The 55,166-nt window shown below is 64.1% G+C and carries 45 protein-coding genes and 1 pseudogene; 19 read left to right on the top strand and 27 right to left on the bottom strand.

The annotated features are described in order from the left end of the window. Positions 1 to 151: 151 nt before the first annotated feature. Together MnOB_RS21605 and MnOB_RS21600 are read right to left on the bottom strand one after the other, a co-directional pair. The gene (locus MnOB_RS21605) at positions 152 to 445 is read right to left on the bottom strand and encodes a hypothetical protein (protein WP_077526277.1); all 294 of its coding nucleotides are present in this window, start codon (positions 443 to 445) and stop codon (positions 152 to 154) included. Between the two features lie 3 nt (positions 446 to 448). Then, on the bottom strand, positions 449 to 1,183 hold the full coding sequence (locus MnOB_RS21600; RefSeq protein ID WP_077526276.1) for a phosphoadenylyl-sulfate reductase: 735 nt from the start codon (positions 1,181 to 1,183) through the stop codon (positions 449 to 451). Positions 1,184 to 1,376: 193 nt separating this feature from the next. On the opposite strand from MnOB_RS21600, the gene thrH reads away from it, so the two are divergent. Beyond that, entirely contained in the window at positions 1,377 to 1,994 is a 618-nt protein-coding gene (gene thrH / locus MnOB_RS21595) for a bifunctional phosphoserine phosphatase/homoserine phosphotransferase ThrH (protein WP_077526275.1), read from the top strand. Between the two features lie 175 nt (positions 1,995 to 2,169). Here thrH and pabB read toward each other — a convergent pair whose 3' ends face one another. Further along, positions 2,170 to 3,519 (bottom strand): aminodeoxychorismate synthase component I, encoded by a 1,350-nt coding sequence (gene pabB, locus MnOB_RS21590; protein WP_077526274.1) that lies wholly within the window; start codon positions 3,517 to 3,519, stop codon positions 2,170 to 2,172. A 165-nt stretch (positions 3,520 to 3,684) separates the two neighbouring features. Here pabB and MnOB_RS21585 point away from each other — a divergent pair, with 165 nt between their 5' ends. The 8 genes from MnOB_RS21585 to MnOB_RS21550 all read left to right on the top strand — a co-directional run bounded on the left by MnOB_RS21585 (position 3,685) and on the right by MnOB_RS21550 (position 15,470). After that, positions 3,685 to 6,399: a winged helix-turn-helix domain-containing protein gene (locus MnOB_RS21585; protein WP_234358311.1), complete on the top strand. Its 2,715-nt coding sequence runs from the start codon at positions 3,685 to 3,687 to the stop codon at positions 6,397 to 6,399. Continuing rightward, a complete protein-coding gene (locus MnOB_RS21580) occupies positions 6,396 to 9,107 on the top strand; it encodes a helix-turn-helix transcriptional regulator (RefSeq protein ID WP_077526272.1) in 2,712 nt (903 codons plus the stop codon). The genes MnOB_RS21585 and MnOB_RS21580 overlap by 4 nt, the downstream gene beginning before the upstream one ends. A gap of 230 nt (positions 9,108 to 9,337) precedes the next feature. Next, positions 9,338 to 9,790 carry a DUF6160 family protein gene (locus tag MnOB_RS21575; protein ID WP_077526271.1) on the top strand — a complete coding sequence of 151 codons (453 nt, stop codon included), beginning with the start codon at positions 9,338 to 9,340 and terminating at the stop codon, positions 9,788 to 9,790. A gap of 89 nt (positions 9,791 to 9,879) precedes the next feature. After that, positions 9,880 to 10,641 carry a C39 family peptidase gene (locus MnOB_RS21570; RefSeq protein WP_077526270.1) on the top strand — a complete coding sequence of 254 codons (762 nt, stop codon included), beginning with the start codon at positions 9,880 to 9,882 and terminating at the stop codon, positions 10,639 to 10,641. Positions 10,642 to 10,678: 37 nt separating this feature from the next. After that, positions 10,679 to 11,683, top strand: a complete 1,005-nt coding sequence (locus MnOB_RS21565) for a transporter family protein (RefSeq protein ID WP_077526269.1) — start codon at positions 10,679 to 10,681, stop codon at positions 11,681 to 11,683. 18 nt (positions 11,684 to 11,701) lie between these two features. Beyond that, complete coding sequence (locus MnOB_RS21560; RefSeq protein ID WP_077526268.1) at positions 11,702 to 13,294, top strand: outer membrane protein transport protein; 1,593 nt, start codon at positions 11,702 to 11,704, stop codon at positions 13,292 to 13,294. Next, positions 13,294 to 14,451 carry a MalM family protein gene (locus tag MnOB_RS21555; protein ID WP_077526267.1) on the top strand — a complete coding sequence of 386 codons (1,158 nt, stop codon included), beginning with the start codon at positions 13,294 to 13,296 and terminating at the stop codon, positions 14,449 to 14,451. Before MnOB_RS21560 ends, MnOB_RS21555 begins: the two co-directional genes overlap by 1 nt. A 269-nt stretch (positions 14,452 to 14,720) precedes the next feature. Further along, positions 14,721 to 15,470: a class I SAM-dependent methyltransferase gene (locus MnOB_RS21550; RefSeq protein WP_077526266.1), complete on the top strand. Its 750-nt coding sequence runs from the start codon at positions 14,721 to 14,723 to the stop codon at positions 15,468 to 15,470. A gap of 146 nt (positions 15,471 to 15,616) precedes the next feature. Here MnOB_RS21550 and MnOB_RS21545 read toward each other — a convergent pair whose 3' ends face one another. Both MnOB_RS21545 and MnOB_RS21540 read right to left on the bottom strand, forming a co-directional pair. Further along, positions 15,617 to 16,285 (bottom strand): SCO family protein, encoded by a 669-nt coding sequence (locus MnOB_RS21545; RefSeq protein ID WP_077526265.1) that lies wholly within the window; start codon positions 16,283 to 16,285, stop codon positions 15,617 to 15,619. Positions 16,286 to 16,322: 37 nt separating this feature from the next. After that, positions 16,323 to 18,203 (bottom strand): multicopper oxidase family protein, encoded by a 1,881-nt coding sequence (locus MnOB_RS21540; RefSeq protein WP_077526264.1) that lies wholly within the window; start codon positions 18,201 to 18,203, stop codon positions 16,323 to 16,325. A gap of 323 nt (positions 18,204 to 18,526) precedes the next feature. Here MnOB_RS21540 and MnOB_RS21535 point away from each other — a divergent pair, with 323 nt between their 5' ends. Next, positions 18,527 to 19,237, top strand: coding sequence for a lipoyl protein ligase domain-containing protein (locus tag MnOB_RS21535; protein WP_077526263.1), 711 nt, complete (start codon positions 18,527 to 18,529; stop codon positions 19,235 to 19,237). Positions 19,238 to 19,998: 761 nt separating this feature from the next. On the opposite strand, the gene MnOB_RS21530 is transcribed toward MnOB_RS21535, so the two are convergent. The 13 genes and pseudogenes from MnOB_RS21530 to MnOB_RS21465 form a co-directional block, all read right to left on the bottom strand. Next, on the bottom strand, positions 19,999 to 21,228 hold the full coding sequence (locus MnOB_RS21530) for a DUF3422 domain-containing protein (protein ID WP_077526262.1): 1,230 nt from the start codon (positions 21,226 to 21,228) through the stop codon (positions 19,999 to 20,001). Between the two features lie 180 nt (positions 21,229 to 21,408). Further along, positions 21,409 to 23,537, bottom strand: a pseudogene (locus MnOB_RS29830) (methyl-accepting chemotaxis protein). A 45-nt stretch (positions 23,538 to 23,582) separates the two neighbouring features. Then, a complete protein-coding gene (locus tag MnOB_RS21515) occupies positions 23,583 to 24,908 on the bottom strand; it encodes an alginate export family protein (protein ID WP_077526260.1) in 1,326 nt (441 codons plus the stop codon). 462 nt (positions 24,909 to 25,370) lie between these two features. Next, positions 25,371 to 27,431 carry a phenylacetic acid degradation bifunctional protein PaaZ gene (gene paaZ / locus MnOB_RS21510; protein WP_077526259.1) on the bottom strand — a complete coding sequence of 687 codons (2,061 nt, stop codon included), beginning with the start codon at positions 27,429 to 27,431 and terminating at the stop codon, positions 25,371 to 25,373. 146 nt (positions 27,432 to 27,577) lie between these two features. Continuing rightward, positions 27,578 to 28,813 carry an OprD family porin gene (locus MnOB_RS21505; RefSeq protein WP_107504114.1) on the bottom strand — a complete coding sequence of 412 codons (1,236 nt, stop codon included), beginning with the start codon at positions 28,811 to 28,813 and terminating at the stop codon, positions 27,578 to 27,580. Between the two features lie 33 nt (positions 28,814 to 28,846). Further along, complete coding sequence (locus MnOB_RS21500) at positions 28,847 to 30,493, bottom strand: cation acetate symporter (RefSeq protein WP_077526257.1); 1,647 nt, start codon at positions 30,491 to 30,493, stop codon at positions 28,847 to 28,849. Beyond that, positions 30,490 to 30,798 (bottom strand): DUF485 domain-containing protein, encoded by a 309-nt coding sequence (locus tag MnOB_RS21495; protein WP_077526256.1) that lies wholly within the window; start codon positions 30,796 to 30,798, stop codon positions 30,490 to 30,492. The genes MnOB_RS21500 and MnOB_RS21495 overlap by 4 nt, the downstream gene beginning before the upstream one ends. A 165-nt stretch (positions 30,799 to 30,963) precedes the next feature. Continuing rightward, a complete protein-coding gene (paaE, locus tag MnOB_RS21490; RefSeq protein ID WP_077526255.1) occupies positions 30,964 to 32,040 on the bottom strand; it encodes a 1,2-phenylacetyl-CoA epoxidase subunit PaaE in 1,077 nt (358 codons plus the stop codon). Between the two features lie 167 nt (positions 32,041 to 32,207). Further along, positions 32,208 to 32,741: a 1,2-phenylacetyl-CoA epoxidase subunit PaaD gene (gene paaD, locus MnOB_RS21485; RefSeq protein WP_077526254.1), complete on the bottom strand. Its 534-nt coding sequence runs from the start codon at positions 32,739 to 32,741 to the stop codon at positions 32,208 to 32,210. After that, positions 32,728 to 33,489 (bottom strand): 1,2-phenylacetyl-CoA epoxidase subunit PaaC, encoded by a 762-nt coding sequence (gene paaC / locus MnOB_RS21480; RefSeq protein WP_077526253.1) that lies wholly within the window; start codon positions 33,487 to 33,489, stop codon positions 32,728 to 32,730. The genes paaD and paaC overlap by 14 nt, the downstream gene beginning before the upstream one ends. 10 nt (positions 33,490 to 33,499) lie before the next feature. Next, the gene (gene paaB, locus MnOB_RS21475; protein WP_016493150.1) at positions 33,500 to 33,781 is read right to left on the bottom strand and encodes a 1,2-phenylacetyl-CoA epoxidase subunit PaaB; all 282 of its coding nucleotides are present in this window, start codon (positions 33,779 to 33,781) and stop codon (positions 33,500 to 33,502) included. 23 nt (positions 33,782 to 33,804) lie between these two features. Beyond that, positions 33,805 to 34,797 (bottom strand): 1,2-phenylacetyl-CoA epoxidase subunit PaaA, encoded by a 993-nt coding sequence (gene paaA / locus MnOB_RS21470; RefSeq protein ID WP_077526252.1) that lies wholly within the window; start codon positions 34,795 to 34,797, stop codon positions 33,805 to 33,807. 428 nt (positions 34,798 to 35,225) lie between these two features. Beyond that, entirely contained in the window at positions 35,226 to 35,606 is a 381-nt protein-coding gene (locus MnOB_RS21465) for a hypothetical protein (RefSeq protein ID WP_077526251.1), read from the bottom strand. Between the two features lie 195 nt (positions 35,607 to 35,801). Between MnOB_RS21465 and MnOB_RS21460 the strand changes: the two genes are divergently transcribed. Then, the gene (locus MnOB_RS21460; protein WP_077526250.1) at positions 35,802 to 36,149 is read left to right on the top strand and encodes an MTH938/NDUFAF3 family protein; all 348 of its coding nucleotides are present in this window, start codon (positions 35,802 to 35,804) and stop codon (positions 36,147 to 36,149) included. 845 nt (positions 36,150 to 36,994) lie between these two features. On the opposite strand, the gene MnOB_RS21455 is transcribed toward MnOB_RS21460, so the two are convergent. The 7 genes from MnOB_RS21455 to paaF all read right to left on the bottom strand — a co-directional run bounded on the left by MnOB_RS21455 (position 36,995) and on the right by paaF (position 43,805). Beyond that, positions 36,995 to 37,348 carry a DUF1428 domain-containing protein gene (locus MnOB_RS21455; protein ID WP_077526249.1) on the bottom strand — a complete coding sequence of 118 codons (354 nt, stop codon included), beginning with the start codon at positions 37,346 to 37,348 and terminating at the stop codon, positions 36,995 to 36,997. 277 nt (positions 37,349 to 37,625) lie between these two features. Further along, positions 37,626 to 38,936: a phenylacetate--CoA ligase PaaK gene (gene paaK, locus MnOB_RS21450; RefSeq protein ID WP_077526248.1), complete on the bottom strand. Its 1,311-nt coding sequence runs from the start codon at positions 38,934 to 38,936 to the stop codon at positions 37,626 to 37,628. Between the two features lie 97 nt (positions 38,937 to 39,033). After that, on the bottom strand, positions 39,034 to 40,239 hold the full coding sequence (gene pcaF / locus MnOB_RS21445) for a 3-oxoadipyl-CoA thiolase (RefSeq protein ID WP_077526247.1): 1,206 nt from the start codon (positions 40,237 to 40,239) through the stop codon (positions 39,034 to 39,036). Continuing rightward, the gene (gene paaI, locus MnOB_RS21440) at positions 40,232 to 40,681 is read right to left on the bottom strand and encodes a hydroxyphenylacetyl-CoA thioesterase PaaI (RefSeq protein WP_077526246.1); all 450 of its coding nucleotides are present in this window, start codon (positions 40,679 to 40,681) and stop codon (positions 40,232 to 40,234) included. Before paaI ends, pcaF begins: the two co-directional genes overlap by 8 nt. After that, positions 40,674 to 42,191, bottom strand: a complete 1,518-nt coding sequence (gene paaH / locus MnOB_RS21435; protein ID WP_077526245.1) for a 3-hydroxyacyl-CoA dehydrogenase PaaH — start codon at positions 42,189 to 42,191, stop codon at positions 40,674 to 40,676. The genes paaI and paaH overlap by 8 nt, the downstream gene beginning before the upstream one ends. A 4-nt stretch (positions 42,192 to 42,195) precedes the next feature. Next, on the bottom strand, positions 42,196 to 42,987 hold the full coding sequence (paaG, locus tag MnOB_RS21430; RefSeq protein WP_077526244.1) for a 2-(1,2-epoxy-1,2-dihydrophenyl)acetyl-CoA isomerase PaaG: 792 nt from the start codon (positions 42,985 to 42,987) through the stop codon (positions 42,196 to 42,198). A 44-nt stretch (positions 42,988 to 43,031) separates the two neighbouring features. After that, positions 43,032 to 43,805: a 2,3-dehydroadipyl-CoA hydratase PaaF gene (gene paaF / locus MnOB_RS21425; RefSeq protein ID WP_077526243.1), complete on the bottom strand. Its 774-nt coding sequence runs from the start codon at positions 43,803 to 43,805 to the stop codon at positions 43,032 to 43,034. A 407-nt stretch (positions 43,806 to 44,212) separates the two neighbouring features. On the opposite strand from paaF, the gene paaN reads away from it, so the two are divergent. The 8 genes from paaN (at position 44,213) to MnOB_RS21385 (ending at position 54,314) form a co-directional block, all read left to right on the top strand. Next, on the top strand, positions 44,213 to 45,898 hold the full coding sequence (paaN, locus tag MnOB_RS21420) for a phenylacetic acid degradation protein PaaN (protein ID WP_077526242.1): 1,686 nt from the start codon (positions 44,213 to 44,215) through the stop codon (positions 45,896 to 45,898). A gap of 25 nt (positions 45,899 to 45,923) precedes the next feature. Next, positions 45,924 to 46,523, top strand: coding sequence for a phenylacetic acid degradation protein PaaY (gene paaY / locus MnOB_RS21415; RefSeq protein WP_077526241.1), 600 nt, complete (start codon positions 45,924 to 45,926; stop codon positions 46,521 to 46,523). A gap of 91 nt (positions 46,524 to 46,614) precedes the next feature. Then, the gene (gene paaX / locus MnOB_RS21410; RefSeq protein WP_077526240.1) at positions 46,615 to 47,538 is read left to right on the top strand and encodes a phenylacetic acid degradation operon negative regulatory protein PaaX; all 924 of its coding nucleotides are present in this window, start codon (positions 46,615 to 46,617) and stop codon (positions 47,536 to 47,538) included. A gap of 91 nt (positions 47,539 to 47,629) precedes the next feature. Next, entirely contained in the window at positions 47,630 to 48,550 is a 921-nt protein-coding gene (gene feaR, locus MnOB_RS21405; protein WP_077526239.1) for a transcriptional regulator FeaR, read from the top strand. A 427-nt stretch (positions 48,551 to 48,977) separates the two neighbouring features. After that, entirely contained in the window at positions 48,978 to 49,370 is a 393-nt protein-coding gene (locus tag MnOB_RS21400) for a c-type cytochrome (protein ID WP_077526238.1), read from the top strand. 47 nt (positions 49,371 to 49,417) lie between these two features. After that, complete coding sequence (locus tag MnOB_RS21395) at positions 49,418 to 50,908, top strand: aldehyde dehydrogenase family protein (protein ID WP_077526237.1); 1,491 nt, start codon at positions 49,418 to 49,420, stop codon at positions 50,906 to 50,908. Between the two features lie 320 nt (positions 50,909 to 51,228). Beyond that, on the top strand, positions 51,229 to 52,602 hold the full coding sequence (locus tag MnOB_RS21390; protein ID WP_077526236.1) for a glutamine synthetase family protein: 1,374 nt from the start codon (positions 51,229 to 51,231) through the stop codon (positions 52,600 to 52,602). Between the two features lie 161 nt (positions 52,603 to 52,763). After that, entirely contained in the window at positions 52,764 to 54,314 is a 1,551-nt protein-coding gene (locus MnOB_RS21385) for an amino acid permease (RefSeq protein ID WP_077526235.1), read from the top strand. 45 nt (positions 54,315 to 54,359) lie between these two features. Here the strand turns inward: MnOB_RS21385 and MnOB_RS21380 are convergent, their stop codons facing one another. Then, positions 54,360 to 54,704, bottom strand: a complete 345-nt coding sequence (locus tag MnOB_RS21380) for a hypothetical protein (RefSeq protein ID WP_077526234.1) — start codon at positions 54,702 to 54,704, stop codon at positions 54,360 to 54,362. A gap of 344 nt (positions 54,705 to 55,048) precedes the next feature. Beyond that, a partial coding sequence (locus MnOB_RS28665; RefSeq protein WP_158713845.1) for an aldehyde dehydrogenase family protein occupies positions 55,049 to 55,166 on the bottom strand: 118 nt, incomplete at its 5' end.

Here is a 55,166-nt window from a genome sequence, read left to right as displayed (position 1 = left end):
CTGACTGTCAACTCGCTCTTTCCCCAGACTCCGCGAAGAACCTTTTTTATGGGCGGTGCCTGTGAATCATGAGGCTGGGAGCTGTTGGGTTTCGCTTCGCTCTCCCACAACCTACCGGCATTCCGAGAGCTCTCGTAGGTTGGGCTGCAACCTACGACGATTGATCGGAGGCGGAGGCTTGCAGCACATCGCGCAGGAAGGCCAGGAACACGGTGTAAACCTGTTCGCGGCCGTCATCATGTCGCACCACGAAGAACGGCGCGGTGTCCACACCGTAGTGCTGCGCCGCCATCCAGCCGGCGCTGCCCGGGTTGCGCTCGTCGGCCACCAGGATACGGTCGATCCGCTGCAGGTGGCCGCCGCGCTCCAGGCGTTCCATCACATCCCGGCATTTGCGGCAATCCTGGCCATCGGCGAGGACTTTCTTGACCAGGGTGATGCGCATGGCTCAGGCCTTGCTGATCAGGTTGCCGGCGTGCAGGCCGCATTCCTTCTGGGTGGCTTCCTCCCACCACCAGCGGCCTTCGCGTTCATGCTGGTTCGGCAGCACCGGACGCGTGCAAGGCTCGCAGCCGATGCTGATGAAACCGCGCTCGTGCAGCGGGTTGTAGGGGATCTCCAGCATGCGGATGTAGGCCCAGACTTCTTCGCTGCTCATCTGCGCCAGCGGGTTGAACTTGTACAGCGGTTTATCCGGAGTGGAGAAGGCGCTATCCACTTCCAGCATGGCCACCTGGGAACGGGTGCCCGGGCTCTGGTCGCGGCGTTGGCCGGTGGCCCAGGCCGTCACAGTGGAGAGCTTGCGGCGCAGCGGTTCGATCTTGCGGATGCCGCAGCATTCACCATGGCCGTCCTTGAAGAAGCTGAACAGGCCCTTTTCCTTGACCAAGGGTTCCAGCAGGCGCGGGTCCGGCGACAGTATCTCGATGGCGATGCCGTAGTGCTCACGGACCTGCTCGATGAAGCGGTAGGTTTCCGGATGCAGGCGGCCGGTATCCAGGCTGAACACCTTGACGTTCTTGTTCAGCTTCCAGGCCATGTCGACCAGGACGACGTCCTCGGCGCCACTGAAGGAAATCCACAGGTCGTCGCCGAAATGCTCGAAGGCGAGCTTGAGAATGTCCTGGGGGGACTTGCTGGCGTAGGCCGTCGCCAGTTCGGCGACGTCGAAGGGGTGGCTCATCAGGCAGGCTTCCTTTTAGGGGTGGCGCTGGGCGCGCTCTATGGCGCGCATATTAACAAAGGGGGAGTTATGCCCCTAAATAACCAACAGGAAGTACCACTGTGATGTTTGGGTATAAGTGCCGCGTTGCACGGTCCCGGTCGAGTCGTTAGAGTGCCGCCTCCAATCAAAAGCCAATGCGGGGAATTTGCTCGTGGAAATCGCCTGTCTCGACCTTGAAGGTGTACTGGTTCCGGAAATCTGGATCGCTTTCGCGGAAAAAACCGGAATCGAAGCGCTGAAGGCGACCACCCGGGACATCCCGGACTACGACGTGCTGATGAAGCAGCGCCTGCGCATCCTCGACGAGCACGGCCTGAAGCTTTCCGATATCCAGGAAGTGATCGCCACCCTGAAGCCGCTGGAAGGCGCCGTCGAATTCGTCGACTGGCTGCGTGAGCGCTTCCAGGTCGTCATCCTCTCCGACACCTTCTACGAGTTCTCCCAGCCGCTGATGCGCCAATTGGGCTTCCCGACGCTGCTGTGCCACCGCCTGATCACCGACGAGACCGATCGCGTAGTGGATTACCAACTGCGCCAGAAGGACCCGAAGCGCCAGTCCGTGCTCGCCTTCAAGAGCCTCTACTACCGCGTAATCGCGGCTGGCGACTCCTACAACGACACCACCATGCTCAGCGAAGCTCATGCTGGCATCCTGTTCCATGCGCCGGAAAACGTGATCCGCGAGTTCCCGCAGTTCCCGGCGGTGCATACCTACGAAGACCTCAAACGCGAGTTCATCAAGGCTTCCAACCGCCCGTTGAGCCTCTGAACCCCGCCCATGAAAAAGCCCGCGAAAGCGGGCTTTTTTTTGCTCGCGGGCTGAACCCTGTAGGGGCGATTTCAATCGCCAAGCAGGCCGCAGGTCTGCCCTGTGGACGTCCAGGGGTCAGCTTCGCCGACCTTGGCGAATGAATTCGCCCCTACAAAGACCTACTGTCCCAGAGTCAGGAGTTCATCCCCTCCAACGTCTGCATCAGCACCTTCACCTTGGTGATGGACTCGAGGTACTCCTCCTGCCAGTCGGAGTCGGCGACGATGCCGCCGCCGCCCCAACAGCTGGCCTGTCCGTCCTTCACCAGCACGGTGCGGATGGCGATGGAGCTGTCCAGCTCGCCGCGAACATCCAGGTAGAGCAGCGAGCCGCAGTAGATTGCGCGTCGCGTGGGCTCCAGCTCGTCGATGATCTGCATGGCGCGGATCTTCGGCGCGCCGGTGATGGAACCGCCGGGGAAGCTGCCGGTAACCAGGTCCAGCGCGTCCTTGTCGTCGGCCAGGCGGCCGGTGATGGCGCTCACCAGGTGGTGCACGTTGGGATAGCTCTCCAGGGCGAACAGCTCCGGCACCTTCACCGAGCCTATGGCGCAGCTGCGCCCCAGGTCGTTGCGCAGCAGGTCGACGATCATCAGGTTCTCGGCGCGGTCCTTGCGGCTGGCCAGCAGTTCCTCCGCCTGTGCGCGGTCTTCCGCCGGCGTCTGCCCGCGCGGTCGGGTGCCCTTGATCGGGCGGGTTTCCACCATGCCCTGGCTGACCTTGATGAAGCGCTCCGGCGACAGGCTGAGGATGGCGCCGCCATCGTCTAGCGCCTGATAGCCAGCGAATGGCGTCGGGCAAGCCGCGCGCAATGCCTGGTAGGCCGACCACGGATCGCCTTCGCAAGGAGCCTGGAAGCGCTGGGTGAAATTCACCTGATAACAGTCGCCGGCCTGGATATAGGCCTGCACCCGTTCGATGGCGTTGCGGTACTGGTCCTGGTCCAGGTTGGCGCGGAAGGGCGCCTGCAGGTGGAACGGGGTGGTTGCCGGTTCGGCAGGCTCGTTGAACAGGGCAATCAGGCGAGCGCGCTCGGCTTGCGCGAGGCTCGGATGGAACACCAGTTGGCTGGTGCGCAACTGGTGATCGCTGACCAGCGCCCAGGCATAGAGGCCGAGTCGGGCGTCCGGCAAATTCAGGTCGTCGACGGCTTGTTCCGGCAGTTGTTCCACCCTGCGACCGAAGTCATAGGACAGGTAACCGATCAGGCCGCCGACGAACGGCAACTCGATTCCAGCGGGCAGGCTCGCCTCGCCGAGGCTGGCCAGAGCCTTCCGCAGGCGCTGGGCGAAGTCGTTGGCCGATTCGCCCGGAGATGCTGCAAATGCTGCCAATGGCCAGGCGCTGAATAGGTCATAGCGTCCACGCTCGGCGACCGGGCGGCCAGCGTCCAGCAGCACGGCGCCAGGCGCCTGGCGGATGCGGGCGAAGCGTTCGCAGGGAGATTCCTGGTAGGGAAGGGCGTGTAAATGACAGTCAGGCATGGGGGCGGCAGGGGCTGAATGCAGGAGCGGATTCTAGTCTGCCTGTAGTGGCGATCCTAGAGCCTTTTCTGACGTTTACGTAGGAAAAGCATTCTGATACTTATGTACCAATCCCACGGAGATGTACCTCCGAACCACAACGATAACGACACAGGGATTCAGGCAGTGGACGCAGTTCTCAACCCCGCAGCCGGTAGCCGCCAGCGCTCCAAACTCGTGACACCCCAGGCATCTGCCGATTATCTGCCCAGACCCCAGGTTCAGGCGGCACTGGCCGCCCATCCTCATGCACGTCTCCTGCTGTTCTCGGCCCCCGCCGGGTTCGGCAAGACCACCGCCCTCGCGGCCCTGGCCGAGCAGCGTCGAGCCGCCGGCAGCGCGGTGGCCTGGTTCTCCCTGGAGACCGAGGATGACGACCCCGCGCGATTCTTCCAGCAATTGATCAAGACCCTCGGCGAAGCCGTGCCCGGAGTCGGCGACTACGCCCGGGGCTATCTGCACAACACCATGCAGGTGCCGGTCAACGCCGTGCTGGAAAGCCTTCTGGTGGACCTCGCCCGGCACAATGGCCCGCTCCTGCTGGTGCTGGACGACTTGCACCAGCTCAAGGACCCGGAACTTTTCACCGCCCTCGGCCGCCTGGTGCGCCTGGCCCCCGCCAGCTTCACCCTGGCCGTCGGCAGCCGCTCCCTGCCGCCGCTGAGCCTGGCCACCTTGCGGGCCAAGGGCTGGTTGCTGGAGATCGGGCTCGACGAGTTGCGCCTGTCCGTCGAGGAAACCCGCGATTACCTGGCCCGTACCGGCCTGCAACTGGATGATGCCGTACTGGCCGCCCTGCATAGCCATACCGAAGGGTGGGCAATTGGGGTCCAGCTGGCGAGCCTGTGGCTGCGTCACCAGCCGCAAGCCACCGAGCAGATGGAATGCCTGGGCAGTGACCAGGCCACCGTGGGCCAATACCTGCTCGCCAGTGTTTTCGAACAGCTGTCTGTCGATCTGCAGGACGCCCTGCTGGCCCTCGGTGTCGCCAGCCAGCTCAGTGGCGACCTGGCCAACGCGCTGACCGGACGTCAGGACGGGCAGGCCTTGCTGGAACGGTTGGAAACCATGCAGCTGTTCCTCCTGCCACTGGATCGCGAGCGCCAGTGGTACCGCTTCCACCACCTGTTCGCCGATTTCCTGCGTGGCCGTCTCAAGACCCATGATCCGGAACGCCTGAAGCAACTGCACTTCAACGCCAGCCTCTGGTTCACCAACCACCACATGCAGAACCTCGCGATCGAGCACGCCAGCCTGGCCGAGGACCCGGACATGCTGGCTGCGCTGGTGGATGGCTGCGGCCTGGAGCTGATCAACCGCGGACAGTTGAACAAGATCTACCGCTGGCGGCAGAAGGTGCCGGACGACATCGCGGCGCGTTACCCGACCCTGATCCTGGCGGATGTCTGGAACCGCGCAACCGAGATGGCCTTGCCGGAAGCCAACCAGATGCTCGACGAGTTGCTGGCACGCTGGGGCGGCACCCGCGCCGAAGCGCAGATCAGCGACAAGTACCTGGCCACCCTGGCGGTGAAGGCGGCCCTCGCCCTGCAGAAGGACGACCTCGAACTCTGCGTCACCATCGCCCGCAAGGTGGAGGCGCAGCTCGGGCGCAACCAGGCCTTCCTCGAAGTCGCCATCCTGGTGATCGGCGCCATGGCGCTGGTGACCCTGGCCCAGCCGGACCAGGCGCGGCGCCTGCTGTCCCTGGCCCAGCAGCGCAACCATTTCCTCCAAGGCCGTTACCTGGACATGCAGCTGGCCAACGTCGAAATCCTCCTCGCCCTGGAGCAGGGCCAGGTGCGGCAGGCACAGATGCTCTTCGACCAGATGCGCGCGCAAGTCATTCCTCATCTGGGGGAGAAGTCCCGCGCCATGGCGCTGCCGGTCATTGTCGAGTCCCTGATCGCCTACCAGCAGGGTCGCCTCGATGGGTTGGAGGAGCGTCTCGGCGCCGCGCTGACCCACATCGACGTCATCCGGCCGATCGACATCTATGCCCAGGGCATGCTCTTCCTCGCGCGCATCCAGCGCATGCAGGACAAGCCCAAGGAAGCGCAGGCGACCCTGGTGCTGATGCAGAACCTCGCCGCGCGCAACCAGTCCTGGCGCTTCTACGCGCGGGCAGTGGCTGACGAAATCTCGCTGATGCTCCAGGAGCCGGGCACCGACCGCATCAAGCGCGCCGAGCAACGCTTCAAGGGCGTGGACTGGAACAAGCTGGCCAATGGCGGCACTCAGCACGGCGCCAACTCGGCGCTCTGGATGCAGGGGCTGATCCGCGTGCGCCTGCAGCAGGCGCGTGGCCACTTCAGCGAAGCCCTGCACGAGATCACCCAGCTGCGCAGCAAGCTCCAGCCCAACTGGCACGGTCTGCAACGCCTGCGCCTGGACCTGCTGGCAGCCCTCAGCTACCAGCGCCTGGGCTATCAGGAACGTGCCCAGAGCCTGCTGGTGCAGTGCCTGCTCAGTGCCGAGCGGGAAGGTGTGCGCAGCCTGTTCATAGAAGAGGGCGAGGCCATCCGCCAACTGCTCCAGCAACTGGAAGCGGCCGAGCGTCATCCGGCCCTGCAAGGTTTCATTCGCGACCTGCTGGCGTCCTGGCCTGGCAACGACGCTCGCAAATCCCTGGATGTGCTCGAAGAAGGGCTCACCGACCGCGAGCGCGAGGTGGTCTGCCTGGCCGCCAAGGGCATGTCCAACGAAGAGATCGGACAGCAACTGGCCCTGGCGCTGGGGACTGTCAAATGGCACCTGCACAACATCTACGAAAAGCTCAAGGTGCGTAACCGGACCCAGGCGATCCGGCGTGCCCGCGAGCTGGGGCTGCTCGAATCATGACCGACCTCTGCCTGTCACGCCCGCACCAGATTCCCTTGCTGCGCACCAAGCTGTTCCCGGCCGATGCCGGTGGCCGACCGGTGCTGCCGCGCCGCGCCCTGATCCAGCGCCTGCAGGGTGCACGGAACCGCCGCGTATTGGTCCTCAGCGCTCCGGCCGGGTTCGGCAAGAGCACTGTGCTCAGCCTGTTCCGCCAACACCTCCAGGCCGATGGCGCGCACGTCGCCTGGTTGTCCTGCGATGAGACCGACAGCGAGCCGCAGCGTCTGCTGCAATACCTGGTCGCAGCGGTGGATACCACATTGCCCGGCTTCGGCGGCAATACCGTCGGCCTGCTACAGGGTGATGTGAACTGGCCGATCGAGGCGGTGATCGATGCCTTCGTCGGCGACCTGAAGCGCATCGAGGGTGACCTGTACCTCATGCTCGACGACTTCCACCGCATCCGTCATGCGGCCCTCGACCAGGGCGCGCGTTACCTGATCGAGAACCTGCCGGCCAATGTCCACCTGGTCAGCAGCACCCGTTTCACGCCGCGGCTGTTGTTCAGTGAGAGGGAGTCGCTGTTGCTGAAAGCCGAGGACCTGCGTTTGAGCCTCGACGAAACCGATGCCTATTTCCGCGAGGTGCGCCAGCTGACGCTGTCCGGCGACGAAGTGCGCCAGCTGCACACCCGCACCGAGGGCTGGATCACCGCCCTGCACCTGGCGAGCCTGGCGCTCACCCGGCATCCCGACCGCGCGGCGTTCCTCGCCAGCCTCAGTGGCACCGAGCGCAATATCGCCGACTACCTGACCGAAGACGTGCTCGAAAGCCTGCCGCAACCCTTGCAGCAGTTCCTTGACCAGACCTCGGTGCTCGACGAGTTCTGCGCCGACCTCTGCAATGCGCTGACTGGTCGCCGCGACGGACTCGACATGCTGATGCGCCTGCAGCGCGAGCAGCTCTTCATCATTCCCCTGGACGAGCAGGGCGAGTGGTTCCGCTATCACCATCTGTTCGCCGAATTCCTCCAGGGCCGTCTGGCACGCCAGACCGATTCGGCAACCTTGCTGCATGCGGCGGCGCGCTGGTGCGAAGGGCACGACATGCCGGATCGGGCCATCAAGTACGCCCTGCGTGGCCGGGATTTCGCCTTCGCCGCCCAGATGCTGGAGCGTCAGGGCGCACGGCTGATCGCCGGCAACCGCGTCTATGGCATCCTTTCGATGCTCAAGGGTGTGCCCGCCGAGGTCATCCGCGAACACCCGGTGTTCCAGATCTTCTATGCCTGGCAGCTGGCATTCGAACAGCGCTTTGCGGAGTCCGAGGCGCTGATAGAGGAAGTCAGCACGCGCCTGCTGCAGGGGCGCGGCAAGGTGATCCACTTTGGCCTCGGCGAACTGCTGGCTGCCTCACAGGTGCTCAAGGCCCTGGTGATGCTCTATCAGGACAAACTGGAAGCCTGCCTCAAGGTCGCCCGTCAGTGGCTCGCCATGGTGCCGGACAACCAGCCGGTATTCCGTGCCAGCCTGGCCTGCGTGCAAGCGGCGGCCTATGCGCTGATGGGCGAATTCGGTGAAGCCGCCAAGGCCATCGCCGTTGCCCGCGACAACCTGAAGTTGGTGGACAGCGAATACCTGCACGTCATGACCAGCCTGATCGAGTCGCTGATCTGCAAGGAGAGCGGCGAGCTTGAACGCGGCCGCGCCATCGCCGAAACCGCCCGAGCCCGAGTGGAACGGGTGTTCGGCCGGCGCAGCCGGGTAGGCGGGCCGCTGGCCCTGGCCTATGCCGACCTTCTTTATGAGCAGGATCGCCAAGCCGCGATCCTCGCCGAATTGCCCCTGGCCACCACCTGGCGCGATGTGGCGACACCCGTGGAGCTGATCAGCCGCGGCCAGTTGGTGATGGCGCGGGCGCGCTTTTTCGCCGGTGAGCCGGAGCAGGCGCTGGTCCAGCTCGACGAATGGTTGGCTGGCCTGCAGGGCGCGGGCTACGAACGGGTCTTCGCCCACGGCATGGCCTGCAAGGTGCAGTTCCTGCTCTGGCTGCGCCGGCCCAATGAAGCCGAGCGCATCTGCCTGCAACTGCAGCAGCACCTCGCGGTGCTGCCGCTGGCGCGCTACTCCGATGCGCACACGGTGCTGGCCCTGACCGAAGCGCGCCTGGCGCTGACCGAACGCCGTCCCGAGCGCGCCCAGGCGAGCCTGGAGAATTGCCTCGCACGGCAACAGGATGAGCACCAACGCGACCGTCGCCTGCGCCTGTCGCTGTTACTTTCTGTGGCGTACTGGCGCAAAGGTAACAGCGAGAAGGCCTTCTCCCTGTTCCAGAACACCCTGGAAGAGGCCTGGAACCGTGGTTACCGCCGGCTGTTCCAGGACGATGCGCTCTGGCTGCTACCGCTCTGGGATGCCTGGCGTGCGGCCGAACCGAAGCGCGCCGGCGCCTGGCAAGGCGTGGCCGAAAGCCTGCGCGAGCAATGCCGCCGGCTGGCCGTCGATCCAGAAACTTTCGATGAAAATCAAGATGTTAGCCATCGAGAGCGGGAAATTCTGCGGTATGTCGCGGCGGGTCTTTCCAACCGCGATATCGCCCAGGCGGTGCATCTGTCAGAGGCCACCATCAAGTGGCATCTGCACAACCTGTTCGCCAAGTTGGGGGTGCGCAGCCGTACCCAGGCCGTGTTGAAAGGCAAGAGCCTGGGCCTGTTGAGCGAGGCCTGAGGTGGGAGTCCCACCGCCCCTCCATCCCTTGGATGGGCTGGCAGCGGGGGAGGGGCTCAGTAGTTTTGTTCCCAGGTCGAGAAGCATGGTGCTTCACGAATCCTCGCCGGATGCGACTAAGGAAGCAGCGTCCGGCCAGGAGATCGGCGTCAGCCGGTCCAACTGCCGATGACAGGAGTCGACGGCAGGCCCCGGGGGCAACCCACCTGTGAACTTTGGAGATAAAAAGAATGAAAAGCTTCAAACAACTGGCTCTGGCCGCTGCTGTGCTCGCTGCTCCGTTCATGGCCCAGGCCGACCTCAAGGCCATGGACGACTCCGCTCTGTCCGGTGTGACCGGTCAGGACGGCATCAGCATCTCCGGTAGCTTCAACGGTTCCATCGGCAGCATCGTCTACACCGACTCCGAAACCTCCGGCAGCACCACCACCGCCGGTACCCTGCGTCTGGAAACCGTGTCCTTCACCGGCTTCGACATCCTTGACAGCGACCCGCTGAAGATCGACGTGATCGACGGTGGCGCTGGTGGCAGCGACAAGCTGCAGATCAGCCTGCCGTCCATCACCGGCCAGCTCTCGGTTGGCGCCATCCGCGTCGGCGATTCCAGTGCTGCCAGCATCGGCTCGCTGGCCGTCAACAACATGAACATGTCCGGCTCCACCCTGAAGGTCTGGGGTCACTGACAGCTGCGTTGATCCTGTAACCCGGAAAGCCTCGCCGACCCGGTCGGCGGGGCCTTCTCCGCGAGAAGAGTCGAGTAGTCGGAACGGCAATGATCGAAATCCTGATTGGCAGTTTGCTCGGTCTGTTCGGCTTCACCCAGACGGTGGACACCAAGCCGCAACCGCAAGGCGCGGTGAACATCAGCCAGCCGCTCTCGCCCAATGGCCCGTACCGTGAAACGGCGGTCGTCGAGCCGATGAGCCAGCTTCAATTCCGTAACGTCATCCGCCAGGCCTACGACTACAGCTGCGGTTCCGCCGCGCTGACCTCGTTGCTGGACTATTACCTGGGCCGCAACCTGGAAGAACGCCAGGTGATGGAAGGCCTGCTGCGCTACGGCGAAGCCGACAAGATCGTCGAGCGCCGTGGCTTTTCGCTGCTGGACATGAAGCGCTTCGTCGGCGCCCTGGGCTACAAGAGTGGCGGCTTCCGTGCCGAGTTCGGCGATCTCGACGCCCTGGAACACCCGGCCATCGTTCCGATCCACTACGGCGGCTTCAAGCATTTCGTGGTGGTGCGCGACGTCTACAACGACCACGTATTCGTCGCGGACCCCGCTCTCGGCAACATCAGTTTCACCCGTGCCCGTTTCGAAGAAATCTGGGACCAGAACGTCCTCTTCGTGATCTTTCCCTCGGGCAACGAGCCGCAAAACGCCATGGCCCTCACCGAGCGCGACCTGCGCCTGGTGGACGACCGCATCGTCAGCCTGCTGGCGTTCAAGGAGTTTCCGCAGATCACCAAGTTCACCCAGAACGAAATCGACGAACTGGGTTCGGGGGGCGATATCCGCTACATCCGTCGCAAGTGACACCCGCTCATAACAAGAAAGACCTGGGGATAGCACCATGGGACCAAGGGAATACGCATGGCTGGCCATGCTGGTGCTTTGTACCAGTCTGCCGCTGCAGGCCGAGGAGAGCTCGGTTGACGAGGCGCGTGACGCGCTGAGCAAAAAGGAAGACGACGCCGACAGCGCCAAGGCGCTGGAAGAGGTGTTCCAGGCCTCCGAGAAGAGCTACACGCTGCTCAAGAAAGGCGAGCGCACGCTCACCTACGGTTTCGACTATTCGCTGGTGCGCGATACCCAGATCGAAACCTTCCGCACCGGCAGCAACGTCTACAGCGTGCTCAGTCAGAGCGAGGCCCAGCACACCTTCACCAACTCCTTCACCTTCGACTACGGGGTGTGGGACAACCTGACCTTCAGCGTGCGCCTGCCCTTCGTCGCCAAGTACGACACCGAACGCGACCTGAACGTCTACAGCCTCGGCGACATTTCCGCTTCCCTGCGCTGGCAGCCCTGGGCCTCGACCCGCGGCCGTCCGGTCACCACGCTCTTTGCCACCCTGGGCCTGCCCACCGGGGAAAGCCCGTACGACATCAACTCCGAGAACGACCTGTCCACCGGCAACGGCTACTACAGCCTGGGCGTCGGCGCCAACATGTCCTACGTGATTGATCCGGTCGTGCTGTTCGGTTCGGTGGGTTACACCTACAACCTGCCGGTGCATGACATCCACCAGATGCGCGGCGGGCGCATCCTGGAAGACGTGGAACCGGGCGACACCCTCAACTTCAGCATGGGCTTCGCCTATGCGCTCTCCTACGATGTGTCCCTGGCCACCTCCTACCAGATGGCCTACACGACCAAGCCGACCTACAAGTTCGAGACCGCCAACCTGGAGGGCACCGAACAGACCAGTTCGATCATGAACTTCTCCCTCGGCCTGCGAACGTCGCCGGACTACATCATCAACGTCAACGCCGGCTTCGGCATGACCGAGGACTCGCCGGACGTACTCCTGGGGCTCTCCGTACCCCTCGACATCAAAGGCCTCAAGGCCCAGTAACCGGCGAGAGATCACCTCATGAGCACGCACCTTTCGCCGCTTGCGCGGGCGATCGCCGGGGTCGGCCTGTGCTGGGCGGGCCTGGCCCAGGCCCAGCTGGCCAACGACCTGACCATCGGCAACCCCAAGGCGATGGCCATGGCCAATGCCATTACCGCCGATTCCTCCGGGATCGACGCGGTGCACTACAACCCGGCCGCACTGACCAAGCTCAAGGGCCGCCAGACCACGGTGAAGTTCCTCACCGGCGTGATGGATATCCGCGCCAAGTTCGAAGCCCCCGAGGACTACGGTTTCCTCGGTTACGACGATGACCCCGTGGCGAACTCCAGCAGCCGCACCCTGACCCCGGCCATGTACCTGCCGGGCATGGGCGGCATGACCGAAGTGCCGGTGCTGTTCGCACCGCTGGCGGGGCTCTCGATCAACCCGCCGGGCTCCAAGTTCACCTTCGCCACCAACGTCTACGCGCCCATGGCACTGGGTTACTCGCGGGATTCCGACAGCGATCCGGCGCGCTACCAGGGGCGTGAAGTCGCCTTGCAGCGCATCACCTACTTCTCGCCCTCAGTGGGCTACCAGATGAACGACGAGCTGGCGGTGGGCCTGTCCATCGGCTTCTCCCACCAGGCGATGGCACTCAACCAGGACTTCCGCAACCCCGGCTTCCTGACCGGTCTGACCCGGCTGTTCAACGAGTTCCTCTGCCTGCCGGGGATGGGCGAAGTCGTCTCCGGGATCATCAACGTCTGCGGCGGCAAGATCGGCCCGTTCGACACGCTGGCCAACATGGACCTGGACCTTCAGCAGTCGCTGTCGCCCACCTGGAACATCGGCTTCCTCTGGGAACCCACCGACTGGTTCGCCTGGGGCGCCACCTACCAGAGCGAGGCGCGCATGCACCTGCAGGGCAAGTACCGGGTCGACTACAGCAAGGACTGGCAGGGCTTCTGGTCCGGCATGCAGTCCTCGCTGTTCGGTCAGGTGTTGAGCCCGCTATTTCCCCTCGGCAACGTCGACGAAGAGATGGGGAACGCGTCTCTGGACATGACCTACCCGGACAACTTCTCCACCGGAATCAAGATCGTCCCCTTCGACCGCTGGCAGTTCAACTTCGACCTGAAGTGGAGCGGCTATAGCGACTGGAACGAATTCGAGATCGAATTCGACCGCGAGCTGGACCTGCTGCGCATCGCCAAGAACTTCGGCGGCGGCAATGCCACCGACCGCAGCATCATCCTCGACCGTGGCTACCGCGACACTTGGAGCTGGGCACTCGGCATGCAGTACCAGTGGACCGACCGCCTGGCCGTGCGCGCCGGCTACGAGTGGCGCCCCTCGGCCATCCCGGACGACAAGGCCGATGTGCTCGCACCCATCGGCGACGCCCACCTGTACGGCCTGGGCCTGGGGTACCGCTGGGACAAGGACACTAACATCGACATCGGCTTCAACTACTTCACCACCAAGCAGAGCACCAAGGCCGACACCAGCTGCAACCTCAACTGCAGCGGTATCGACAACCTGGTCTACAACCCTTACGCCGGCCAGAACGTCTCGACTTCGGTGAAGGCGTACATCCTGGCCCTGACCTACCAGACGACCTTCTGATGAAAGCGCCCATCCTGCTCATCGCCCTGTCCCTCGCCGGCACCGCCCAGGCCAGCAGCGGCCGCTACCTGACCTGGATCGACGATCAGGGCCGGGTCCACAACACCTTCGTCGACAGCCGCTACAGCGAGCAGCAGCGTCAGGCGGCCCGGCGCGTCGTCCAGAGCGACCAGGCACGCCTGAAGGACAGCGACGACGCCCAGTGGCCCGGCAGCGCGAAGGCCGGCGAAAGCAAACGGCGCTATTTCACCTGGGTGGATGCCAGCGGCAACCTGCAGAACAGCTTCTACGCGGCCGGTCAGGTGGATTCGGGACAGCGCGACTTCGTGCTGCCCAACGGGCAGCGCTCCGAGGAATACGTCGACTCGGACGTCCTCGAAGGCCGTGGCTACTCCCGCCCGGAACAGGGGCCGGAGTACTTCACCTGGGTCGACGAGCAGGGCCGCACCCACAACTCACCGGTGCCGGCGCGAGGCAAGGAGACGGATGGAGATGACGCGCGCCCCGGTCCCATCGCCTATACCGAAGCCCGCGAGATGGAATTCAAGCGCAAAGCCGCGCTGTTGCCCTCATTGGACGGGCAGCCCACCGCCGCCATGAAGGCCCTGCTGGAGGGCAGCGAAGAGCAGGGCAAGGCGCTTTACCAGAGCCTGGTGGACCGCTGCTGTGGCCAGTTGGCGGATGCCGCCTTCACCGAAGTCTCGGTCGAAGAGCCGCGTTATGAGGAGCTGAACAACCTCTCGCCAAGCTTCGACTTCCCCATGGGCCGCAGCTACTACAGCGCCCTCAAGCTGCCGCGCTCCCAGCACAGTTACGGACTGCGCATCCGCAGCTTCGCCAATCGCCAGGTGGTCTATCCCTCGCTGCTGTTCCTCGATGAGGCCAAGAGGCCCACGCGATTGGTGAGCGATGCGGTCTACCAGCTCCACGGCGAAACCTGGTACCGCTATGCATTCATCGAAGGCACGGTGCAGGTCCGCGCCAACCAGGGCGAACGCTATGTGCTGCTGCTGACCACCGATGAAGACCGCAGCCTGCAGACCCTGGACAACAAACCCTTCAAGCGCCCGCTGCAGGACCTGGCCCTGAGCGAAGCGGGGATGCAGGTGCACGAGCACGCAGACCAGGGCTCCTTCGAGCTGGCCATCGTGAAATGACAATGCAATCCCAGTCATTTGTGGGGGCGAATTCATTCGCTAAGGGCAGCGCAGCTGCCCCCTGGAGTTACTCAAGGCAGGCCTTCGGCCTGCTCAGCGATTGAAATCGCCCCCACAGGAGGTGCACAGGCACTCGGTGCCTGTGCGCTTTGCTCCCCTCTCCCTCTGGGAGAGGGGCCGGGGGTGAGGGAGGGCGGGTAAACCGTCGCAGGGTGGCTTGACCGCGCGCTATGCTGGCAACCCCAGCGACCCGAAGCGGATTTCCTGCCATGTCCGACACCAGCGCGCTCTTCACCCGCAACTCCGACGCCTACCGCGCCAATCGTCCCACCTATGACCCCGCCCTGATCACCTGGCTCAGCCAGCAGGCGCCGGACCTTTCCCTGGCCTGGGACTGCGGCTGCGGTTCCGGCCAGGCGACCGTCGACCTCGCGCGGCATTTCCAGCGGGTGGTGGGGACCGATGTGAGCGCGCCGCAACTGGCCAAGGCCGAGCCGGCGGCCAATATCGACTATCGCTGCGAGCCGGCGGAGCAGACTTCGCTGGCAGACGCCAGTGTCTCCCTGACCCTGGTGGCGCAAGCGCTGCACTGGTTCGACCTGGAGCGTTTCTACGCGGAAGTGCGCCGCGTGAGTCGGCCGGGCGGATTGCTGGCGGTGATCTCGTACAACCTCACGACGATCACGCCCGAAGTGGATGCATTGGTCAGTCATCTCTACAGCGACATCCTCGGCAGCTACTGGGCCGAAGAGCGCAAGCATGTGGAGCAGGGCTACCGCACCTTGCCGTTCCCCTTCGAGCGCATCGAGGTGCCGCCCTTCACCCTGGATACCGAGTGGGACCTGGCGCGGCTGTTGGGTTACCTCGAAAGCTGGTCGGCGCTGGCGACTTACCAGACGACCCACGGCACCAACCCGCTCGACCTGCTGCGCGAGCGATTCGCGCAAGCCTGGGGTGACCCGGCCAGCACCCGCCGGGTGAGCTGGCCGTTGGTGGTGAATCTGGGGCGGGTCGCCTGACCCCTTTGTGGGGGCATGACCTCCTGTAGGGGCGAATTTATTCGCCAAGCAGGCCGAAGGTCTGCCCCGGGGACTCCCAGAGGGCAGCTTCGCCGCCCTTGGCGAATGAATTCGCCCCTACAAGAATTGCCCAGCTGGTCCGCGCCTCAAGCCGGCAAGCTCGCATCCTTCCCATTGTGCGAAGTGAAGTCCACCGACCGGTCCACCATGTTGATCGCTGCCACCAGCTGTTCAGGCTGGGAGCGGGCCGAAGCCATGGTCCATTGGTCATAGCGGTCGTTGCCGATCCGCACCATGCGGATATGGGTGGTGCGGTCGGCGTCGACTACCGGGTCCGGATCGAAGAAGCCGAGCTTGCGCCGCAGCTTCTCCAGGTCCGCCGGGTCGCCTGTGAGGAACAGCCAGCCCGGGCCGACGTGGTGGGACTCGGCGTACTCCCTGAGGATTTCCGGCGTATCCAGCTCCGGTTGCAGGGTGATGGAGTACATGAAGACATTCTTCCCGGCGCGGTCGCCCAGCAGCTTCTGCGTGCCGCGCAGGTTGGCGGTCATGGTGGGGCAGAGGCCGCCGCACATCGTGTACATCATGTTGAAGGCCACCACCTTGTCACGCATGAGGTCGTCGTAGAGCTTCACGCGTTTGCCCAGGTGCGTGTAGAGCGTGAGGTTTGGGAAGTAACGGGCGCCGAAGCTGTCGCCCTCAGCGTACTCGGGTTCAGGGGCGGCCCAGTTGCGGCCCACCAGGCCGGCGCCCAGCGCGGCCAGGCCTGCGGCAGCCACACCGGCGCCGAACAGCAGGTTTCTGCGAGTGTTCATCTGGCATCTCCAGTAACGATCAAGGATTGGCTGTGGCTTAGCTGACGCTGCACCCGGCTGGCGTTTCGGGGGGCGTGTCGTCCTCGATGTCCCAGCGCATCATCATGCCGTGGTCCTCGTGGATCACGTTGTGGCAGTGCATGACGTACTTGCCGGTGAAATCGCGGAAGCGCAGGAACACCCTGACCGCCTCGTTCTTGCCGAGCACATAGACGTCCTTGCGTCCTCGCTCGTGTTCCGGAATGGCCACGGGCACGCCGTTGACCGTCTTGCTAAGGATGCGGCCTTCCTCGAAGTGGATGTGCACCGGGTGCTGCCAGCCGCCGCTCTCGTTGACCAGCTCCCAGATCTCGCACTCGCCCTTGTCGATCTTCGCGCTGGTCTCGAGGATGTTCTCCGGTTTGCCATTGACCGCCCATTCGCCGCCCTTGCGGTCGAACACCCAGCGGCGCACCTTGGCCCGTTCGATTTCCTCGTCGCACAGCGGGCGCAATGGCCGCAGCACATCGGGCACCTGGCTCAGGTCCTGCTCCGGCGGGTCGCGGTCCACCAGCAGCTTGAGCACCTTGGTGCCGGAGCCATCGACCTTGTCCGGCCCCTTGGTGGTGTCCTGGATCAGGCGGTTGGTGAGGAACAGCTCGGTGCCGATCGGGTACTTGGAGAAGTCGACCACCAGGTCCGCGCGTTCGGCGACGCCCAAGTGCACCTTGCCCATGTTGCGGATGGGTGCGGGCAGCAGATTGCCGTCGTTGGCAATGTAGGTGAAGGTCTGTGCCTTGCCCTTGCTGTCGTGCAGGTAGAACTCGTAGAAGCGCGACGGGCCGGCATTGAGCAGGCGCAGCCGGTATTTGCGACGGGCGACCCGCAGCACCGGTTCGATCTTGCCGTTGACGAGGGTCTTGTCGCCCAGGGTGCCGTCGGGGCTGAAGCGGTCGAAGACCAACTGGCCCTTCGCGTCGAAGCGCATGTCGTTGAAGCTCAGCATGTAGTCGTACGGGAAGCTGGGCAAACGCAGCGCTTCCGGGCTCGGGTCCTTCTCGTTGCCGGAATCCAGGTGGTCGAAGATGACGTAGAAGCCGAACATCCCGCGCACCACGTTCTGCGAGGTGGCCTGCCAGGTGTGGTCGTGGAACCACAGCGTGCCGAGCGCTTCGCGGTAGTCGCCGATGCCGTTCTGCATCTCGTCCAGGCCGGCGTAGACGTTGGGGTAGAAGTGGTCCTTGTACTCGCCCTTGTAATCCATGGTCAGGCCCTGCTTCTGGGCACTGAAGAAGTCGCCAGGAAAACCGTCACTTTCCGAAGGGCAGTGCAGGTTGTGCAGGTGCACCGAGATATAGGGAACGCCGACGCCGACGTGGTCCTTGGGCAACTTGCAGTGGAAGCGGCAAAGCACCGGCTGGCCGTAGCGCGCGAAGATGATCGGGCTGAAACTGTCCGGGGTGGAGTCGGCGGCGCGGTAGCTCCAGACCTTGATTTCCGGCAGGTCGGGGTGAGCCTTCCACGGGCGTTCCACCACATTGATTTCGTACATCGTCGGGTTGACGCCCAGTTCGTCATAGCGCTGGTGCGGCTTGCGGCCGCATTCGCCGTGTTCTGCGTCGGCGGTTGCGGAAGGCGGGGCCACCTGCACGCCGTCGGCGCCATGCAGCACGCTGACCGGGTTCAGCGGACTCATCTGGTTGGGAAGGAATTCCTTCCACGGCGTGGTTCTCGGGCTGGTTATTTCCGAGGTGTCGCTGTCCTTGGCCTGGCTGTCGCTTTCCGCGAGCAGAAGGGGCAGGGCGCTGGCGGCAGCGGACCATTTGAGGAATGAACGGCGGTTGGTGTTGGCGGGTTGTTCTGATTGTTGGTGGCTGTCGCCGGTGGCACGGCTGGCGACAAACGAGGTTCCCCTGTACAGCAAGCGAGAGATATTCACGGCTGCGGTCCTCCACAGCTTGATTGACGGTGAATTTTCGATCGCTCTGACTGCTTCAGAAGCACCTCGTACCGGTCGGCCTTATTGGCTCTGTAGTGATTGCCGGTCGAAGCGTGTAACGCGCTTTTTGAAACAGGTTGAAACAAACTTATAGGAGGCAATTCCGCAGTGCCATCATTCACCTGAGTGAAAACCGCCTTTGGCGGACTGGCGGCTGAACTACGGATACGAACGGTATAAAAGTACAAATGGATGAGTGACTTATCGCGGCAAAGCGTTGGCGCTTGAAGGCCGCTGGAAAGTTGACATGTGCGGGAGGAGAGATGCACCAGGTTTCACACTATGCGGTAGGCGAAGGGCTGGACGCGGAACGTCAGCTGCTGGAGCGCGTTCAGCAGGGCGAAGGTGAGTGCGGGCTGCTCCTGTGGCGACCACGGGAAGCTGCCCTGGTCATGCCGCAGCGCATGAGTCGGCTGGCTGGATTCGCCACCGCCGGCTCGGAATGCCAGGCGCTGGGCTGGCCGATCGCCTTGCGCGACAGCGGCGGCGAGCCCGTGCCGCAATCGCCGGCGGTGCTGAATGTGGCGCTCGTTTACGCGTTGCCGCCCCGTGAGAGCGAGCTGACCCGGATCGAGAACGCCTACCTGCGACTCTGCCAGCCGATGCTCGACTGGCTCGCCGGCATGGGGCTGGAAGGCGGGTTGGGTGAGGTGGACGGGGCGTTCTGCGACGGTCGTTACAACGTCACCCTGGAGGAACGCAAACTGGTTGGCACGGCCCAGCGCTGGCGACGCCGGCGCGACGATCACCGACATGTGGTACTGGCCCATGCCGCCGTGCTGATGGAAAACCAGCGCGAATCCATGGTCGAGGTGGTGAATGCCTTCTATCAGGGCTGCGAGATGGAAAATCGCTGCCGCGCCAGCAGCCATATCGCCCTGGACGAGTGCGTGGGGCAGGTGTGGAGCCGGCTTGATTCACTTCGTGATTGCTATCGCCGGACACTGAGCGAGGCGGGTCTGAATCTGGAATGAGCAGGACGGGAAGGGTAGCCATTCGTCAGTGAATAGAAGTAATTCACATTTGGCATCGAATGTCGCTTGACTGAAAAATGAGAATCATTATTATTACAACCACTGGCCTCGCGGCCAGCTGGATAAGCTGACAAGCCCAGTTTCGGACTCATCAGATTATCTCCTCATCAGGCTAATCACGGTTATTGACCCGGCAATTTGCCGGGTCTTTTTTTGCCTGCGAATTCATTCGCCAGGCGGGACGCAGCCCCGCCGTAGGTTGGTCCGAGGAACGAGGCCCAACAGCGGACTTCCGGGAATCGTTGGGTTTCGCTGCGCTCTACACCAACCTACGGGAGGTTTGAGTGGTGTGTAGGGTGGATCACGCTTCATCGATCCGCCATCGGCGCTCGGCCTGGACTCGTTGGTGGATGTGAAGAGCGACATCCACCCTACGGCTGAGGCGTTGGCACTCATTTGTAGGGGCGAATTCATTCGCCAGGCGGGACGCAGTCCCGCCGTAGGTTGGTCCGAGGAACGAGGCCCAACAGCAGACTTCCGGGAATCGTTGGGTTTCGCTGCGCTCTACACCAACCTACGGGAGGTTTGAGTGGTGTGTAGGGTGGATCACGCTTTACCGATCCACCATCGGTGCTCGGCCTGGCCTCGCTGGTGGATGTGAAGAGCGACATCCACCCTACGGCTGAGGCGTTGGCACTCATTTGTAGGGGCGAATTCATTCGCCAAGCAGGCCGCAGGTCTGCCCATCGGACTTGCAGGGGTCAATGCCTCTTCGCTTTCCTGATCCGCATGAATATCACCCCGAGAATCAGCGCGACCACCGGCGTCATCACCAGGATCGCCGTCTTCGGCGATATATCCAGGCCGATGGTGTGCAGGCCGCCGTAGAACAGCTTGAACAGGCTCAGCAGGTAGTAGCTGATGGCGATGATCGACAGGCCTTCCACCGCCTTCTGGATCTTGATCTGCGTATCGGCGCGGGCGTTCAGGCTGCGCAGGATCTCCGAGTTCTGTTCTTCCACCTCCACATTGACCCGTGCCCGCAGCAGGTCACTGAGATTGGCCACGCTCTGGCCCAGGCGCACCAGGCGCTGGTCGGTGGCCGCACAGTAGCGCACGGTGGGACGGAAACGGCGTTCGATGAACACCCCCAGGCGCTGGCAATCATCGATGTGGGATTCGCGCAGCTCATTGATGCGCTCGAAGACGATCTGCGCGTACGCCTCCGTGGCGCTGAAGCGCTGGCGGGTGCGGGCGGTGCTGCGCACGATGCGGGCGGAGAGGGCGGCGATATCCGTCGACAGCTCCTTGGCGCTGCCCTTGCCCTCGGCGTTGCGGTCGGAAAGCCGGGCCAGTTCCTTGTCGTATTCCTTCAGCTGCACGCTCACCGCCTGGGCAACCGGCAGGGTGAGCGAGGCCATCATGCGGTAGGTCTCGATTTCCAGCAGGCGGCGGATCATCCGGCCAAGGCGATAGGCATTGAGCCGGCGGTTGACCAGCAGGATGCGGTTCACGCCGTCTTCGCTCAGGCGGAAGTCCGACCAGGCGATGGCATCGCCGCCGCCCAGGGTGGAACCGGATGGGTCCTTGAACCCGTACGCGGCGGTATCGCCCGCCCAGTTCGTATCCGACTCCACCAGCACCTGGTCGGCATTGATCAGCAGGTGGCGATGGTCGGCCACCAGGCTCTCCAGCACCGCCGGCAGGGGCGGCCAGAATTCATCGCCCGCATGACGCGGCACCACCAGGGTCAGGGTGAAGAACTCGGTGTGGCGTTCCCATTTCAGGGTGTTCTCGCCTTGGCGCAGGAGGCCCTGGGAGCCATTGCTGGCCAGGGGCGCATCGGCGGTCTGGTTGAGGCGCTCCACCAGGGCGTCGCAGACGTCCTCGGCATCGGAAAAAGCGAAGTGATAGACGTTGGCCGGATCACGGAAATAGATCGATGGCCGCGAGTGCAACTCGTTATGCAGGGCTTTGCGAAGTGGATGCATGGGGAATTCTGCGGGCAGGGAGGTTTTCTTCGATGACGCGGCCAGGTCATGGCGCGGTCACACCCGCGAAGAACTTGTGGCAGGAGCCACCGACCAGTCGGGGCGGGTAGCCCTTCAGGCCGGTGGCGACGGGGAGTGGCGACGGAGCCGCCGGATGACGCTCCTGAGTCTTGTGGACCCCTAGGCGCGAAACTGTTGCATCAGCCCCTGCTGATGGTTGGCCAACTCGTTGAGCTGGCGACTGACCTGGGCCGATTGCTCGGCCTGTCCGGAGAGCGATTCTGTCACGTCGCGGATGGCTTCGACGTTGCGATTGATCTCGTCTGCGACGCTGCTCTGTTCCTCGGCGGCACTGGCAATTTGCAGGTTCATCTCGGTGATCAGGTTGACGGCCTCGCTGATGCGCTCCAGGGCCGCCGCAGCCTGTTGCACCTGGCTCACGTTCTCCTGGGCCAGGCCGTGGCTGCCGTGCATGGCCTGGGTCACATCGCGGGTGCCGTTCTGCAGGTTGTCGATCACCTGGCGGATCTCTTCCACGGAGTCCTGGGTGCGCTGCGCCAGGCTGCGCACCTCGTCGGCCACCACGGCGAAACCGCGCCCGGCGTCGCCAGCGCGTGCGGCCTCGATGGCGGCATTCAGTGCCAGCAGGTTGGTCTGCCCAGCGATGGAGAGGATCACCTCCAGCACCGAACCGATCTGCTCGCTGCTCTGGGCCAGCGTCTGCAACTGGGCCATGGCCTCGCTCATATCCCGCGCCTGGGCGTGAATGGCGCTGGTGGTGAGGTTGATTACCTCCAGGCCTTCGCGACTGGCCTGGTCGGCGTTACGCGCGGCATCGGCGGCCTGCGCCGCACTTTGCGCCGAGGCGTTGGCCGTCGCGGACATTTCATGCAAGGCGGTGGCCACCTGGTCGATCTCGCGGAACTGCTGCTGCATGCCTTCGCTGGTCTGGCGCGCGATCAACGCCGACTGGTCGGCGGTATCACGGGCGTCGCGAACCGAACCCTGGACCTTGGCGATCACCGGTTGCAGCTTGTCGAGGAAGCGATTGAAGGCCAGTGCCAGGCGGCCCAGTTCGTCACGCCGGGCGTAGGTCAGGCGGCGGGTGAGGTCACCCTCACCGTCGGCGATGTCTTCCAGCATGCCGGCCAGTCGCAGCAACGGACGCGTCACACCACGGGCAGCCAGCCAGATCATGGCAACGCCCAGTAGCGCCGCGACCGAGCCGAGGATGAATTCCAGTGCCGAGCTTTGCAGGCGTTCGTCATCCATCTGCACTTTCAGCGCCTCGGCGGGCGCCAGCAGCACCCGCTGCGGCACGCCCAGCAGCACGCCCCAGGGCTTGGCCCCGGCGATGGGGGAGAGGGGTTCGAGCACACTGATCTGCCCCTTGTCGATAAAGGCGTGGGGCTCGCTACGGCTGAGGAAATCGAGGAATTCGGTGGCCTGGTCCGGTAGCACCGCCTGGAGGCGCTTGCCCAGCTGGGCGGCATCCTGGCTATGGCCGGCGACCACGCCGGATGGGCTGATGATGCTGACGCGGCCATTGCCCTCATAGAGTTCACGGCTGCTGGTCAGCGCGTCCTGTTGCAGGCTGTCGAGACTGATATCGAGGCCGATAACCGCCAGCACCTTGCCATTCTCCAGCAGCGGGAACGCGATGCTGGTGACCAGCCTGCGAGCGCCAGAGGACTCGTCGAAGTACGGCTCCAACAAGCACAGCTGCCCGCTGTCGCGCGGGCAGGTGAAGAAGGCGTTGAACGGGGCGCCGCTTGGGCCGGGGGAGGTGTCCGCCAGCAGTTTCTCGTCGCCCGGGACGGCCTGCAGTTCGCCCGGTTTGGCTTGCAGCCAGTACAGCGCGTAACGCCCGGTATCGTTGCTGCCGAGGTCGTTGCGACCGCGGAATTCGGCGTCGCGGCCATCGAGGGCATCGGGCTGGAAGATCAGGAACAGCCCGAGCAGCTCAGGTCGCTGCTCCACGGCCTTGCGCAGCTCCCCGGCCAGTTCTCCCCGCAGGGTTTCCGCACTGATCTCGCCGCGTGCCGCACGCTCGCGCAGGTAGAGCAGGTGCCGCGCCAGACCGAGGCCATATTCGTGGGTGCGGGTGAAGCTGCGCTGGATCTGCAGGGCCTGGACCTTGCCCAGGGCCTGCAGGTTGAGGCGCGCGGCTTCGGCGAGCATGCGCCCCGCTCGGTGCTGGCGCGGGTCTGGTAGAGCGACAGGCCAACCAGCAGCCCAACCACCAGGATCAGGCAGATGCTCGCCAGGAGGGTGATCTTGCTCTGGATGCTGAGGCTGGAGCTGGACATGGGCGCGATCGCTTGGGAAGCCGGGGCGTTGCCGCCCCGGAAAGGTCAGAAGACGGTGACGAACACCAGCTGGCTGTAGAGGTTGCTGTCGTCGCCGCCGAGCTGGGTGCCGCCTTCCTCTGCGCTGCGGTCAGGCTTGTAGAGGCCGACCAGGGGCATGACGATCAGGTTGTCGCTCACCGCCCATTCGGCGTAAAGATCCAGTTCGCGGCCGTCGGTATTGCCCAGGTCGCGGTCCAGGGTGTTGAAGTCGAACCACAGGGCGCCGAGGCTCAGGTTCTCCAGCGGCGACACCTTGAAGGCAACGTGGTGGACCTGGGTGTTGGTGTTGAACGGGCCGGCGTAGTTGGCCGCCACCTCACCCTGGAACCAGGTGCCGTAGCCACGGCTGAAGCCGGTGAACAGTGCGTCGTAACCTTCCGAGAAACGGCTGTAGCGGTAGCTGACATTCGGACTCCAGGCCACATCGGAGAAGGTCCAGCCGGCTTCCAGATACCAGGCGTTCTCGTCGTCGACGTCCTTTTTGTCCTGCCAGGCGTATTCACCGGAGAGGAACAGGTTATCGACCCCGGCATTGCCCTGGCCGCGCACGCTATAGGTCTTCATGCCGTCGCGCTCGGCCTGGAAGGGCGATGCGAATTCTTCGTCGACATCGCTGATGTCGATGGCGGTCAGGCCCAGGGTGCCGGCTTCGGATACATGCTCCAGGTTGCCGACCACCATCTCGGTCTTGGCCTGGGCGCGGTTGTCGGATTTCAGCCACATCAGGTCGCCGCGCAGGCCATCCTTGCCGCCGAGGCGCAGCACGGCGGTCTGGTCGAACGCCTTGCGTGCAGCCAGCCAGTAGGCGCCACCGCGGTTGAACTCGCCATCGGCAAGGCCGTTGCCGAGGTTCAGGGCATCGCCATTGATGAGGAAGCCGTCGCCGATCATCAGGTTCTGGCGGCCGAAGGAGAAGTCCACGCCGTCTTCGCCCAGGGCGTCGAACAGTTGGCCGGAACGCCAGCCGAGATAGGCGTCTTCGATCTTGGTAGTGCGCTCGGAACCGTCGGTGAAGCCAGCCGCGTCACCGTCACCCCAGGTGCCCGAGCTGAGCATGTTGAAGGCGCCATAGCTGGTGCCGGCCCCCGCCAGCCCCTGATCGAAGCTGATGCCGTACTTGGCATAACCTTCACGCCACGACGACGACCCCTCGCTCTTCGAACCAGCGATAGCGTAGTTCTCCTGGCTGTGGAAGAAGCCGTACACGGCCTCCAGGGTTGCATTCAGATGGGCGTCTTCGTCGGCGTACAGCTCGTAAGCACCCGCCTGAGTGGCGGCGCCCACCAGTAGAGCGAGGGTGGAAAGTCGGAACAGGTTCGACCGGAACATCGCGAGGCATCCTTCTTTTTGGAATTGGCAGCGGAGCGTTTCTGCGTCCGGATACTAAGGAGTTGCTGTGCGCTGGCCTTGTGCCTGCTTGCCAAGGGCTTGAGGCTGCGTGCCAGATTCGGAATGGGGGGGAACATTCGCCAAGCGGGACGCAGTCCCGTCGTAGGTTGGTCCGAGGAACGAGGGCCAACAGCAGACTTCCGGGAATCGTTGGGTTTCGCTGCGCTCTACACCAACCTACGGGAGGTTCGAGCAATGTGTAGGGTGGATCACGCTTCATCGATCCACCATCGGTGCCATGCCTGGACATCGCTGGTGGATGTGAAAAGCGACATCCACCCTACGGCCTGGGCACGGTTGTCCGTAGGGTGCGCCGTGCGCACCGGAGTTTCCGCGCAGGTTCAAGCAGGGCCAAAAAAAACCGGCCCTAAGGCCGGTCATAAACTCACGCAGCGACTCGGTTTACACAGCCTCGGGGCGTTTCAGCACCAGGGTCAGGATGTCGTAGCTGGCCACCAGCTCGCCGTTCTGGTTGGTGACTTCCACGTCCCAGGCCACCACACCTTGCGGCTCGCCTTTCGGGCTCTTCTTGCCCTGGTCGATCTTGCGCTTGCAGGTCAGGCGCGCCTGGATGGTGTCGCCGATGCCCACCGGGGTGATGAAGCGCAGGCTGTCCAGACCGTAGTTGGCCAGTACCGGGCCGGGGGCCGGGGAGACGAACAGGCCTGCGGCGGCGGAGAGCACGAAGTAGCCGTGGGCGATGCGCTTGCCGAACTGGGATTCCTTGGCGGCCAGCTCATCGAAGTGCATGTAGAAGTGGTCGCCCGACAGGCAGCCGAAGTTGACGATGTCGGCTTCGGTGACGGTGCGACGGTGGGTCAGCAGGGACTCGCCGATCTGCAGCTCGTTGAAGTAGCGGCGGAACGGGTGTACTTCGGTCTCGACCACCTTGGCGCCACGCACGTATTCGCCGGTGACGGCGGCCAGCATGGTGGGCGAACCCTGGACGGCGGCGCGTTGCAGGTAGTGCTTCACCGCGCGCAGGCCGCCCAGTTCTTCACCACCGCCAGCGCGGCCGGGGCCGCCGTGCTTGAGCACTGGCAGCGGCGAGCCATGGCCGGTGGATTCGGCAGCAGCTTCACGGTCGAGGATGTGCAGGCGGCCGTGCAGGGCGGCGGCTTGCGGTACCACGCGGGCAGCCACTTGCGGGTCCTTGGTGACCAGGCTGGCTACCAGGCTGCCTTTGCCACGGGCGGCCAGGGCGATGGCTTCGTCGATGTCGTCGTAGGCCATCAGGGTGCTCACCGGGCCGAAAGCCTCGATGTCGTGGGCGCCGCCTTCGGCGTGCGGGTCACGGGAGCGCAGCAGGGTGGGGGCGAAGAAGGCGCCTTCGTTCACGCCGTCGCCACGCGGGGCGAAACCGTCGCGGGCACCGAACAGCAGGTCGCTGCTGCCGAGCAGGGCGTCCAGGCGCTCGGCCACGTCGGCCTGCTGGGCATGGGACGCCAGGGCACCCATCTTCACGCCTTCAACAGCAGGGTCACCGACCACGACCTTGGACAGACGCTCACGCAGGCGTTCGGCCACGGCGTCGATGTGCTTGGCGGGGACGATGGCACGGCGGATTGCGGTGCACTTCTGGCCGGCCTTGACGGTCATCTCGCGGGCCACTTCCTTGACGAAGAGGTCGAACTCCGGGTCGTCCGGGGTGATTTCCGGAGCGAGGATGGCGCAGTTCAGCGAGTCCGCTTCGGCGTTGAAGGGCACGGAGTTGCGAATCAGGTTGGCGTTCACGCGCAGCTTGGCGGCGGTGTCGGCGGAACCGGTGAAGGTCACCACGTCCTGGCCTTGCAGGCGGTCCAGCAGGTCGCCAGTGCTGCCGATGATCAGTTGCAGGCTGCCTTCTGGAAGCAGGCCGGACTCCTGCATCAGGCGCACGGCGGCTTCGGTCAGGTAGCTGGTGGCGGTAGCCGGTTTGACGATGCACGGCATGCCGGCGAGGAAGCTCGGGGCGAACTTCTCCAGCATCCCCCAGATCGGGAAGTTGAAGGCGTTGATGTGTACAGCCACACCGCCACGGGGCACCAGGATGTGGGTGCCGGCAAAGGTGCCCTGCTTGCCCAGCGGCATGGCCGGGCCTTCGTGGACGATGTTGCCCGACGGCAGTTCGCGGGCGCCGACGCCGGCGTAGCTGAACAGGGTGGAAGCGCCGCCCTCGATGTCGATCCAGCTGTCGGCGCGGGTCGCGCCGCTATGGCGCGACAGCGTGTAGAGCTGTTCCTTGTGTTCGGTCAGGTACAGCGCCAGGGCCTTGAGGCGTGCCGCGCGCTGCTGGAAATCCAGCGCCATGAGGCTGCTGATACCGCGTTTGCGGCCGTGTTCGATGGCTTCGGAGAAGTCCAGGGCTTCCTCGTGGGCGCGGGCGATCGTGCTGCCGTCGACGGCACTGCGCAGTGCCTGGGCGCCTTGCTGGCCGATCCAGCGACCGCCGATGAAGCTTTGCAGCGTGGGGGCGTTACTCATGAGGAATTCTCCGTGGAAAAGGGCCGGCGCAGAGCACCGGCGTTCATTCTTGGTTCGTAGGAGCGAGGGGGACGCCCAGTTCTCTGCTCGCAAAGGCCGGTGGCCGATTGGTTCGCGGGCAAGCCCGCTCCTACAGGTTGGGTGCCTTACCAGAGGGCCAGCGTGTAGCCGAGGATCAGGCGGTTTTCATCGATATCGGTATTCAGTCCGTTGCCGGACCTGAAGGTGACGTTGCGCCAGCGCAGACTGAGGCCCTTCACCGGGCCGCTCTGGATCACGTAGGCCAGATCGCTGTCGCGTTCCCATTCCTCGCCTTCGTCGCCGGTCGCGGTCTTGACGTTGCTGCCGTCGACATAGCGGGTCATGAAGGTCAGGCCCGGGATGCCGAGGGCGGCGAAGTCGTAGTCGTAGCGCAGTTGCCAGGCGTCTTCCTCGGCGCGGGTGAAGGTGTTGAAGGTCACCAGGTTGACCACGTAGGGGTCGCCGCCATTGAGGAAAGGGAAGGCGCTGTCGCCGGACATGCGCTGAAACGCCGCGCTGATCCGGTGGGCGCCCTTGCCCAGGCTGAACATGCCGTTGAAGTTGCGGTTGTCGATTTCACCGGCGCGCTCGACGCCATCGCCGCGGCTGTCGAAGTAGCGGATGTCGCTCTTCAAATTAAAGCCGTCGGGCAACGGCAGTGTGTGCACCAGGCCGACGAACTGCTGGCGGTAGATGTCATCCAGCAGGCCGTAGTAGTAGCTGACCGCCAGTTGCGGGTTGATGGCGAAGCTGCCGCCGGCGAAGTCGAAGGCGTCGCTGGTGGCGGCGCCGAAACCGATGTCGTCGCGGCCAGAGGAGTCGCGCAGGTTGGTGCGGGTCAGGCGGCCGCCGTTGAAGGTCAGGCCGGCCAGCTCCTGGCTGGTCAGCATGCCGCCCTGGAACGTGGAAGAGAGCAGGCGGGTGTCGTTATAGGAGGCCACTGGCAGCAGCGGCTGAAGGGTGCCCAGGCGCAGCACGCTTTTCGACGCACGCAGCTTGGCGGTCAGGCCCAGCTCGCTGTAGTCGTCCACTGGCTCTTTGGTCGCCGGGTCGAACGGCAGCAGGCCGGTACCACGGCGGTCGCGGCTGGAATCCAGCTTCACACCCAGTTCACCAATGGCATCGAGGCCGACGCCGACCGTGCCTTCGGTGAAACCCGACTCAAGGCGCGCGGTAAAGCCCTGGCCCCATTCCTCGGCCTTGGACTGGGCGGCGCCGTCCTGGCGGAAGTCGCGATTGATGTAGTGGTTGCGCAGCTCCAGGCTGCCCTTGCTGTCTTCGATGAAACCCGCCAGCGCCGAGGTGGCAAAGGGCAGGGTGAGCGCCGCAAGCAGCGGCGCAGTGGTACGGCTTTGGGTCATTGTTCTTGTATCCATCGTCCGGTCGTTCTGGGCTCAGTGGCGGCTGGCAGCGGCTGCGCCGATACCGGTCATGGAGCGGATGAACTGGGCCAGGTAACGGCCGCGTTCTTCCTTGGCACGCTCGGAGGCATCGGTCACCGAAAGCAACCAGGCACTGAAGAACGCCAGGCCCATGGAGAACAGCGCCGGGTTGGAATACGGGAACAGCGCCTTGTCGTGATGCAGCACGTTGACCCAGACAGCCGGGCTCAACACCAACAGGACGATGGCGGACAGCAGGCCGGCTACGCTGCCGGCAACCGCGCCACGGGTGGTCAGGCCTTTCCAGAACATGGAAAGGAACAGCACCGGGAAGTTGACCGAGGCAGCGATGGCCAGAACCAGGCCGGAGAGGAAGGCGATGTTCTGCGACTCGAACAGCAGCCCGAGGATCACCGCCATTACGCCGATGCAGAGGGTGGCAATTCGCGAAACGCGCATCTCTTCACGCTCGCTGGCCTTGCCCTTGCGGATCACGCAGGCATACAGGTCGTGGGAAACCGCCGAGGCGCCGGACAGGGCCAGGCCGGCCACCACCGCCAGGATGGTGGCGAAGCCCACGGCGGAGATGAAGCCGAGGAACAGGCTGCCGCCGACGGCGTGGGACAGGTGCACCGCAACCATGTTGCCGCCGCCGATGATGGCGCCGGCCGCGTCGCGGAACTCAGGATTGGTGCCGACCATGACGATGGAGCCGAAGCCGACCACGATCAGCAGCAGGTAGAAGTAGCCGATGAAGCCGGTGGCGTAGAACACCGATTTGCGCGCTTCCCTGGCGTCGCTCACGGTGAAGAAGCGCATCAGGATGTGCGGCAGGCCGGCGGTGCCGAACATCATGCCGAGGCCGAGGGAGATCGCGTCGATGGGGTTCGACAGCAGGCCGCCCGGCGCCATGATGGCCGCGCCCTTGGCGTGTACCGAGGCGGCAGCGGAGAACATGGCTTCGGTGCTGAAGCCGAAATGCTTGAGCACCATGAAGGCCATGAAGGTGGTGCCGGAAAGCAGCAGCACCGCCTTGATGATCTGCACCCAGGTAGTGGCCAGCATGCCGCCGAAGGTCACGTAGCAGACCATCAGCACGCCCACCAGCATCACGGCCTGGGTGTAGGAGAGGCCGAACAGCAGCTCGATCAGCTTGCCGGCGCCGACCATCTGCGCCACCAGGTACATCAGCGCAACGGTCAGGGTGCCGAAGGCCGCGGTGATGCGGATCGGGCTCTGCTGCAGGCGGTAGGACACCACGTCGGCGAAGGTGTACTTGCCGAGGTTGCGCAGGCGCTCGGCGATCAGGAACAGGATGATCGGCCAGCCGGCGAGCACGCCCAGGGCGTACAGCAGGCCGTCGTAGCCGTTCATGAACATCATCGCGGAAATGCCGAGGAAGGACGCCGCGCTGATCATGTCACCGGCGATGGCCAGGCCATTCTGGAAGCCAGTAAGGCCGCCGCCAGCGGTGTAGAAATCCGCGGCCGAACGGGTGCGCAGCGCGGCCCAGCGAGTGATGCCGAGGGTGAAGAGCACGAACGCCAGGAACATGTAGATGGCGTTCCAGTTCAGCGGACGGCTCGCGGCATCGGCCGCGAAGGCGCCCTGGGAGGCCACGAGGCCGGCGGCAAGCAGCAGGGAGGCGAGCGCTTTCATTGGCCGCACTCCTGCTTGAGCTTGTCATTCAGCGGATCGAGGACGCTGTTGGTGCGCTTCACGTAGATGCCGGTGAGCGCGAAGGAGACAACGATGATGACCACGCCCACCAGCATGCCCACGCTGGTGACGCCGCCGTTGAGGGACTGGCCGAGCACGCCGGGTGCGAAGGCCACCAGCAGCACGAAGCCGTAGTAGATCACCAGCATGGCGGCGGTCAGCGACCAGGTCAGGCGCTGTTTGCGGCGGACCAGCTGGATGAAATCCGGGTTCTCCCGGATGCGATCGAGGTCTTGCGGGGTCATGGTTGCTCTCTCTTTTTGTGATTGTCGAGGCGCCCGTTCAACGGCCGACGGCAAGGCTGCTTGTGTCGAACGGGGTACTGCTGGCACTGCGTTTCGGATCTTTCGTAGGAGCGAGCTCTGCTCGCGAAGAGCTTCGCGAGCAGAGCTCGCTCCTACGGGTGTCGCTTAGAGTTGGTCGAAGTCCAGAACGACTTTTTCGCTGATCGGGAAGGTCTGGCAGGACAGCACGTAGCCGGCGGCCACTTCGTAGTCCTCCAGGGCGAAGTTGCTGTCCATCTCCACCTCACCTTCGACCACCTTGCACTTGCAGGTCGAGCACACGCCGGCCTTGCAGGAGTAGGGCAGTTCCATACCCTGGGCGTTGCCGGCGTCGAGCACGCTGGCGCTGTTGCGCGGCAGTTCGAAGGTCATTTCGCGGCCATCAGCGATCACGGTGACCTGGCTGGTGGCGCTGTCAGTGGCGCGGGCGGCTTCGCGGGCTTCACGCTTGGCGCTGCTGCCGGCGGCGGCGAACAGTTCGAAGTGGATGCGTTCAGCGGCCATGCCGTTGGCCTTGAGCTGGTCGCGTACCGTCTCGGTCATGGCCTGCGGGCCGCAGATGAAGGCGGCGTCCAGGGCCTTGACGTCGATCCAGCGGGAGAACAGCTGGCCACATTTGTCGGCGTCGATCCGGCCGTTGTAGAGGTCCACGTCCTGTTGCTCGCGGCTGAACACGAAGATCAGGTTGAGGCGCTGCAGGTAGCTGTTCTTCAGGTCTTCCAGCTGCTCGCGGAACAGTGCCGAAGCGCTGGAGCGGTTGCCGTAGATCAGGGTGAAGTGGCTGTTCGGCTCGCTTTCCAGGGTGGTCTTGATGATCGACAGGATCGGCGTGATGCCACTGCCGGCTGCCACTGCCAGGTAGTTGCCGTGACGCGCAGCATCCAGTTCGACGAAGAAGTGGCCGGAGGGCGGCATCACTTCCAGGCTCTGGCCGGCTTTCAGGCTTTCATTGGCAAAGGCGGAGAAACGGCCGCCGGCCACGCGCTTGATCGCCACCCGCAGCTCGCCGTCATTGACGCCGGTGCAGATGGAGTAGGAACGGCGGACCTCCTCGCCGTCCATCTGGGTGCGCATCACCAGGTGCTGGCCCTGAGTGAAGCGGAACGCCTCGGTCAGGTCGGCGGGAATGTCGAAGGCGATGGATACCGCATCGCGGGTTTCCGGGCGCACTTCTTTGATCTTCAGGCTGTGGAACTTGCTCATTGTTCTTCTCCTGCGGCATTGCCGCGCGGAGGGCGAATACAAACGTCGCGAGCGAAGGTCAGGCTAGGCGGAAGCAGCCGAGGAAGCGGAGTTTACGTCTGTAAATGAGCATTCCGAGGCTGTTTCCAACGACGCATGGCCGAGCGCAGTAGTTTGTGTTCGTCCTCCTAGATGCACTTGAAATAGTCGAAAGGCTCTAGGCAGTCGCGGCAGCGGTACAAGGCTTTGCACGCGGTGGAGCCAAACTGGCTTAGCAGTTCTGTTTGGGCGCTGCCGCACTGCGGGCAGCACACATCGCCGGCGTCGCCCATCAGGCTGCGCTTGCTGGTGCTGCCGGCCGGCGGGGCGATGCCGTAGGCGCGCAGGCGCTCGCGACCGTCGGTGCTGATCCAGTCGGTGGTCCAGGCCGGTGTCAGGCGGCGCTCCAGTTTCGGCGCGGCGAAGCCAGCACCTTCCAGGGCCTGCTCGATGTCGTGCTCGATCACCTCGGTTGCCGGGCAGCCGGAGTAGGTCGGGGTGACCACCACATGCAGGTGGCCGTCCTGCCAGTCGAGGCCACGGACGATGCCGAGGTCGACCACGCTGACCACCGGCACTTCCGGGTCCATCACCTCGCCCAGCACCGACCACGCGCGCGCCAGATCATCCGGCGCGCCGGGCCTGGCGCCACGGTCGCTGGTAATCAGCTCACCAGGACGCATCGGGGTGGGCCCGCTGGAGGAATTGCATTTCGGCCAGCAGCAGACCGAGGTGCTCGGTGTGCAGGCCTTTGCGGCCGGACAGGTAGAAGTAGCTCGCCGGCTCCGGCATCGGCAGGGTCGCGCTGGCGAAGATGTCGGCAACCTTGGACTTCCAGGCTGCGGCGACTTCCGCCGGATTCGGCGCAACGCCCGCCTCGAACAGGTGCTGTTCCACGTCGTCGCTGTTCACCAGTTCGACGGTGAAGCGCCAGACTTCATTAATCGCCGCCAGCATGCGCTTGTGGCTTTCCTCGGTGCCGTCGCCCAGGCGCTCGACCCACTCGCTGGAGCGACGCAGGTGATAGGTGACTTCCTTCAGGGCCTTGGCGGCGATGCCGGCAACGCGCTCGTCGTTCGACTGCGAGAGGCCATGCAGGACCTGGAAGTGCCAGGCGTCGAAGAAGAATTGCTTGGTGATAGTCACGGCGTAGTCGCCGTTGGGCTGTTCCACCAGCAGCAGGTTGCGGTAGGCGCGCTCGTCGCGGCGGAAGGCCAGATGATCGGCGTCACGGCCGTCTTCCAGCAGTTCGGCGGCGTAGTCCAGCCAGTTGCGGGCCTGGCCCACCAGGTCGAGGCCGACGTTCATCAGCGCCAGCTCTTCTTCCAGTGCCGGGGCGTGGCCGCACCATTCGCACAGGCGCTGGCCCTGGATCAGGGCGCTGTCGCCGAGGCGCAGCAGGTATTGGATGAGGTCTTCGCGTTGAGTCATGGCAGCGGCCTCACATGTGGCCGACTTCGGCCGGCAGCTCGTAGAAGCTGGCGTGGCGGTAGACCTTGTCCTGGGACGGGTCGAACAGCGGCTCTTTCTCGTCCGGCGAGGAAGCGGTAATCAGCGCGGACGGCACCACCCACAGGCTCACGCCTTCGTTGCGGCGGGTGTACAGCTCGCGGGCGTTCTCGATGGCCATGCGCGCATCGGCGGCATGCACGCTGCCGACGTGTTTGTGGTTCAGGCCGTGCTTGCTGCGCACGAAGACTTCAAAAAGGGTCCACTCGGACATGATTCTTATCTCCTCGAGACGGCTCAGGCGGCGTCGCGTTTCTGTTGTTGTTTGCGGGCATGGGCGACAGCGGCTTCGCGGACCCAGGCGCCGTCTTCGATGGCCTTGCGGCGGGTGGCGACGCGCTCGACATTGCACGGGCCGTTGCCCTTGAGCACTTCGTAGAACTCTTCCCACTGGATGTCGCCGAAGTCGTAGTGGCCGCGTTCTTCGTTCCACTTCAGGTCCGGATCCGGGGCGGTGCAGCCGAGCAGTTCCAGTTGCGGTACGGTCTGGTCGATGAAGCGCTGGCGCAGTTCGTCGTTGCTCTGGCGCTTGATCTTCCAGGCCATGGACTGGGCACTGTTGGGGGAGTCGGCGTCGCTCGGGCCGAACATCATTAGCGACGGCCACCAGAGGCGGTTGATGGCGTCCTGGACCATGTCCTTCTGGGCCTGGGTGCCGTGACGCATCATGTGCAGCAGGATTTCGTAGCCCTGGCGCTGGTGGAAGGATTCTTCCTTGCAGATGCGGATCATGGCGCGGGAGTAGGGGCCGTAGGAGGTCCGCTGCAGCACAACCTGGTTGACGATGGCGGCGCCATCCACCAGCCAGCCCACGGCGCCCATGTCGGCCCAGCTCAGGGTCGGGTAGTTGAAGATGCTCGAGTACTTGGCCTTGCCGCTGTGCAGCTTGGCGACCTCTGCGTCGCGGTCGGCGCCCAGGGTTTCCATGGCGCTATACAGGTAGAGGCCGTGGCCGGCTTCGTCCTGGATCTTGGCCATCAGTTGCAGCTTGCGTTTCAGGGTCGGGGCGCGAGTCACCCAGTTGCCTTCCGGCAGCATGCCGACGATCTCGGAGTGAGCGTGCTGGGAAATCTGGCGGATCAGAGTCTGCCGGTAAGCGTCCGGCATCCAGTTCTTCGCTTCGATCTTGATCTCCGCGTCGATCTTCTCCTGGAAGGCGCGTTCTTCGGAGGACATCTCCTCCAGCGCTTTCACGCGCTTCACGCCGGTCTCAACCAATTGTGCGTACATGCCGTTCTCCAGCCATGCAGGGTTCGTGGGGTGGCTTGGCCATGGCGCTATTTTTAAATGATACGAAATCAAATATCAAACACTAAAACGTGTATCGAATAGAGTTTTTGTATCGGATTGACGATCGGTTGCGGGGCATCCGCGCATAAGAGATAGGCTGGGGGAGGGGGTTTCGTGGTGATTGTGGATGTCAGGAGAAATGCGTGGGAAGGCCATGTTGCGGGGTTTTCGGCGGGGTGCGGTGGTGGGAGAGGGGGATCGATTCAGGCTAAAGCTGTAAAGCGATACGCAGATTTATGAGTGTTGCTATTTTGGTGTTCTGTTTGTCGGGGTAGTGGAAGGAGGCCCATTTCTTCGGCGGGCTGGGGCCTGGACGCAGCCGCCTCTCTCTCGCAGGACAGGTTACTGCGAGGTGGCCTGGAGCCGAGTCACTGACCGAAGCCAGGACTCGTGAACATCACGGAGTTCGGGTCATTGAAGCGGATCACTACCCCGCGAGTCCGGATGCGGTGATCAAAGCGGTGGTCAAAGCGCGGATCGACGATAAAGAACCGCGAATTCGTCTTGCCAAAGCCGTGACTGCTGTGGAACCGGTTGAAATTGTGGTGGTGATGCCTGAATCCGTGGTGGTGATGCCTGACGCCCATGTGGCTGCTGCGGTGGTGGAAGCCTCCAAAGTGGCTGCCGCCGCGTCCACCGGCCAGCATCATGGCGCCGCTGGTGTCGTTGCTGGGCCAGGGTGCCCCGGCAGTTGCCTGGCTCCCGCCGAAGCAGGCGAGGAGCAGAACCAGAAGTTTGAGGATGCGCATGGCGAACCCTCCACACTCAATTCCCCCGGAACTTGCCCCCGTACTACCCATTATAGTTTTCGATGGGCGCCCCCCCCCCGACGCAGGGCGACGTACCGGCATTGCGAATGAGGGCGCCATACTGGATGGAGCGAGCCCCTGTTCCGGGGACGCTATCGCGCTATTCCTGGCTGTGTGGCGCAGGTGGAGGTGGGTATGCACTTCGAAGCCTTTTCCTTTGGCTCCATTACCATCGATGGAGTCACCTATCCCCATGATGTGGTGATCGCCCGTGGCCAGGTCAGCAAGCGCCGGAAGAAGCCGTCGAAGAAGTTTCGCGATGCCTATGGCCACACCCCGTTGTCGATCGAGGAAGATATTCCCTGGGATTGCCGGCGCCTGGTGATCGGTACTGGCACCGGGGCATTGCCGGTGATGCCTGAAGTCAGGCGTGAAGCGGAGCGCCGGGGCATCGAACTGATCGTGGTACCGACGGCGGAGGCCATCGAGCAGTTGCAGGAAAGCCTGGGGTATACCAATGCAATCCTGCATCTCACGTGCTGACTGTTGGGGCGAAGCCGCCCCTTCAAAGTTCGAATGGCGAACCTTCGGTCCGCTTAGCGATTGAAATCGCCCCCACAGGGTTTGTGCCCGGCTTGGATCTTGTGCTCCTTGTGGGAGCGAATTCATTCGCGAAAGGACAGCGAAGCTGTCCCCGAAGCCATAAGGCAGGTCTTCGACCTGCATCGCGATTGAAATCGCTCCCACAGATCGAGCTCAGCGCCGGCGCTTTTGTAGGGGCGAATTCATTCGCCAAGGGCGGCGCAGCTGCCCCCTGAAGTCCGATGGCGAACCTTCGGTCCGCTTGGCGATTGAAATCGCCCCTACAGGGTTTGTGCCTGGGATCGGATTGCTTCTCCTTGTGGGGCGAATTCATTCGCTATGGGCAATGAAGCTGCCCCTGAAGTCCGAATGGCGAACCTTCGGTCCGCTTGGCGATTGAAATCGCCCCTACAGGGTTTGTGTCTGGGATCGGATTGCTTCTCCTTGTGGGGGCGAATTCATTCGCCAAGGGCGGCGCAGCTGCCCCCCTGCGATCCCGATGGCGAACCTTCGGTCCGCTTGGCGATTGAAATCGCCCCTACAGGGTTTGTGCCAGGGATCGGATTGCTTCTCCTTGTGGGGGCGAATTCATTCGCCAAGGGCGGCGCAGCTGCCCCCTGCGATCCCGATGGCGAACCTTCGGTCCGCTTAGCGATTGAAATCGCCCCCACAGGGTTTGTACCTGGGATCGGATTGCTTGTCCTTGTAGGGGCGAATTCATTCGCCAAGGGCGGCGCAGCTGCCCCCGGCGAGCCCTAGTGGCGAACCTTCAGTCCGCCCCCACAGAGCCCCAGTCCAGCAAACAATCAACCCTCCACCAACACCTCAAACCCACCAAAGACCATCCGCTGACCATCGAAAGGCATGGTGCTCGGGTCGGGTTTCATGCGCGGGTCTTCCATGGTTTTCTTCATACCTTCATCCCTGGCTTGCTTGGACGGCCAGGTGATCCATGAGAAGACCACGGTTTCGCCTTCCTTCAACTTCACTGCCATGGGGAAGGACGTCACCTTGCCCTCGGGCACGTCATCGCCCCAGCACTCGACGACACTCAGGGCGCCGTACTCCTTGAAGACGCCGGCGGCCATCTCGGCCAGCTTGCGGTAGGCCTCACGGCTGGCGGTAGGTACCGGTACCAGGAATCCATCTACGTAGCTCATATCCATTCTCCTTTCTGGATGGTGTGAAAGGGCATTGCCTGTCATATCCCGAACGCGCAGGGATTACGCGCCCGACTCCCTAATAAGTCGATCTGGATAGCGTCGGTTCGACAGACTCGCCACGTGGATGGTGTTTGCGCCGACCAGCGGTCACTGCGCCGAGAGGCAAAATCGCGCAGTCCGATCAGGGTGGGCGCGGTGGTGCCGTGTGACAGAGGGTTGATTACTGCGGCCAAGAAAAAGCCCCGCCTAAGCGGGGCTTTCTGATTTTAAAGGCTTACTTGCCGCGATTGTCGTACACGTGGCAGGCCTTGCCTTCGGAGCGTTTCAGCGAGTAGCTGGGGCGCAGGACGATGCGCGAGCTGATGCCGATGTAGGTCTTGATGTACTTGGAGAGCTCGTTGCACAGCGCCTGCTGTTGCGACTCGCCGAGGTTGTCATGCTCATGCTTGAGCTCGACGTGTACCTCGATGCTGTCCAGGTTGCCGTTGCGGAACAGGTGGATCTCGTAGTTCTCGGACAGTTGCTTGACCTTCAGCACCTGCTCTTCGATCTGCGTCGGGAACACGTTCACGCCACGGATGATCAGCATGTCGTCGCTGCGGCCGGTGATCTTGTCCATGCGTCGCATCGGGCGTGCGGTGCCCGGCAGCAGGCGGGTCAGGTCGCGGGTGCGGTAGCGGATCATCGGCAACGCTTCTTTCGACAGCGAAGTGAACACCAGCTCACCCATCTGGCCGTCCGGCAGCACTTCGCCGGTCACCGGATCGATGATCTCGGGGTAGAAGTGGTCTTCCCAGATGGTCGGGCCGTCTTTGGTTTCCGCGCATTCCATGGCTACGCCCGGGCCCATGATTTCCGACAGGCCGTAGATGTCGAGGGCGGTGATGCCCATGCGCTCTTCGATGGCGCGGCGCAATTCGGCGGTCCAGGGCTCGGCGCCGAAGATGCCGAGGCGCAGGGCCAGCTCGTGCGGGTCGATGCCCTGGCGCTCGATCTCGTCGGCCAGGTTCAGCATGTAGGACGGGGTGACCATGATGATGTCCGGCTGGAAGTCGCGGATCAGCTGGACTTGCTTCTCGGTCTGGCCGCCGGACATCGGGATCACGGTGCAACCCAGGCGCTCGGCGCCGTAGTGGGCGCCCAGGCCGCCGGTGAACAGGCCGTAGCCATAGGAGATGTGCACCTTGTCGCCCTTGCGGCCGCCGGCGGCGCGGATCGAGCGCGCCACCACGTTGGCCCAGGTGTCGATGTCGTTCTGGGTGTAGCCGACCACGGTGGGCTTGCCGGTGGTGCCGCTGGAGGCGTGGATACGCACGATCTCGCTCTGCGGCACCGCGAACATGCCGTAGGGGTAGTTGTCGCGCAGGTCGTTCTTGCCGGTGAAGGGGAACTTCGCCAGGTCTTCCAGGGATTTCAAGTCATCCGGGTGCACGCCTTTTTCGTCGAAGCGCTGGCGGTACAGCGGGACGTTCTCGTAGGCGTGCTTGAGGCTCCAGCGCAGGCGCTCCAGTTGGTGCTGGCGCAGCTGGTCGACGCTGGCAGTCTCCATCGGGTCAAGCAAGGCGGTGTTGGCAATCATGTTCATAGTTCACTCAAATTATTTTTGTACGGAAGCCGCAGGCTTCTGAGTGCTGATGAGGAGGATACTCCTCACCCGTTTTTCAAATCCTGGTTCTTGCGTTTCAGAGCCTTTCAATGATCAGGGCGATGCCCTGACCCACGCCGATGCACATGGTGCAGAGGGCGTAGCGACCCTGGCGTTCTTCCAGTTCGTGCAGCGCGGTGGTCACCAGGCGTGCACCGCTCATGCCCAGCGGGTGGCCAAGGGCGATGGCGCCGCCGTTGGGGTTCACGCGCGGATCGGTGTCGGAAAGACCCAATTCGCGCAGCACGGCGAGGCCCTGGGCGGCGAAGGCTTCGTTGAGTTCGATGACGTCCATATCGGCCAGCGACAGGCCGGTCAGTTCCAGCACCTTGCGGGTCGCCGGTACCGGGCCGATGCCCATGATGCGCGGCTCAACGCCGGCGGTAGCCATGCCCACCACGCGGGCGCGGGCCTTGAGGCCATGGGCCTTGGCCGCGGCGCTGCTGGCCAGCAGCAGGGCGCAGGCGCCGTCGTTCACGCCCGAGGCGTTGCCGGCGGTGACGCTGCCGCCCTGGCGGAACGGCGTGCCCAGCTTGGCCAGCTGTTCCAGGGTGGTGTCACCGCGCGGATGCTCATCCTGCTCGACGATTTTCGCCGGGCCTTTGCGCTGGGGAATTTCCACCGGGACAATTTCCTTCGCCAGTCGGCCATTGGCCTGGGCGGCGGCGGCGCGCTGCTGGCTGCGCAGGGCGAAGGCGTCCTGGTCTTCGCGGGAGATATTGAACTGCTCGGCCACGTTCTCGGCGGTTTCCGGCATGGAGTCGATGCCGAACTGGCCCTTCATCAGCGGGTTGACGAAGCGCCAGCCGATGGTGGTGTCGAAGATTTCCGCCTGGCGAGAGAAGGCGCTGTCGGCCTTGCCCATCACGAAGGGGGCGCGGGACATGGATTCCACGCCACCGGCGATCATCAGGCCGGCTTCGCCACAGCGCAGGGCACGGGCGGCGTTGCCGATGGCGTCCAGGCCGGAGCCGCAGAGGCGGTTCAGGGTGGTGCCGGGCACGGTCACCGGCAGGCCGGCGAGCAGGGCGGACATGCGTGCGACGTTGCGGTTGTCTTCGCCGGCCTGGTTGGCGCAGCCGTAGATCACGTCGTCGATGGCGCTCCAGTCCAGTTCAGGGTGGCGCTGCATCAGGGCGCGCATGGGCACGGCGCCGAGGTCGTCGGCGCGCACCGCGGACAGGGCACCGGCGTAGCGGCCGATGGGCGTACGCACGGCGTCGATAATCAGGGCGTCATTCATCAGGGGTCTCCTGCGCGAGTACCGAGCCGCGCACTTTGTAGGACTTGCCGTGGAAGAGGGCGATCAGTTGCCCGTTCTGGTTTTCGATGCGTACGTCGTAGTTGCCGGTGCGGCCGCTGCGGCTTTGCTCGATGGCCTGGGCCGTGAGGGTGTCGCCGAGGCGTGCCGGGGCCACGTAGTCGATGCTGCAACCGATGGCGACGGTGGCCTCGTTGTAGGTGTTGCAGGCGAAGGCGAACGCCGAGTCGGCCAGGGCGAACAGGTAACCGCCGTGGCAGGTGCCGTGGCCCTGGACCATGTCTTCGCGCACGCTCATGCCGACGCGGGCCTGGCCGGGTGCCACGGAGAGCAGGCGCATGCCCATGGCCTGGCTGGCGTTGTCGCGCTCGAACAGCTCGCTGGCGCAGGCTTCTGCGAGGGAAAGGGCTTCGTGGTTAGTCACGGAAATTCCTCCCTTCGGCCACCTGGCGACGCAGCAGCAGGGAAGGGCGGTAGCGCGCTTCGCCGTAAGCCGCCTGGAGGTTTTCCAGGGTGCGCAGTACCACCGGCAGGCCGATGGCGTCGGCCCAGGCCAGCGGGCCTTGCGGATAGTTCACGCCAGCACGCATGGCCAGATCGATGTCGCCGGCCGAGCCCACGCCTTGCAGCACGGCATCGGCACCTTCGTTGGCGAGCATGGCCACGGTGCGCAGCACGGCGAGGCCGGGGATGTCACTGAGTTGGCTGACCTTGAGGCCGGTGCGTTGCAGCAGTGCCACCGCCTGGTCACGAGCCTGTTCCGAGGTGCTGGCGGCGCAGGCGATGCCGAGGCGGCTGGCCTTGGCGTAGTCGAGGGCGAGGTCGATCAGCACCAGGTTGGCGATGCCGTCCTCGCGGGAACGTTGGCTGGCCAGACGGCCATCGGACAGGGCGATCACGGCGTCGCCGACCCGCAGCACACCGCTGCCGTCACGACGGACCACGTTCACGCCGGCATCCGCCAGGCGCTGTACCAGGGGCTCGGCAACACCCAGGCTGCCTTCCACCAGGCAGGATTCCACGCTGGCGTCGCTGGTCAGCTCGGCTGCTTGCGGGCGCTCGGCGCCTTCGGCGTAGCTGTAAAAACCGTGACCGCTCTTGCGGCCCAGGCGGCCGGCGTCCACCAGCTCCTTCTGGATCAGCGAGGGCTGGAAGCGGAAGTCGCCGTAGTAGGCATCGAATACCGAGCAGGTGACGGCGTAGTTCACGTCATGGCCGATCAGGTCAGTCAGTTCGAAGGCACCCATGCGGAAGCCGCCCGCGTCACGCATCAGCGCGTCGAGGGTGGCGCAATCGGCGGCACTTTCCTGCAGCAGGCGCAGGCTTTCGGCATAGAAGGGGCGCGCCACGCGGTTGACGATGAAGCCCGGCGTGGAGCGGGTATGCACCGGCTGCTTTCCCCAGGCCTTGGCGGTTTCGTACAGGCCGGCGGCGAGGTCGCGGTCGCTGGCGAGGCCCGAGACGATTTCCACCAGCGCCATCAGCGGTGCCGGGTTGAAGAAGTGCATGCCGATGACCCGGCCCGGATGCTTCAGGCCCGCAGCCAGGCTGGTGATGGACAGGGACGAGGTGTTGCTGGCGAGGATGCAGTCGGCGCTGCACAGTTCTTCCAGCTGGCGCAGCAGGCCGCGCTTGACCTCCAGGTTCTCGACGATGGCTTCGATCACCAGGCTGGAATCGGCCAGGGCCTCAATGGCCTCGACTGGTTGCAGGCGGGCGACGATCGCGGCGCGGGCCTCGGCGGTGAGTTTGTTCTTCTCCACCAGGCGGCCGAGCTGACGGTCGATGCCGTCGATGGCCTGGGCGGAGGCGCCGGGGCGGTTGTCGTAGAGCTTGACCGGATGGCCAGCCTGGGCGGCGACCTGGGCGATACCGGCACCCATGGCGCCGGCGCCGATCACGGCAACAGGGGCGGAAGTGTGAAGGGCAGGCATGGTCTCAGCGTCCTTTGAAGGCCGGGGTGCGCTTTTCCATGAAGGCGCTGACGCCTTCGCGATAGTCCTCACTGCGGCCGGCAAGGCGTTGCAGGTCGCGTTCGACGTCCAACTGCTCGTCGAAGCTGTTGTTCAGGCTGGCATTGAGGCTGCGCTTGATCAGGGCCAGGCCGTAGGTGGGCTGGGTGGCCAGGTGGCGGGCGAGCTTCAGTGCTTCTTCACGCAGGGCGGCGTCGTCCACCACGCGGTAGATCAGGCCCCACTGCTCGGCCTGTTCGGCGGTCAGGCGATCGCCCAGCAGGGTCAGGGCCTTGGCGCGCGCCATGCCGACCAGGCGGGGGAGGGTCCAGGTACCGCCGGAATCCGGAATCAGGCCGATCTTGCAGAAGGCCTGGATGAAGCTGGCGGAACGCCCGGCCAGGACCAGGTCGCAGGCCAGTGGAATGTTGGCACCAGCACCGGCGGCCACGCCATTGACCGCGCAGATGACCGGCAGCGGCAGGTCGCGCAGGGCGCGGATCAGCGGGTTGTAGAACTTCTCGATGGACTCGCCCAGGTCCGGCGCAGCAGCGCCGGGAGCGACATTGCGATCGCCCAGGTCCTGGCCGGCGCAGAAACCACGGCCTTCACCGGTCAGCAGCAGAACGCGGACTTCAGGGTTCTGGCGCACCTGCTTGAGGGCTTCGCGGACTTCGCCATGCATCTTGGCGTTGAAGCTGTTCAGCTGCTCCGGGCGGTTGAGGCAGAGGGTGGCGACGCCAGCCTCGATGGAAAACAGGATGTGCTCGAAGTTCATGGCTCTGGTGCTCTATGGAGTTCGAAGGGGCAGACGGCCAGGGCTTACTGGCCGGTGAATTCGGGGCGGCGCTTTTCCTGGAAGGCGCGGATGCCTTCTTCGCGGTCGCGGGTGCCGGCCAGCAGCGTGAAAGCGTGGCGCTCGAAGCGCAGGCCGCTGGCCAGGTCGGTGTCTTCGGCCTTGAGCAGCGCTTCCTTGGCCAGGCGCACGGCCAGTGGCGCCTTCTGGGCGATGACACGGCCGATGGCGATGGCGCGCTCGACGGTGAACTCGGGTTGGGTCACTTCGCTGACCAGGCCGGCGCGCTGGGCGTGGCGGGCGTCGATGGCCTCGCCAGTGAGCACCATTTGCATGGCCAGGGATTTACCGACCGCGCGCAGCAGGCGCTGGGTGCCACCGGCACCGGGCATGATCCCGAGGTTGATTTCCGGCTGGCCGAAGCGGGCGTCTTCGCCAGCGATGAGGATGTCGGCGTGCATGGCCAGTTCGCAGCCGCCGCCCAGGCAGAAGCCATTGATGGCGGCGATCAGCGGCTTGCTGAAGCGGGTGATGCGCTGCCAGTGGGCCAGGCGCGGGTCATTGAGGATGCCTACGAGGTCGCGCTCGGCCATTTCCTTGATATCGGCGCCGGCGGCGAAGGCCTTGCGGCTGCCGGTGATGACCACGACGCGGGTCTCGGCGTCCTGCTCGGCGGCGTCCAGTTCGGCGGCCAGTTCACCCAGCAGCTCGGTGTTGAGCGCGTTGAGCGCTTCCGGACGCTGCAGGGTGATCAGACGGACACCCTGCTCGGGCGGCAGGACAGCAAGGGTACGAGGCATGTCGACTCTTCCTCAGGTGCACGCGCGGCCTTTGCGAGCCGCTCTTATTAGTGGGTTCGGGGTGGAGTCCGTTCCTGTGTCTGCCGCGCTGAGGGCGGGGCGACTTTGGCCGGAGTATAACCACAAAGCGATACAAAACAAGAATTACAGATATGATTTATGTGTCTCATATAGTCTGTCTTTACTACCAAAGGACAGATTGCCAGGCGCTGTTCAGTGAATGTGAGTGCCGTATTTGTGGGGGTTTATCGTTATTTTAGGGTGCGAAAGACGTTCCGATGACCGGTCGTCATCTGATACAGGTGCTGAAGCTTTAATGTTGCAGAATGATGTGATACAAAATTCACCATCAAGCGAATCGCTTTGCGCCACCTTGTGGTTTCATCTGCCTGTTGAGGAGTTCTTCCATGTCGACCACCGCCCGCGCCGCCGCCCTCGAGCTGTTCGAGCACCATCGCGGTACCCTCGAACGCGCCGTCCAGGCCATCAGCGAGCGTGGCTACTGGTCGCCCTTCCCGGAAAGCCTCAAGCAGTACCCGGAAGAATCGGTAAAAGGTGCCCAGGCTGCCTTCGAGGCGCTGCTGGGCCAGCACTTCGTCCTGGCGGGGCCGCAATCTGTCGGTCGCGCTGGTGCCGAGCGTTCGCCCTATGGCTTCGATCTGAATGTGAGCTATGACCAGTACGACGCCGACGCGCTGCTTTCGCGCCAGCAGGCTGCGCTGCCGGCCTGGCGAGATGCCGGCCCGAAAGCGCGGGTCGGTGCGTGCCTGGAAATCCTCCAGCGCCTGAACGCCCTCAGCCCGACGCTGGCCCATGCCGTGATGCACACCAGTGGCCAGGCCTACATGATGGCCTTCCAGGCCGGCGGCCCCCACGCGCAGGACCGTGGCCTGGAAGTGCTGGCCTATGCCTGGCGCGCCATGGCCGAGGTGCCGGAAGCGGCGTGCTGGACCAAGCCCCAGGGCAAGCAAGACCCGTTGGTACTGGAGAAGCGCTGGCACATCGTCCCGCGTGGCCTGTCGCTGGTGATCGCCTGCTCGACATTCCCCACCTGGAACACCTATCCCGGCCTGTTCGCTAGCCTCGCGACCGGCAACCCGGTCCTGGTCAAGGCGCACCCCGGCTCCATCCTGCCGGTGGCCATGAGCGTCAAGGTTGCCCAGGACGTCCTGGCTGAGCTGGGCTTCGATCCGGCCCTGGTGAGCCTCGTGGTGGACAGCCCGGAAGCGCCCGTAAGCCACCGCCTGGCCCTGGACCCGCGCGTCAAGCTGGTGGATTTCACCGGCTCCAGCACCTTCGGCAACTGGCTGGAAGACAACGCCCGTCAGGCCCAGGTCTTCACCGAGAAGGCCGGCATCAACAGCGTGATCATCGACAGCGTGCGCGACATCAAGGCCGTGGCGCGTAATCTGGCCTTCTCCCTGAGCCTCTATTCGGGACAGATGTGCACCACGACCCAGGCCATCTATGTGCCTCGCGGTGGGATCCGTAACGGTGACGAACAATTGAGCTTCGACGAAGTCGGCCAGGCACTGGCCGGTGCCGTGCGCAGCTTCCTCGCCGACAACGAGCGTGCCTGTGCGGTAATCGGCGCCATCCAGTCCGAGGCCACCGCCCAACGCATCCAGGCTTGCCGCCAACTGGGCGAGGTGTTGCTGGACAGCGAGGCCCGCGAGCATCCGCAGTTCCCCGGCGCGCGCGTCCATACGCCCCTGCTGCTGAAGGTGGATGCCGCCGACCGCGATGCCTATTCCGAAGAACGTTTCGGCCCCATCGCCTTCGTCATTGCCACCGACGACACCGCGCACAGCCTGCGCCTGGCCGGTGAGGTGATCGCCGAGAAGGGCGCCCTGACCCTGGGCGTGTACTCCACTGACGAGGCGGTTCTGGACCAGGCCGAGCAACTGTCCCAGGACGTCGCCGTGGCCCTGTCGGTCAACTTCGACGGCGGCGTATTCGTCAACCAGTCCGCGGCCTTCAGCGACTTCCATGCCAGTGGCGGCAACCCGGCGGCGAATGCCTCGATCACCGACGGTGCCTTCGTCGCTCGTCGCTTCGTCACCGTGCAGAGCCGCCGCCACGGCGCGGCGTGAGCCTATAAGAAGAAGGAGCCCTGCGATGACCTGCTACAGCCTCGACGGATTGACCCCGGTGGTGCATCCCGCCGCCTATGTGCATCCCAGCGCCGTGCTGATCGGTGACGTGATCATCGGGCCGGGCTGTTACGTCGGCCCCCTGGCCAGCCTGCGGGGCGATTTCGGCCGGATCATCCTGGAGGAGGGTGCCAACATCCAGGACACCTGCGTGATGCACGGCTTTCCCGAAAGCGACACCGTGGTCGAGCGCAATGGCCACATCGGCCACGGCGCCGTGCTGCACGGTTGCCGCATCGGTGAAGACGCCCTGGTGGGAATGAATGCGGTGGTGATGGACGGCGCGCGGATCGGTGCGCGCTCCTTCGTATCCGCCACCGCCTTCGTCAAGGCCGGCTTCAGCTGCGAGGCGCAGTCCCTGGTGATGGGCGCCCCGGCGCAGGTCAAGCGCAGCCTGAGCGATGAGGAAGTAGCCTGGAAACAGGCTGGTACCCGCGAATACCAGCAACTGGCCCAGCGTTGCCTGGCCAGCCTGGAAGTCTGCGAGCCCCTCGCCGAGGTGGAGGCCGACCGACCGCGTATAGCCGATCGTGGGGTGCGTCCGAAAGGTACTTCGTCGCAATGAGGGCGGTCTTCGCACACCGGGGACGTTCCCCGATGGTCATGCCGATGAGCCTGCGGGTATATTCGGCGTCTTTTCCGTTTCCAGTATCCCCATGACTTCGCTCGTGCCCTTGGATCAACTCGTCACCCGCTTCCAGCAGCAGACGCCCATTCGTGCCAGCTCGCTGATCATCACCCTCTACGGCGATGCCATCGAACCGCACGGCGGCACTGTCTGGCTGGGTAGCCTGATCCAGTTGCTGGAGCCCATGGGCATCAACGAACGGCTGATCCGCACGTCCATCTTCCGCCTGACCAAGGAAGGCTGGCTGAGCGCCGAAAAGGTTGGCCGGCGCAGTTACTACAGCCTGACCGGCACCGGCCGTCGGCGGTTCGAGAAGGCCTTCAAACGGGTTTACAGCTCCAGCGTCCCGGCCTGGGATGGCGCCTGGTCGCTGGTGATGCTGTCGCAATTGCCCCAGGACAAGCGCAAACAGGTGCGCGAGGAGCTGGAATGGCAAGGTTTTGGTGCGATTTCGCCCACTGTGCTGGCCAATCCGCGCTGCGACCGGGTAGACCTGACCGCGACCCTGCAGGAACTGGATGCCGTTGAAGACAGCATCATTTTCGAGACCCGCTCCCAGGACGTGCTGGCCTCCAAGGCCCTGCGCATGCAGGTTCGCGAGAGCTGGAACATCGACGAGCTGGGCACGCACTACAGCGAGTTCATCCAGCTGTTCCGCCCGCTCTGGCAAGCGCTGCGCGAGCAGGAAAACCTGCAGCCGGCCGACTGCTTTGTGGCCCGAACCTTGCTGATCCACGAATACCGCAAATTGCTGCTACGTGACCCGCAACTGCCCGACGAACTCCTTCCGGGCGATTGGGAAGGCCGCGCGGCACGCCAGCTGTGCCGCAATATCTACCGACTCATCTTCGCCAAGGCGGAGGAATGGCTGAACGCGGCGCTGGAAACCGCGGATGGTCCGTTGCCCGACGCCGGTGAGAACTTCTATCAGCGATTCGGTGGATTGAGGTAAAGCAGTCGCCCATTGGGCGGCAGTCACGGACGAGGTGAACCCGGCACTGCCGGATAACAAGAACAACGCCTAGCGTAAGGCTGAGAAAGCCATGATGAGTGCACAATCAGTAAGGGCAGACCGCTTCGACGAGTGGCTGCAGGGTATCAACCAGGTCTGCGGACGTTTCGGCGCCAAGCTGCTCGGCTCGGAGTTTTCCGGCTCGATCCGCGAGCACAAGGCCGGTGCCATCAAGCTGAGCTTCGTGGACGTGGCCCAGGCGCGCCTGTACCGCACCCCGAAGGAAGTGGCGCAGAGCGAAGGCAAGCATTTCTACCTGGCCTTCCAGTTGGCCGGCCGCGCAGGCATGGAGCAGGGCGGAAACAGCATCGAGCTGGCGCCTGGCGACATCACCCTGATCGACTCCACCCTGCCCAGTGATTTCGTTTATCACGAGAATTCCCGCCAGCTTTCGCTGATTGTGCCGCGCCACATCGTGGAGCAGGGCCTGCGCTTCACCGGCGTGCGCTGCGCCCAGCGCATCCCGGCCAGCTCGCCGGTAGCGGTGATGGCCAACCGACTGATCATCGAGTCGACGCACCAGAACAGCCTCAGTCTGTGCGAGAGCGAAGCCACCCTGGAAGCGATGGTCAGCCTGCTACGCCCGGCCCTGAGCGCCACCGAAGTCGAGCAGGATGCCCACGAACGCTTGTTCCGCAAGACCGTGCGTTTCATCGACGAGAACATCTGCGCCGAGGAACTCTGCCCGGAAACCATCGCCCGCGAGGTCGGGGTTTCGGTACGTGGCCTCTACCGCATGTTCGCCAAGAAGGGCCTGGTGGTGGCGCAATACATCAAGAACCGCCGCCTGGACTTCTGCGCGGAAAGCCTGCGCCACTCCAGTGGCGAGCAGAAGCTATCCGCCCTTGGCTATGCCTGGGGTTTCACCGATTCCAGCTACTTCTCCACCGCCTTCAAGGCACGTTTCGGCGTGTCCCCCAGCGAGTACCGCAAGCAGTACAGCCAGGGTTGATCGCGATCCGCTCAGGGGCGATCTCCCTGTAGGGGCGATTTCAATCGCCAAGGGCAGCGCAGCTGCCCCCTGGGAGTCCTTAGGGCAGGACTGCGTCCTGCTTGGCGAATGAATTCGCCCCCACAGGTGTTTACCAGCCCCCGGCGTTCCGGCTTGGTCTTCTTTTTGTGGGGGCGATTTCAATCGCGATGGGCAGCGCAGCTGCCCCCTGGGGCCTTGGGGCAGGACTGCGTCCTGCTTGGCGAATGAATTCGCCCCTACAGGTTTCTTCCCCCATGCGGCTTGTCTGGCAGCCCTGCCAACACGACTGGCACAGACAAAAAAACCTCGATCCCCTCTAGCGCAGAGAATCCGGACATCGGCCCTGATTCCGCGCGTGCCGTCGTGGCTGCGCGGGCGGGCTAGTGATGATCGAGGTAGGAAGTAGATGTACAAACACAACAAGGGGCTGCTGTTCGGCGTGTTGTCGCTGCTGATGGCCCAGTCGGCGCTGGCGGCGGACTGCGCGCCAGAGCTGGTGCAGAAGGGCGAGACACTGTTCGGCAGCGATTGCTCGGTGTGCCATTCGGCCAAGCAAGACGGCCCGACCATGATGGGGCCCAACCTTCACGGCGTTTATGGACGCAAATCCGGCAGCCTGGCCGGCTTCAGCTACTCCCAGGCGATGAAGACCAAAGCGGTGGAGTGGAAGCTGGACAGCCTGGAGCAGTTCATCGCCCAGCCCCAGTCCTTCGTCGCCGGCACCTACATGCCCTATGCCGGGATGGCCGACGCCGATGGGCGTCGCGCGGTCGGCTGCTTCCTGGGCGCACAGAAATAATGATGGTGCCGGGCAGGCGCCCGGCCCACGGATGAAGAGGATCGAGCATGAGCAAGGTTGAAATCCTGCCGCAGGTCGCGGCATTCCTGGAGCGTCGCCACGGCTGCTTCATCGACGGTCAATGGGTGCTGCCGGAAGGCGCGACCACCCCGGTGCTGAACCCCGCCACCGGCGAAGCCATCTCCCACGTGCCTGACGCGCCGCTGGAGTACCTGGATCGCGCCGTGCAGTCCGCCCACCAGGCGTTCAAGTCCCGCGTCTGGTCCGGCCTGCGTCCGGCCGACCGCGAGCGTATCCTGCTGCGTTTCGCCGCCCTGGTGGAAGAGAACGCGGAAGAACTGGCCCAGCTGGAAACCCTGAGCCAGGGCAAGTCGATCAACATGTCGCGCATGCTGGACGTCGGCGCCACTGTCGAGTTCATGCGCTACATGGCCGGCTGGGCGACCAAGATCGAAGGCCAGACCATGGACGTGTCCATCCCGATCCCGCCGGGCTCGCGTTTCACCGCCTTCGCTCGTCGTGAGCCGGTGGGTGTGGTTGCCGGCATCGTGCCGTGGAACTTCCCGCTGATGATCACCACCTGGAAGGCCATGCCGGCGCTGGCCACCGGCTGCACCGTGGTCATCAAGCCCGCCAGCGAAACCCCGCTGACCGCCCTGCGCCTGGCCGAACTGGCCTTCGAGGCGGGCATTCCGGCCGGCGTGTTCAACGTCGTCACCGGCGGCGGCAGCACCGTCGGCAACGCCCTGGCGTCGCACCCGCTGATCAGCAAGGTGTCCTTCACCGGCTCCACCGCCGTGGGCAAGAGCGTCGGCGTGGCCTGCATGGAGAACATGACCCGCTTCGCCCTGGAGCTGGGTGGCAAGAACCCGATGATCCTGCTGGCCGACGCCGACGTGGAGAAGGCGGTGCAGGGCGCGCTGCTCGGCGGCCTGCTGAACAACGGCCAGGTGTGCGCCGCGGCCTCGCGCTTCTACGTGCACCAGTCCATCTACGAGGCCTTCGTCGAGGGCCTGGCCGCTGCGGTGAAGGGCCTGTCCATCGGTCCGGGCATGGACCAGGACGCGGCGATCAACCCGCTGGTATCGCGCAAGCAGCAGCTGAACGTGCTCAAGCACATCGACCTGGCCCGCCAGGAAGGCGCCCGCGTGGTGGCCGGTGGCGAGCGTCTGGAAGGCGACGGCTTCTTCGTCCAGCCCACCGTGCTGGCCGACGTGAACCACGAGATGACTGTGTCTCGCGAAGAAGTCTTCGGCCCGGTGCTGTCGGTGATCCCCTTCACCGATGAGGACGCCATGATCGAACTGGCCAACGACAGCGTGTACGGCCTGGCCGCCAGCCTGTGGACCAACGACCTGTCCAAGGCGATGAACCTGGTCCCGCGCATCGAGGCTGGCACCGTGTGGGTCAACGCCCACGTGCTGCTGGACCCGAACATGCCCTTCGGCGGCGTCAAGCAGTCCGGCATGGGCCGCGAGTTCGGCCGCGCAGTGATCGAGGCGTACACCGAGCTGAAGTCGGTCTGCATCTCCCACTGATTCGAACCCTCGATTTCCGGCAGGCGCCTTCACGCCTGCCGGTTTTTTTTGTGGGTTTCATTTCTATGGGACGAACCAATCTTGTAGGGGCGAATTCATTCGCCAAGGGCGGCGCAGCTGCCCCCTTCGAGATCTATTGGCAGACCTTCGGCCTGCTTGGTGAATGAATTCGCCCCTACAGAAACAGCGATTCACCGGAAGGTGAAAACCCCCGCAAATTCCCCAATCTTCGCCGTTCGCACCGTCCTGGTGCGGGTAAACCTTGCACTTTCCATTCCTGAACTAAGCTTTCGGCAGTCCCCCGACCAAAGGACCGCCTCATGAGCGAACCTCTCCTCAGCTTCGACGAACTCAAGAAAGCCGTAGCCAGCGGCGAGATCGATACGGTGCTGGCCTGCATGGTGGACATGCAGGGACGATTGGTTGGCAAGCGCTTCCAGGCTGAGTTCTTCGTTGACAGCGCCTATGAGGAAACCCACTGCTGCAATTACCTGCTGGCCGACGACATCGACATGGAGCCGGTGCCCGGCTACGCGGCGGCGAGCTGGAGCAAGGGCTACGGCGACTTCGTCCTGAAGCCGGACATGAGCACCCTGCGCCGGGTCCCCTGGCTGGAGTGCACGGCCCTGGTGCTTTGCGACGTGCTGGATCATCACCACCGCGAAGACCTGCCCCACAGCCCGCGTGCCATCCTCCGGAAACAGGTGGCCCGGCTGGCGGAGCGGGGGTATCAGGGCATGTTCGCGTCGGAGTTGGAGTTCTACCTCTTCGACGAAAGCTACGACGCCATTCACAGGCGCAATTACAGCCATCCGAAGACGGCTTCGAACTACATCGAGGACTACAGCATCCTTCAGACCACCCGCGAGGAACCGGTGCTGCGCGCCATCCGCAAGCACCTGCAGGCCTGCGGTGTGCCGGTGGAGAACTCGAAGGGGGAGTGGGGGCCGGGGCAGGAGGAGATCAACGTCCGCTATGCAGACGCCCTGACCATGGCCGACCGCCACGCCATCATCAAACACGCCTGCAAGGAGATCGCCCACCAGCAGGGCAAGTCGATCACCTTCATGTCCAAGTGGCGCTACGACCTGGCCGGTTCCAGTTGCCACATTCACAGCTCGCTCTGGGACAAGAAAGGCAAGAAGGCGCTGTTCTACGATCCCAAGGACGAGTTCGGTATGTCGAAGCTGATGCGCGGCTGGGTGGCTGGCCAGCTCAAGTACGCCAGCGAGGTCACCTATTTCCTCGCGCCCTACATCAACTCCTACAAGCGCTTCCAGGCCGGCACCTTCGCCCCGACCCGTGCCGTGTGGAGCCGCGACAACCGCACTGCTGGCTTCCGTCTCTGTGCCGAGGGCAGCAAGTCGGTGCGCATCGAGTGCCGCATCGGCGGTGCCGACCTCAACCCCTATCTCGCCTATGCCGCGCTGATCGCTGCGGGGCTGGCGGGTATCGACGAACAACTTGAATTGGCAGCCCCCTTCGAGGGCGATGCCTACGTGAACGACCAACTGCCGGAAGTCGACAAGACCCTGCGCGAGGCCACGGCCGCCCTCAAGGGCTCGACCATGCTGCGCAAGGCCTTCGGTGACGAGGTGGTCGACCACTACGTGCATACCGCCGAGTGGGAGCAGAAGGAATACGACCGGCGCATCACCGACTGGGAGTTGCAGCGCGGATTCGAGCGCTACTGACAGATTCGCTGTCCGGTCAGCGGCGGGTTCGGGCACGCCGGCTGGCTGGTTTGTAACGGGGATGGGAGCGGTACGACAGGCTGTCGCATTGCTGGCGGGGAAGGTGCCCGAACCGCCGCATGGAGCAATCCATTGCCAATCCAAACCAAAGGGCACCCAAGATGAATCCTGCAGGCCAACACGGCTCCACGCATCAGGACGATGACGTCAAGCTGTTGCACAGCATGGGCTATGCCCAGGAGCTGTCGCGACGGATGGGCGGCTTCTCCAACTTCGCGATTTCCTTCTCCATCATTTGCATCCTTTCCGGTGGCATCAATTCGCTGGCCCAGGGCACATCGGGCGCCGGTGGTGCCTCCATCGGCATCGGCTGGCCGCTGGGCTGCATGATCTCCGGCGTATTCGCCGTGGCCATGGCGCAGATCGCCTCGGCCTATCCGACGGCCGGCGGGCTGTACCACTGGGGTTCGATCCTCGGCAATCGATTCACCGGCTGGCTCACCGCCTGGTTCAACCTGCTGGGGCTGGTGACGGTGCTGGGTGCAATCAACGTGGGCACCTATTACTTCTTCTTCGGGGCCTTCGGCCCGATGCTGGGCATGGAAGACACCATCACCACGCGGATCATCTTCCTGTCCATCCTCACGGGCGGGCAGGCGCTCTGTAATCACTTCGGCATCGGATTGACGGCCAAGCTGACGGACTTCTCGGGCTACCTGATCTTCGCCACGGCCATCGCCCTGACCGTCGTCTGCCTGATCGCCGCACCCAGCTACGAGTTCTCCCGGTTGTGGACCTTCGGCAACTTCTCCGGTGCCGCCGGTGGCAATGTCTGGCCGGAAGTGTCCAACAGCTGGATCTTCCTCCTCGGGCTGCTGCTGCCGATCTACACCATCACCGGCTACGACGCTTCCGCCCACACCTCGGAAGAAACCGTGCAAGCGGCCCATTCGGTGCCGCGTGGAATGGTGATGTCGGTGGTCTGGTCGCTGCTGTTCGGCTGGCTGATGCTCAGCGCCTTCGTGCTGATGCTGCCGAGCATGGAAGAGGCGGCTGCCCAAGGCTGGAACGTGTTCTTCTGGGCCATGGACACCCAGGTGAATTCGACGGTGAAGGAACTGCTTTTCCTGGCCATCTTCATCTCGCAGATCCTCTGCGGCCTGGCGACGGTAACTTCGGTGTCGCGGATGATCTTCGCCTTCGCCCGTGACGGTGGCCTGCCGGCGTCCAAGGCACTGGCTTCCGTCTCGCCGAAACACCGCACCCCCGTAGCGGCCATCTGGACCGGCGCCACCTTGGCGGTGCTGTTCGTCTGGGGATCGTCGCTGGTGTCCATCGGCGAAACGCCGGTCTACACCATCGTCGTGTCCTGCACGGTGATCTTCCTGTTCTTCTCGTTCGTGATTCCCATCGTGCTCGGGCTCTTCACCTTCGGCACACCCAAGTGGCCGCGCATGGGGCCGTGGAACCTGGGGCGCGGGTTGTATTCGCTGGTGGCGATCCTTTCGGTGATCTCGATGGCGCTGATCTTCATCATCGGTATCCAGCCGCCCAACGACTGGGCGCTGTACATCACCATCGGCTTCCTGATCCTCACCGGGATTATCTGGTTCGCCTTCGAGGCGCGGCGCTTCCAGGGCCCGCCCATCGGCGACATGATCGCCAAGCGCCAGGCGGAAATCGCCGCGGCGGAGGAGGCGTTGAACAAGTGACCTGCGCCGGCGCCCCTGTCCTGTCGGGAGAGGGGCGCCGAGCCTTCAGTTCACGGCTTGGATGCGGATGCCGCGCACCTCGACCTGATCACCCGGCTTGAAGTGCTGGCCGGGGGAACGGAAGCGCTGCACTGAACCGTCATCCATTTTCACCAGGTAGGCCGGCTCGGCGAGGCCGGAGGCTTGCTGGACGGCGCCGCCACCGAAGTAGCCAACCGCGGCACCGGCGACGGCACCAACCGGACCGCCAATGGCACCGAACATCAGTCCGGTCATGCCGCCGCCAGCTTTGCCGGCAGTGGTGTCAGGCACTTCAGAGAGGACCTCCGCGGCGAAGGCGGGGGAGGAAGCGAGCAGGGCAAGGCACAGGGTGATTCTGGGGACTTTCATGATGGTTCCCTTCGACTGTTGTATGGCAAAGGGTCCTTGTCACATTCCGTGCCAGAAGTGAAGTCCTTTCAGATCAACAACATGCGGCCTGTGATGTCATTTCGACTGCGGTTCGAATGACAGCGTTTGCTGTCATTCCGACCTCTATCAGTCTAGTTCGCCCCCGGAGGCGGGGTGGGGCCGCGGAAGGTGGATTGTGGGGGCGAATTCATTCGCGAATAAATTCGCTCCCACAGGTGGGGCAAGGGCGTGATGGGTTTCGCAAGCTCAACCCATCCTACGGTCGCGTATTCGTAGGATGGGTAGAGGTACGAAACCCATCAGAACGACGGTCGTCCGGGCACTCAGAGTTTGATCAGCACCGACTTCAACTCGGTGTAGTGCTCGATGGCCGCCGCGCCCATTTCGCGGCCGACGCCGGAGAGCTTGTAGCCGCCGAAGGGCAGGGCCGGGTCGAGGGCG

Source organism: Metapseudomonas resinovorans, from assembly GCF_002003485.1.
GTDB classification, from domain to species: Bacteria; Pseudomonadota; Gammaproteobacteria; order Pseudomonadales; family Pseudomonadaceae; genus Metapseudomonas; species Metapseudomonas resinovorans_D.
This window is presented reverse-complemented; position numbering and strand designations above follow the sequence as displayed.

Bases quoted from the DNA above. Each gene is read 5' to 3' on its own strand.
- MnOB_RS21605 (WP_077526277.1), bottom strand. From the start codon at position 445: ATGCGCATCACCCTGGTCAAGAAAGTCCTCGCCGATGGCCAGGATTGC.
- MnOB_RS21600 (WP_077526276.1), bottom strand. From the start codon at position 1,183: ATGAGCCACCCCTTCGACGTCGCCGAACTGGCGACGGCCTACGCCAGC.
- pabB (WP_077526274.1), bottom strand. From the start codon at position 3,519: ATGCCTGACTGTCATTTACACGCCCTTCCCTACCAGGAATCTCCCTGC.
- MnOB_RS21580 (WP_077526272.1), top strand. From the start codon at position 6,396: ATGACCGACCTCTGCCTGTCACGCCCGCACCAGATTCCCTTGCTGCGC.
- MnOB_RS21575 (WP_077526271.1), top strand. From the start codon at position 9,338: ATGAAAAGCTTCAAACAACTGGCTCTGGCCGCTGCTGTGCTCGCTGCT.
- MnOB_RS21570 (WP_077526270.1), top strand. From the start codon at position 9,880: ATGATCGAAATCCTGATTGGCAGTTTGCTCGGTCTGTTCGGCTTCACC.
- MnOB_RS21565 (WP_077526269.1), top strand. From the start codon at position 10,679: ATGGGACCAAGGGAATACGCATGGCTGGCCATGCTGGTGCTTTGTACC.
- MnOB_RS21560 (WP_077526268.1), top strand. From the start codon at position 11,702: ATGAGCACGCACCTTTCGCCGCTTGCGCGGGCGATCGCCGGGGTCGGC.
- MnOB_RS21555 (WP_077526267.1), top strand. From the start codon at position 13,294: ATGAAAGCGCCCATCCTGCTCATCGCCCTGTCCCTCGCCGGCACCGCC.
- MnOB_RS21550 (WP_077526266.1), top strand. From the start codon at position 14,721: ATGTCCGACACCAGCGCGCTCTTCACCCGCAACTCCGACGCCTACCGC.
- MnOB_RS21545 (WP_077526265.1), bottom strand. From the start codon at position 16,285: ATGAACACTCGCAGAAACCTGCTGTTCGGCGCCGGTGTGGCTGCCGCA.
- MnOB_RS21535 (WP_077526263.1), top strand. From the start codon at position 18,527: ATGCACCAGGTTTCACACTATGCGGTAGGCGAAGGGCTGGACGCGGAA.
- MnOB_RS21530 (WP_077526262.1), bottom strand. From the start codon at position 21,228: ATGCATCCACTTCGCAAAGCCCTGCATAACGAGTTGCACTCGCGGCCA.
- MnOB_RS21515 (WP_077526260.1), bottom strand. From the start codon at position 24,908: ATGTTCCGGTCGAACCTGTTCCGACTTTCCACCCTCGCTCTACTGGTG.
- paaZ (WP_077526259.1), bottom strand. From the start codon at position 27,431: ATGAGTAACGCCCCCACGCTGCAAAGCTTCATCGGCGGTCGCTGGATC.
- MnOB_RS21505 (WP_107504114.1), bottom strand. From the start codon at position 28,813: ATGACCCAAAGCCGTACCACTGCGCCGCTGCTTGCGGCGCTCACCCTG.
- MnOB_RS21500 (WP_077526257.1), bottom strand. From the start codon at position 30,493: ATGAAAGCGCTCGCCTCCCTGCTGCTTGCCGCCGGCCTCGTGGCCTCC.
- MnOB_RS21495 (WP_077526256.1), bottom strand. From the start codon at position 30,798: ATGACCCCGCAAGACCTCGATCGCATCCGGGAGAACCCGGATTTCATC.
- paaE (WP_077526255.1), bottom strand. From the start codon at position 32,040: ATGAGCAAGTTCCACAGCCTGAAGATCAAAGAAGTGCGCCCGGAAACC.
- paaD (WP_077526254.1), bottom strand. From the start codon at position 32,741: ATGCGTCCTGGTGAGCTGATTACCAGCGACCGTGGCGCCAGGCCCGGC.
- paaC (WP_077526253.1), bottom strand. From the start codon at position 33,489: ATGACTCAACGCGAAGACCTCATCCAATACCTGCTGCGCCTCGGCGAC.
- paaB (WP_016493150.1), bottom strand. From the start codon at position 33,781: ATGTCCGAGTGGACCCTTTTTGAAGTCTTCGTGCGCAGCAAGCACGGC.
- paaA (WP_077526252.1), bottom strand. From the start codon at position 34,797: ATGTACGCACAATTGGTTGAGACCGGCGTGAAGCGCGTGAAAGCGCTG.
- MnOB_RS21465 (WP_077526251.1), bottom strand. From the start codon at position 35,606: ATGCGCATCCTCAAACTTCTGGTTCTGCTCCTCGCCTGCTTCGGCGGG.
- MnOB_RS21460 (WP_077526250.1), top strand. From the start codon at position 35,802: ATGCACTTCGAAGCCTTTTCCTTTGGCTCCATTACCATCGATGGAGTC.
- MnOB_RS21455 (WP_077526249.1), bottom strand. From the start codon at position 37,348: ATGAGCTACGTAGATGGATTCCTGGTACCGGTACCTACCGCCAGCCGT.
- paaK (WP_077526248.1), bottom strand. From the start codon at position 38,936: ATGAACATGATTGCCAACACCGCCTTGCTTGACCCGATGGAGACTGCC.
- pcaF (WP_077526247.1), bottom strand. From the start codon at position 40,239: ATGAATGACGCCCTGATTATCGACGCCGTGCGTACGCCCATCGGCCGC.
- paaH (WP_077526245.1), bottom strand. From the start codon at position 42,191: ATGCCTGCCCTTCACACTTCCGCCCCTGTTGCCGTGATCGGCGCCGGC.
- paaG (WP_077526244.1), bottom strand. From the start codon at position 42,987: ATGAACTTCGAGCACATCCTGTTTTCCATCGAGGCTGGCGTCGCCACC.
- paaF (WP_077526243.1), bottom strand. From the start codon at position 43,805: ATGCCTCGTACCCTTGCTGTCCTGCCGCCCGAGCAGGGTGTCCGTCTG.
- paaN (WP_077526242.1), top strand. From the start codon at position 44,213: ATGTCGACCACCGCCCGCGCCGCCGCCCTCGAGCTGTTCGAGCACCAT.
- paaY (WP_077526241.1), top strand. From the start codon at position 45,924: ATGACCTGCTACAGCCTCGACGGATTGACCCCGGTGGTGCATCCCGCC.
- paaX (WP_077526240.1), top strand. From the start codon at position 46,615: ATGACTTCGCTCGTGCCCTTGGATCAACTCGTCACCCGCTTCCAGCAG.
- feaR (WP_077526239.1), top strand. From the start codon at position 47,630: ATGATGAGTGCACAATCAGTAAGGGCAGACCGCTTCGACGAGTGGCTG.
- MnOB_RS21400 (WP_077526238.1), top strand. From the start codon at position 48,978: ATGTACAAACACAACAAGGGGCTGCTGTTCGGCGTGTTGTCGCTGCTG.
- MnOB_RS21395 (WP_077526237.1), top strand. From the start codon at position 49,418: ATGAGCAAGGTTGAAATCCTGCCGCAGGTCGCGGCATTCCTGGAGCGT.
- MnOB_RS21390 (WP_077526236.1), top strand. From the start codon at position 51,229: ATGAGCGAACCTCTCCTCAGCTTCGACGAACTCAAGAAAGCCGTAGCC.
- MnOB_RS21385 (WP_077526235.1), top strand. From the start codon at position 52,764: ATGAATCCTGCAGGCCAACACGGCTCCACGCATCAGGACGATGACGTC.
- MnOB_RS21380 (WP_077526234.1), bottom strand. From the start codon at position 54,704: ATGAAAGTCCCCAGAATCACCCTGTGCCTTGCCCTGCTCGCTTCCTCC.